The following is a 55,096-nucleotide window of genomic DNA, read 5'->3' as shown; positions in this document are numbered from 1 at the left end:
GACAGCGGCCCGCCTTCGCGCACCCGCTCCAGCACCGCGTGGTACTCCGCCATGAGCTCCTGCGGGACGATCGGCGGGTGGTCGGCGACGACGTCCTCGGCGCGCCAGCCGAACATCCGCTCCGCCGCCGGGTTCCACACCACCACCCGGAGGTCGCTGTCGACGGCGACGATCGCGTTGGCGGCGCTCGCCAGCACGGATTCGGCGGTGAGGGCCGAAGCGTTGTACGTCACGTGGTCATAGTGCCATCGCTGCCGCCGCATGAGGCAGTCGAATGCTCGGGTTGGATCCGTTCCGTGACCCGCTGCGCGCCGTACGCCGCTGACCAGGTAATCCATGGAATCCTCTGGTCACAGCGACGGCCGAGCGGGAGGAGGATGACGTGACGGTGAACCCGGTCCGGCGGCCCGCGGGCGCCGACATCGCGCGGGCGGCGGCGGAGACACCGGTGGGGCGGCTCTTCCTCGCCGCGACCGACCGCGGCCTCGCCGCGTGCACCTTCGAACCGGAGTCGGCCGTGATCCCGCGGCTGGACCGGGCCGGCTCCCCCGGCGGTCCGGCCGACATCGAGGCGCTGGACCTGGCGCGCCGCGAACTCGACGGGTACTTCGCCGGCCGCCTCACGGTTTTCACGGTCCCCTGCGACCTGCGCTCGGCGAGCGACTTCAGCCGCATGGCACTGGTGGAGCTGCGCCGGGTGCCGTTCGGTTCGACGCTGACCGCAGACGAACTCGCCCAGCGGATCGGCAGGGGCCGCGCGGTGCGGGCCATCGGCAACACCCTCGCGACGAACCCCCTGTGCGTGGTGCTGCCGTGCCACCGGGTGGTCCCCCGCGGCTACCCGGCCGAGGTGGGGACCCACCCGGGCGGCGCGGCGGTCAAGCGCCACCTGCTGGCGCTGGAGGGCGCGGCGGCATGACGCACGCGGGGGCCGGGGGTCAGACGACGGCGGGGTCGGCTCCGGTGTCACTGGTCATGTCGCGCCCCGCGAGCGCCCAGGCGCTCATGCCCCCGGCGACGTTCGCAGCGGTCCAGCCGGCGTCGTTGAGGGCCCGCACGGCCTGGGCCGAGCGGCCGCCGACCCGGCACACGACGTAGACCTGGCGGTCGCGCGGCACCTCGGCGGCACGCTGGGCGAGCTCGCCCAACGGGATGTGCACGGCGCTGGGCGCGTGCCCTGCCCGCCATTCGTCGGCCTCCCTGACATCGAGCAGGTAGCCGTCGGCCGGGACGGTGGAGACCTCCACCACCGGCACGCTCGATCCGAACACGCGGTGATCCTTCCGTCGCTGTGATGCGCGGCCGTGCGCCACGGCCCGCGGAGTGCCGGCGGGTGGAACCCCGGCCGCGCCCTCCGCGTCCAACAGGGTATGCGCACGTACAGCAGGACGACCGCGCTGGTCCCGGCCGCCGCGCTCGCCGCCCTCGGCTTCCTCGCCGGCGGCTGCGGCAACGGCGCCGGCGAGGTCGCCGACGCCCCCGGTCCCGCGGAGTCCGCCTCGGAGTCCCCTGGCTCCGCCGCCCCGTCCGAATCCCCGACCGAATCCGCGACGGACGCGCCCGGCAAGGGCGAGCCGTCCAAGAGCCCCGACGACGGCGGCTCCGCCGCCAAGACCGACCTGACCATCGACATCAAGGTCGACGACGCCGAGCAGGGAGCGGGGGCCGCCGTGAAGCCGGCCACCTGGACCCTCACGTGCTCGCCCGTCGGCGGCGACCACCCCGACCCCAAGGCCGCCTGCGCGAAGCTCGACAAGGTGGGCACCAAGGGGTTCGCCCCGGTCCCCGAGAACAAGCCCTGCACGCAGATCATGGGCGGCCCCGAGGTCGCGAAGGTCACAGGGCGCCTCGACGGCGACAAGATCGACACGGAGTTCACCAAGGCCGGCGGCTGCGAACTGAACCGCTACAAGGAAATGGGCTCGGTCCTGGCCCCCTAAGAGCCCGAGCGCACGGGTCCCGCCGCGCCCGCGAACCGGCGGGGACCGTGCGCCTGGCGGAAAAACGGCGAAGGCCCCGGTAACCTGGAACTGATCCAGGTCACCGGGGCCTTGCTCACCGGCCGAACCGACCGGCCCGACTCTGTGGGCGAGGAGGGATTTGAACCCTCACATCCGTTAGGACACACGGACCTGAACCGTGCGCGTCTACCGTTCCGCCACCCGCCCGATGACATATACCTGTGTTGTCCCTCCGGTAAGGTCCGGTTGTCCCGGTCCAACCTTTCGACAACGGGTACAAGATTAGCACGGTGATCACCGCGGTCGCGCATGGATTATCCGGACCAGGCGCGACCATGGATACGCGGGCACAGGTGAAGCGGAGGGCGGTATTGCACGGATACGATCGAGTCTCATCGGGATTGGAGTAAGGGAGGGACCTCGTGGGAGTGCTCCAACGCTTCGAGCGACGGCTCGAAGGCATGATCGAAGGCACCTTCGCGCGGGCTTTCAAATCGGAACTCCAGCCCGTCGAGGTGGCCAGCGCCGTGCAGCGGGAGATGGACGAACGCGCCGCGATCGTCGCCCAGGGCCGCACACTGGTGCCCAACGACTTCGTTGTCGAGCTTTCGAGCAGCGACAAGGAGCGGCTGGAGGTTCTGGGCGAAAGCCTTGGACAGGAACTGTCGAAGTTGGCGCGTGAATACGCCACCGAGCAGGGCTACTCGTTCGTGGGCCCGGTACGGGTCCGCTTCGACGCGTCCGACGACCTACAGACCGGGCGATTCCGCATCCGGTCCGGCGTCATCCGCGGGTCCACGGTCGAAAGCGGGGAGATTCGGCAGCCGGTCGTCGACCAGCACCGCGAAGCGCCGCCGGCCCAGGGCCACCCGCGGCTGCTGCTGTCACCGGGCAACGCCCGCGAAGGCGACCCCGCCTCACAGGGCATGCAGCAGTCGTACGAACTGAACGCGCAGGTGACGCTGCTGGGCCGGGGGACCGACTGCGACCTCCGGCTGGTGGACAACGGCGTCTCACGGCACCACGCCGAGATCCGGGTCGAGGACGTCGACGCCGTACTGGTCGACCTCGGCTCGACGAACGGCACGTTCGTCAACGGCCAGCAGGTCAAACGCGCGCGCCTGGTCGATGGGACCCGGATCAGCCTCGGGCGGACCATCATGACGTTCCGCAGGGACTGAGCGGGGCCCGCACCAACGGCCGATCGGAGATTCGAGGGAGCGGATGCACGGCTCTACGCGTCCAAGGAACGCGGCATCTCTCGAATCTCCGGGGTGTCATCCATGGAAGAACCCTCCACTTACGAAGACCTCCCCTCAGGTCTTGACGAGTCGGGCACAATAACCGGGTCCAGTGGGCCGATTCGGCTCTTCGACGCGGCCCGGGCATCGACCGATGCGTGGTAAAGCGGTGGCGGCGCCGATGACCGCTCACCCAGCCGGAGCACGACAGGGGCTGAAGAGCACTGCAATGTCCGATCTGACCCTCATGCTGATCAAGCTCGCGTTCCTCGCGGTGCTGTGGCTCTTCGTCATCATGGCGGTCGGTGTCATCCGCACCGACCTCTTCGGCCCCTCGGCGAAGAAGAAGTCGAAGAGATCCGCGAAGCAGGCGCGGCAGTCGCGCGACGACGCCCCCCGGCGCGCCAAGCCGGCGCCCACCCGTGCTCCCAAGGGCCGCCGCAACGAGCCGCAGTCCCTTGTCGTGACCAAGGGCCCGCTCGCCGGCACCACGCTGAGCCTCGGCTCGGCACCCATCCTCATCGGCCGCGCCAAGGACGCCACCCTCGTCATCAACGACGACTACGCCTCCGGACGGCACGCCCGCATCTACTCTTCCAACGACCAGTGGGTCGTCGAAGACCTCGGCTCGACGAACGGCACCTACCTCGGCCAGCAGCGGCTGGCCAAGGAGGACCCCCAACCGATCACCATCGGGCAGCCCATCCGCATTGGCAAGACCTTCCTGGAACTGCGCAAATGACAATCGCTCTCCGATACGCGGCGTACTCCGACGTGGGTTGCCTCAGAGAAGGCAACGAAGACTCCGCCTACGCCGGACCGAACCTCCTCGCGGTCGCCGACGGCATGGGCGGGCACGCCGGCGGCGAGATCGCCAGCGCCATCGCCATCTCCGCGCTCACGCCGCTCGACGACGACGGCCCCGGCAACGAGATGGTCGACGCACTGGAGCGAGCTGTCGAGCAGGCCAACACCCAGCTCTCCGAGCGCGTGGCCGAGGAGCCGCAACTGGAGAACATGGGCACCACGCTGACCGCCATGCTGTGGTCCGGCGCGCGGGTCGCCCTGCTGCACGTCGGGGACTCCCGGGCCTACCTCCTCCGCGACGACGAGTTCGGGCAGATCACCCACGACCACACCCTCGTCCAGACCCTCGTCGACGAAGGCAAGATCACCGAGGACGAGGTCGCCACCCACCCGCAGCGCTCGCTCCTGCTGCGCGCGCTCGACGGCCGCAGCCGGGTCGACCCCGACGTCTCGGTGCGCGAAGCGCGCGTGGGCGACCGCTACCTGCTCTGCTCCGACGGCCTTTCCGGCGTGGTCAGCGCCGAGACCATCAACGACACCCTGGTGGGCGAGGCCAACCCCGACGCCGTCGCGCGCCGGCTCATCGACCTCGCGAACCGGGGCGGCGGCCCCGACAACATCACCGCCGTCGTCGCCGACGTCATCGACACCGCGACCGACCCCCGCGGCGCGACCACCGAGATCATGGTCGTGGGGGCCGCCGACCAGCGCCGCGAACCGATCATGACCCCCGACACCCCCGCCGGGCGCGCCCAAGGGCTCAGCCGCAGCGGCGACACCGCCGAGATGGAGCGCATCCCCGCGTTCACCGGCGGCACGCCGCCCGGCGGCACGGGCGTCGACGACGACGATGACGACGACGAACCGCGCACCCGCCGCTGGTGGCCCATGGTGGTCACGTTCCTCGTCATCGTGGCCGTGCTCGCCGGGGCCGGGTACTACTTCGGCAAGCAGTACCTCGACAGCCAGTACTTCATCGGCCCGTCGACCGACCAGCAGAACGTCGCCATCTACCAGGGCATCAGCACCGACATCGCCGGCTACAGCCTCTCCACGCAGATCGAGGACTCCGAGATCCCCATCGCGATGCTGCCGGAGAACGAGCGCAACCAGGTCGCGGCGACCATCCCCATCACCGAGGGCGGGCGCGGCGGGGCCGACAAGCGCATCGAACAGCTCCGCGGCAAGTCCGAGGCATGCGAGGCCAAGCCGCAGTCGTGCGGGATCTCCGACTCCAAGGGCGGCGAGCCGAAGGACGAGCCCTCCTCCGGCCGCGGCCCCGATGAGCCCGGGACGGCCCAGGAACCGACCGGAGGTCAGTAGATGACCAACGCCCTGTCCACGCAACTTCCCCCAGTCAAGCGGCGCAACGCCGAACTGGTGATGGTGCTGGTCGCGGTCGGCATCACCCTGTTCGCCATGATCGAGACCGGGCTCACCCGCAACGGCGAACTGCCCGGCGACCTGTTCCTCTACGGCGGGCTGTTCGGCGGCCTGGCGATCCTCGCGCACGTCTTCATCCGCTTCTTCGCGCCCTACGCCGACCCCCTGCTGCTGCCGCTCGCGGTGCTGCTGAACGGCCTCGGCATGGCGATGCTGTACCGGCTGTTCGAGTCGACCTGGCACAACCTCTCGGGCGCGAAGCTCGAAGAGGCCATGGAGAGCGGCAGCGCCTCCGGCCAGCTCCAGTGGACCGCGCTGAGCCTCGTGGTCTTCGCGGTGATCGTGTACTTCCTCAAGGAGCCGCGGGTCCTCCAGCGCTACCCGTACATCATGGCGCTGGGCGCGGTCGTCCTGCTGATGCTGCCGCTCATCCCCGGCCTCGGCGCCACCATCAACGGCGCCCGCCAGTGGGTCGTCGTCGCCGGCAACTCGCTGCAACCCTCGGAGTTCGCCAAGATCGCGCTGGTCATCTTCCTCTCGGGGTACATGGTGACAAAGCGCGATGTGCTGTCGCTCGCGAGCAAGCGCATCAAGGTCGGCAACTTCAAGATCATGGACCTCCCCCGCATGCGCGACCTCGCGCCCATGGCGGTCATGTGGGGGTTCTGCATCGTCGTCCTGGTCATCCTGATGAACGACCTCGGCAGCTCGCTGATGCTGTTCGGCACCTTCCTCGCGATGATCTACGTGGCCACCGAGCGGGGATCGTGGATCGTCATCGGGCTCGTCGCGTTCTTCGGCGCCTGCACCCTGCTCTACCCGTTCGTCTCGCACTTCCGGGTGCGCATGGTCACCTGGCTCGACGCCTTCAACCCGCAGGTGTACTGCACCGACGAGTTCCTGAACAACCCCGATGCGTTCTGCGGCGGCGGCTCCACCAGCCAGCAGCTCGTCAAGGGCCTGTTCGCCCTGGCCGAGGGCGGCATCACCGGCACCGGCATGGGCGGCGGCAAGCCCGCCAACGTCCCCGAGATCCAGAACGACTTCATCTTCGCCGCGTTCGGCGAGGAACTCGGGCTCACCGGCATCATGGTGATGCTGCTGGCGCTGGCGCTCCTGGCGCAGCGCGGCATGCGCATCGCGCTGGCGTCCAAGGAGCTGTTCGTCAAGATGTTCGCGTCGGGCATCTCGTTCCTGATCGCGTTCCAGTCCTTCGTCGTCATCGGGGGCGTCACCCGCGTCATCCCGATGACCGGCGCCACCATCCCCTTCGTCGCCAAGGGCGGATCCGCACTGCTATCGAGCTACATCATGCTCGCGCTGCTGGTGCGGATGAGCCACAACGCACGCAAGCCTGCCCCGCAGGCGATCCAGGATGAGGGGGCAACCCAGGTGTTTTCCCGATGAACAAGCCGATCCGCCGCCTCGCCGTCTTCGCCATGGCGCTGTTCGGCGTGCTGCTGCTCAACGTCACCTACATCCAGGCCATCCAGGCCGAGGACCTCCAGACCCACCCGTTCAACGCCCGGCAGTTCGCCGACCGCATGGTCCAGCCCCGCGGGCCGATCATCATCGGCGGCGAGAAGGTCGCGTACTCCAAGAAGATCAAGAACGACGACAAGTACCAGCGCCACTACGAGAACGGCCAGAACTACGGCCACGTCACCGGCGCGTTCACCCCCATCGGCGCCACCGGCCTGGAGAAGGCCGACAACGCGCTGCTGAACGGCAGCGACGACCGCCTCGTCGTGCGCAACTTCCTCGACATGCTCACCGGCAAGGAGCAGCAGGGCGCGAGCCTGGAGCTCACCATCCAGCCCAAGGCGCAGCAGGCGGCCATCGACGGCCTCGGCGCCACCGGCAAGCGCGGCGCGGCGGTCGCACTCGACCCCACGACCGGCGCCGTCCTCGCCTCGGCGTCGCTGCCGTCCTACGACCCCAGCGACATCTCCAGCGTCACCAACGACAAGGAGCGCGCGGCGAACTTCGAGCGGCTGGAGAAGGACGAGAGCCGCCCCATGGTCAACCGGGCGTTCAGCGAGACCTACTTCCCCGGCTCGACCTTCAAGATCGTGACCGCCGCCGCAGCGCTGGAGAACGGCGCGAGCCCCGACAGCACCCAAGAGGCCCCCGACGAGCTCACGCTGCCCCAGGGCGGCACGCTGCCCAACGCCGGCGGCGGCTCCTGCAACGGCGGCTCGCCCGACACGCTGTCGCACTCCATCGAGATGTCCTGCAACACCTCCATGGCCAACTGGGCCATCTCGCTCGGCGAGGGCAAGATGGAGGAGCAGGCCAAGAAGTTCGGGTTCAACACCCCTGGCCTGAAGATCCCCACCGACATCGCCACGAGCAAGTACCCTACGGGTCTGAACGGTTCGCAGCTCGGCCAGACCGGCATCGGGCAGTTCGACGTCCGCGCCACCCCGCTGCAAATGGCCATGGTCGCCGGCGCCGTCGCCAACGGCGGCGACGTCATGAAGCCCTACCTTGTCGAGGAGGCCAAGGCCCCCGACCTGTCGCGGATCGAGAAGGGCGGCGGTGAGACCCTCACCAGCGCCGTGAGTTCCGGCACGGCCGATTCGCTCAAGGAAATGATGATCGGGGTCACCGAGGGCGCCGACGCGTCCGGGCCGAACGCGAAGATCCCCGGCATGCAGGTCGCAGGCAAGACCGGCACCGCCGAGACCGGCGAAGGCGCGAACAGCCACAACTGGTTCATTTCCTTCGCGCCGGCCGACGACCCCCAGGTCGCCGTCGCCGTGGTCGTCGAGAACGGCAACGCCAGCGGCGGCGAGGTCGCCGCGCCGATCGCGAAGTCGATGATGGAGGCAGTGATCACCCAGTGAGCGAGAACGACGCCGCGGGCGCGGGGCCCTCGGGCCCCGGCGACCTCACCGGCACCGTGCTCAGCGGCCGCTATCAGCTCGATGAGCAGATCGGCGCGGGTGGCATGGGCGAGGTGTGGCGGGCGACCGACATTCTCCTCAACCGCCCCGTCGCCGTGAAGATGCTGCATCCCGCGCAGATGGCCGACACCGTCTCGCGCGAGCGGTTCCGCGCCGAGGCGCGCATCACCGCCGGCCTCGCGCACCCCGGCGTCGCGCAGGTGTACGACTTCGGCGAGCAGGACCGGCACGCGTTCCTCGTCATGGAGCTGGTGGTCGGCGAGCCGCTGTCGTCGATCCTCAAGCGCAGCCCCGACGGGCTCGAACCCGGCGTCGCCCTGCACATCATCGAGCAGGCGGCCGGGGCATTGGCGGCCGCGCACGCGCGCGGCGTCGTCCACCGCGACATCAAGCCGGGCAACCTGCTGGTCACCGAAGAGGGCACGGTCAAGCTGACCGACTTCGGCATCGCGCGCGGCAACGAGTCGGTGACCCTCACCCAGACCGGCATGGTCATGGGCACCGCGCAGTACATCTCGCCGGAGCAGGCATCGGGCCGCCCGGCGTCGCACACCTCGGACGTCTACTCGCTCGGTGTCGTGGGCTACGAGTGCCTCGCCGGGCGCCCGCCGTTCACCTCCGACACCCCGCTGGCGCTCGCCCTCGCGCACACCAGGGAGCCCCCGCCGCCGCTGCCCGATCACGTCCCGGCGCAGGTGCGCGACCTCGTGGAGCGCATGCTGGAGAAGAGCCCGGAGGACCGCCCCGGCTCGGCGGCCGAGGTCGCCCAGCTGGCGCACCACCTGCGCACCGGCCAGGGGCCGGTGCTGAGCGGCGCGACCACCGCCATGAACATCGCCGACCTCGACCAGACCATGGTCGCCGGCATGGCCGACGGCGGTTCGCCCAGCACGCGCCCCGACGCCGTCGACCCCAGCGCGGTCCAAGGGGCGCGCGCCGCCGACGGCACTGGGGGCGGCACCGGTTCCTCCGATAGGCTCTCCTCCGGTTCCGACCGCAGAGCGCGACTGCCCGTGGTCCTCGCTGCGATCGCGGCCGTCGCCGTTGTGGTGGCCGGCGTGGTGCTGGCGGCGCAGCTCTGGGAAGGCCAGGGCGACAACGGACGCAAGGCCGGCGTCGAGACACCCACCAAGTCCCCCAGTCCCAGCCCCAGCCCCACACCGGACGGCGGCCAGGAAACCGAGGCCGACGACCCTCCGGCGCAGCAGCCCGAGAACCCGGACCCGCCGGAACAGACCCACGAACCCGAGCCGACGGACACCGAGACCACCACCGAGCCGCCCGACACACCCGATCCGCCGGAGCCCACCGACGACGGGGGCGGCGGCGACGGAGGCGAAGGCGGCCAGACCCCGCCGCCCGGAGAGGACAACAACGGCAACGGCCCGCCCGACCCCGAAGCCGGCGGCGGCAGGACGCAGCCCATCGTCCGTTGAGGCGACGGTGAATCCGCACCGTCCCGGTTGAGATGCGAGGAACAGTTCACGACATGTCACAGCCACGGCTACTCGGCGGCCGCTACGAACTCGACGTAGTCGTCGGGCGCGGTGGCATGGCCGAGGTCCACCGCGCGCGCGACCTCCGCCTCGACCGCCTTGTGGCGGTCAAGACACTGCGCCACGACCTGGCCCGCGATCACACGTTCCAAGCGCGATTCAGGCGCGAGGCGCAGTCGGCGGCCTCGTTGAACCACCCCTCGATCATCGCCGTGTACGACACCGGCGAGGACATGGTCGACGGCGTGTCGATCCCGTTCATCATCATGGAGTACGTCGACGGCCGGACCCTCAAGGAACTGCTCGACGACGACCGCCGCCTGCTCCCCGAGCGGACCGCCGAGATCACCGACGGCATCCTGCGCGCGCTGGAGTACAGCCACCGCAACGGCATCGTGCACCGCGACATCAAGCCGGCGAACGTCATGCTGACCCGGCAGGCCGAGGTCAAGGTCATGGACTTCGGCATCGCGCGGTCGATGAACGACAACCAGGCGACGATGACCCAGACCTCGCAGGTCATCGGCACCGCGCAGTACCTGTCGCCCGAGCAGGCGCGCGGCGAGCGCGTCGACCCCCGCAGTGACATCTACTCCACCGGGTGCGTGCTCTACGAACTGCTGACCGGCGGCCCGCCGTTCACCGGCGACTCCCCCGTGTCGATCGCCTACCAGCATGTGCGCGAGGACCCGGTGCCGCCGTCCCAGGTCGACCCCGAGGTCCCGGCGTGGATCGAGTCGATCGTGCTGCGCGCCATGACGAAGGACCGCGAGCACCGGTACCAGAGCGCCGAGGAGATGCGCGAGGACCTTCAGCGGGGCCTGCACGGCATGCCCACGGCAGCGTCCACCATGGTGGCGCCGGCCGTCGCCGCGGGCGGGGCGACCACCGCGCTGCCCCCGGTGAACCGCGATGACGACTACGACGATTACGACGACTACGACCGCCGCGGCAACGGCGCGAAGACCGCCGCGTGGATCGCCCTCGCCGTCGCGGTCCTCGCGTCCCTGATCCTCGTGGGCTGGCTGTTCATGCGCTCGGGGACCGACGAGCTCACGGTGCCCGATGTCGCTGGGCAGTCGGTGGCCGACGCCAAGAAGACCCTCTCCGACTCCGGCTTCAAGAACACCGACGAGGAGAAGGAGCAGAGCGACGACGTCGCCGCGGGCAAGGTCATCGAGACCAGTCCCGGCGAGGGCAGCGGCGCCGAGGAGGGCGACACGATCACGCTCGTGGTCTCCGCCGGCAGCGGCAAGGTGAAGGTGCCCGAGATCGTCGGCATGTCGCAGAGCGACGCCAACACCGAACTGAGCGACGCCGGCCTGTCCGCCGGCGCGGTCGAGTCGAAGGAGAGCGACCGCCCGCCGGGCGAGGTGCTGTCGTCCGACCCCACCCCCGGCTCGTCGGTGAAGAAGGGCTCCACGGTCAAGCTGGTGATCGCCAAGGCCGCGGAGAAGTCCACGGTGCCCGACGTCACCAACATGGCCAAGGACCAGGCCGAGCAGGCCATCACCGCCGCGGGGCTCAAGCCCGAGTTCTCGGAGGCCGAGAACGGCGACGTCGAACCGGGCACCGCCTTCGAGCAGAACCCGCGCGGCGGCACGGAGGTCGACCCCGACTCCAAGGTGACGGTGACCCTCGCCAAGGAGCCGGAGGAAGAGGAGTCGCCGGAACCGCCGCCCACATCGCCGAGCATCCCGCCCGACGACCCCGGCGGCGGCGTCGACCCGCCCGACTTCCCGTGGAGCACCGACCCCGGCCGACGCGATTGACCCCTGCCGTGGGGGCGCCGCACGGCGCCCTCACGGCGGCGGGCCGCGGGACGCACGCAGTCCCGTCGGCCCGCGCAGAGGGATAGACTGAATCACTCACCCGCAAAAAGCCCAGCCCATTCGTTTTGGAGCAGCGACCGTGCCCAAGTCCCGCAACGATCGCAAGAAGAAGGCGGTCTACACGCCGCCTCCCTCCGCCCAAAAGCCGAAGGTCAGTCCGCGCTGGCTGGCTCCGACCATGCTCACCTTCGGCATCCTCGGCATCTTGTGGATCGCGGTGTACTACGTCGCCGGCGGCTCGGTCCCCTACATGCGGGACCTCGGCAACTGGAACCTCGCCGTCGGCTTCAGCGGGATCATCATCTGCATCGGCCTGTCGACCCGCTGGCATTGATGCCCACAGGGTGACTCCGCCCGATTCCGCAGGGTTTCCGCAGGTCACTACGGATATTCACAAGTTATCCACAATCAATCACCTGGTTGTCCACAGAGTTATCCACAGGTTGTGGGTGACTCTGTTCGACATGTCCGACTCCGGCGCGGATCGGCACCCGGCCGCCTCCAGTCGCAGTGAAGGGCGGGCGCCCCTGGGGGCGCCCGCCCTTCACTGCGCCGTGTCGGAGCGGTGTCAGACCGCCCCGAGTGCCGCCGTGTTCGCCGCGACCGCCGCCACCAGCAGCACCGCCACCACGGCCGTGACGGCCGTGTGCAGCAGTGTGCGGGTGCGCGCGGCCCGCTGCCCGCTCGCGGCCCCCTGCGGAAGGTAGGCGTACGCCGCGCCGAGCAGCAGCCCGGTGATCAGCCCGCCGACGTGCGCGGTCCACGAGATCGCCGGGAAGAGGAACGTGATCACCAGGTTCACCGCCAGCAGGGCCACGATGAAACGTGTGTCGAGCTGGAGCCTGCGGCCGATGACGAACACCGCGCCGAACAGGCCGAAGACCGCGCCCGACGCGCCGACGGACGACTGCGCGGGGTCGAGCACGTAGGTCAGCACCGAGCCGCCGATGGCGCTGAGGACCCACAGGGCCGCGAACCGCACGTGCCCCAGCCACTGCTCCAACTGGGGGCCGACGATGTACATCGCGTACCCGTTGAACAGCAGGTGCATGACCCCGCCGTGCAGGAACGCCGCGGTGACCAGCCGGTACCACTCGCCGTGGTAGACGCCGGGCCCCCACATTGCGAACAGGGAGGTCGCCCCCGCCCCCGAGGACCCGTCGGTGGCCAGTTGCAGGACGAACCCGGCGACCATGAGCCCCAGCAGGGTGAAGCTGACGTAGGGCCGGCCGATGACGCGCCCGCCGAAGACGGTGCGGGCCTGGCGCACGCTCCTGCCGCCCTCGGCGACGCAGTCGACGCAGTGGAAGCCCACCGCCGCCTCGCGCATGCAGTCGGGGCAGATGGGCCGGTTGCAGCGCGTACAGCGGACGTAGGTCTCGCGGTCAGGGTGCCGGAAGCAGGTGGGCACCACCTGCGCGCCGGACTCCTCCCCGGGAGGGGTGGCTGCGTTCATTCCTGGTCCTGCTTCCCTGCGGAGGGGGCGGTGGGCGCCCGTGCTACTTGCGCACGATCTCGACGCTCTCGACGACGACGTCGTTGAGCGGGCGGTCCATCTGGTCGGTCTTCTCGGCAACGATGGAGTCGACCACGTCGGTTCCCTCGGCCACCTCGCCGAAGATGGTGTGCTTGTCGGTCAGCCAGTGTGTGGTCCCGACGGTGATGAAGAACTGCGAGCCGTTGGTGTTGGGGCCGGAGTTCGCCATGGCCAGCAGGTAGGGGCGGTCGAAGCTGAGGCCGTTGCGCACCTCGTCCTTGAACTTGTAGCCGGGGCCGCCGCGACCGCTGCCGAGAGGGTCGCCGCCCTGGATCATGAAGTCCGTGATGACCCGGTGGAAGATCGTGCCGTCGTACAGCTTCGCGTTGCTGTTCTCGCCGGTACGGGGGTCCACCCACTGCTTGGTGCCCTCGGCGAGCCCGACGAAGTTCTCGACCGTCTCGGGCGCCTTGTCAGCGAAGAGCTGGACGAGGATCTGGCCCTTGTTGGTGTTCAGCCGGGCGAAGAGCTGGGCGTTGTCGGACACCAGGGTGCCTTTCCGTTGGATTCGCTTACCGGGCCAACGTTACCGGCCCGGCCCCTGCGCCGACCGCACACCGCCGTCACTCAGGGGCAACCGGTGCGCACGGAGCGGGGTACAGCGTGTCAGAGTGTCCCCTGCACCCGAATAGCGACGTATCTTGAGATCACGCGAACATAACGAAAACGCTGATCCCCTTACGGCCCGGCGCCATGCATAGAGTCGGCGCTTTCGGGCAGAGGGCCTTTTATCAGCCTTAACGCAAAGGAGGTCGACGTGCCCATCACGTTGAAGCGTCGTCAGGGTGGGATCGACGCCGAGGCGACCCTGGCCCGTCTGCAGGAGATCGCACGCGAGCAGGCCGATCGGTTGGGCCCCTACGCCGACCAGGCTCGCGACAACGCCACCGCCCGCCTGAACCAGGCGCGTACGTGGACCGCTCCGCGGCTCGAAACGGCCGCACAGCGTGTCGAGGACACCGTCGCCCCCCGCGTCGCCGACCTCCTCAACGCGGCGGCGCACCGGGTCGAGCCGTCTCCGGTCAAGCGCGGCCTGCGCCGCGTCCCCCGGTCCGTGCTCATCGCCGGGGCCGTCACGCTCAGCGCTGCGGCGGTCTACGGGGTGCTGAAGCTGCGCCAGGCGTCGCAGGACGCCGAATGGCAGGAGAACCTCGACAACGCGCGCGAGCAGGTCCGCGAGACCCGCGACAAGCTCGCCACGAAGGCCAAGGAGACCACGGCCAAGGTCCGCGGCACGGCCGAGGAGGTGCGCGAGGACGCCAAGGAGGCGAAGGACATCGCCTCCGAGGGCGCCAAGGAGTCCGCGCAGGACCTCAACGGCCGCGTGAAGAAGTAGCGCCGCCCGCCGGTATCCCCGGACGCGCGATCGGGCCCCGCCGAACACGGCGGGGCCCGTCGTCGTTCTCAAGGCCGGGGCCGTCGCGCGCTCAGGCCGTCCGTCGCAGGGACGAGGGTCGGCGCGCGCTCAGGAGCCGGCGGAACGGGGGTCGTCGCGCACGGGCCGCCACGTGAACGGGTAGCGCCAGTCGAAGCCCATGAGCGCGGCCAGCCCGCCGAGCATCGGCAGGAAGACGAAGCCCAGCACCATGAACATGTAGATGAACACCGGGAACACCAGGATCCAGGCGACGGTCATGAGCACCGTGGCGGCGATCATGGTGATCTGGTAGTTCAGCGCCTCCATGGCCTGGCGCCGGATGAACGCGGAGGTGCGGCCCTTCAGGATCAGGACCAGCAGGGGGCCGAGCGCGAGCGTGAAGTAGCCGGAGACGTGCCCGCCGAACGCCCACGTGCGTTCGTCGCTGGTGGGCTGCGCCGCGGCGGGGGCGCCGCGGGACTCGGGGGCCGCGGGTTCCCCCGTGACCCGGAGGTCGCCGAACACCGGCTGGAGGTCGGCGCCGACCTTCGCGGCCATGACGGTGTTGAGCCGCTCCTCGAACTCGTCCTGGTCGAGTTGGCCGTCGGCGAAGGCGTCCTTGAGCCGGTCGGCGGCCGCGTCGCGGTCGGCGTGGGTGATGCGGAGCTGCGCCTGCGGGGTCTGCGGTGGATACCGCCCGAGTCCCCCCGAGTTCGGGGGACGCGATGGGTTGTACACAGCCACGTTCACTCCTTACCGGATCCGGGGAGGCGCACTGGCGGTACCTCGTCCTCCTGCTCCCCTTCCATAATGCGTGGTGATCCGGCGCGGCGACAGCGAAACCGACCCTGAATCCTCCCTGAGTTCGGCACCTGCCGAAGGTCACCCCCCGGCGCCGGCATCCGCGTCGTCGCGCACCCGCGGCTGCGACGCGAGCAGATACCGCACCAGGGTGATGAGGACCTGCTTGCCGGAGGTGCGCTGCCGTGCGTCGAAGACGATGACCGGCACCTGGGGGTCGAGGTCGAGTGCCGCGCCGACGTCCTCGGGTGCGTGGTACTCGGCGTTGTCGAAGCGGTTGACGGCGACGATGAACGGCACCCCGCGCTTCTCGAAGAAGTCGATCGCGGGGAAGGACACCTCCAGCCGGCGGGTGTCGGCGATCACGACGGCGCCGAGCGCGCCGTTGGACAGCTCGTCCCACATGAACCAGAACCGGTCCTGGCCCGGGGTGCCGAACAGGTACACGGCGAGGTCGTCGCGCAGGGTGATGCGGCCGTAGTCGAGGGCGACCGTCGTGGTCCGCTTGTTCTCGACGCCGGAGAGGTCGTCGGTGCCCGACCCCGCCCGGGTGAGGTCCTCCTCGGTCCGGAGCGGCCGCACTTCGCTGACGCTGCCGACGAGTGTGGTCTTGCCCACCCCGAACCCCCCGGAGACGAGGATCTTCAGCGCGGTCAGCCCGTGCCCGAGGGCTTCGGGGTCAGAGTGCTTCGAGGCCATGGAGTACATCCCTGAGGATCTTCGGGCTCGGACGCTCCCCCGGCGTGAAGGGCTCGTGCAGCGTGATGAGCCCATTGTCGAGGAGGTCGCCGAGGAGGACGTGCAGGACGCTCAGCGGGAGGTCGAGGTCGGAGCCGAGGTCGGCGACGACGGTGGCCCGGCGGCACAGCCGCAGGATCTCCCGGTGCTCGGGTCCCCAGTGGAGCGGGTCGACGTGCGGCTCCGGGCTGACCGTCTGGACGACGGCGACCATCGCGAAGTCGCTGCGGCTCGCGTGGGTGCGCCCGCGGGTCACGGCGAAGTGCCGGATCAGCGGCCCGGCGTCGTCGTCGAACCACTCGGCGGAGTCTCGGGGGTGCCGCCCGTCACCGGCCATGACCATTGCCGACCGGGGTGCGGGTGCCCACCGACAAGTGCTCGCCCATGCGCTTGACCAGCCGCGCCATCTCGAACGCGATCAGCCCGAGGTCGCTGTCGGACTCCGCCAGCACGGCGAGGCAGGCGCCGGCACCGGCGCCGATCACGAACAGGAACGACGAGTCCATCTCCACGATGGTCTGCCGGACGCCGCCCTCGTCGAACTGGCGGCTGGCACCGCGCGCGAGGCTCTGGAAGCTCGACGCGATCGCGGAGAGGTGTTCGGCGTTGTCGCGGTCGAGCCCCTGCGAGGTGCCGACGAGCATTCCGTCGCTCGACAGCACGATGGCATGGCGGATGGGCGGGACCTGCTCGACGAGACCGTCGAGTAGCCAGTTGAGCTTCGTTGGCGGCGACGTGGTCACTGGTCTCCCTCGGCTTCGGTGCTGGCACGATCGGGCGCCCCGGGATCGCCGGGGTGTTCCGTCGGTGGGGTGTCGTCGCGGCGGCCCCGGTTCCACCCGTTCTGAAGCGCGGTGAGCATCGAACGGGAGTCCTCGGGGGGCCGGTCGTCGAACGGGCCGGGGCCCGCCGCGGCGCCGTCGTCCTGGAGTTGCGGGACGAGGTTCGCCTGGCGGACGCGCTGGGGCAGCCGGGCGGGTCCCGCGGGGCCCTGGGGTTCCCTGCGGGCCGCCCGCGGCCGCGGCGCGTGCTCCGGCCCTGGGGGGCGGGTCGGCTGCTCGGGCGACGCGGGGCCGTCGCCGCCGGCCTGGGGGGTCGGCGCGCGGTGCGCCGGCTCGTGCGGGCGGCGGCCGTTCTCGCCGCCGTCGGACACCTCGCGGTGCCGGACGCCGGCGGGGTCGGTGCCCCGGTCGCGGGGGATCGCCGCCTGCTCGGGTTCGCCGCGGCCCTCGGTGACCGGGTCGTGCTCGGCCCCGTGCTCGTCCGCCACGATGATCGACGGGCTGAGCAGGACGATGGCCGTCACCCCGCCGTAGGGGGAGTCGCGCAGGTGCACCTTGATGCCGTGGCGCCGGGCCAGGGTCGCCACGACGAAGTGGCCCAGTTCGGTGCGCCGGGCGAGGTCGAGCTCCGGCGGGTCGGCCAGCAGCGCGTTGGCGTCGGCGAGCGCCTGCTCGCTCATTCCCAGGCCGCCGTCCTCGATCTCGATGGCGAAGCCGTTGGCGACCTCGCGCCCGCGGATCAGCACCTCGCTGGTCGGCGGCGAGGAGGAGGTGGCGTTCTCGATCAGCTCGGCGAGCAGGTGGATGACGTCGGTGACGGTGCCGCCGGAGAGGTGCGGCGCGTTCATCGGGAAGATGCTGACCCTGGTGTACTCCTCCACCTCGGTGGACGCGGCGCGCACCACGTCGTCGACCGGCATGGGCCGGCTCCAGCCGCGGCCCGGCGCCGAGCCGGACAGGATGAGCAGGCTCTCGGCGTGGCGGCGCATGCGGGTGGCGAGGTGGTCCAGGACGAACACCTCGCGCAGCTCCTCGGGGTCGGAGACGCGGCGCTCCAACTGGTCGAAGAGCTGGAGTTGGCGGTGCAGCAGCGCCTGGTTGCGGCGGGCCAGGTTCACGATGACGTCGTTGACGTTCTCGCGGAGCTTGGCCTCGCCGGTCGCGGACTGCACGGCGACGCGGCGCGCCTCGTCGAAGGCCCAGTTGAGGTCGTCGAGTTCGCGCGTGCGGAGCTGGAACGCCAGGCGCGACGGCCCGAGGTCGGAGATGTCGAGGCCGCGGCCGGAGCGGAGCCGCCGCACGAGGTTGGGGAGCTGCTGGGTGGCGACCTCCTTGATCTGCGTCTTGAGGTCGGTGATCTCCTTGATCAGGCTGCGGCCGGTGCGCACGGAGATCCACACCGAAAGCACGACGCCCACCAGGCCCAGCAGCGCGGCGATGCCGGCGCGGACCAGGATGCCGTTGGCGATGGGCAGCGCGTCGGCCTGGAGGGTGCGGCCCGTCTTGAGTTCGAGCGCGCGCATCTCGCCCATGTAGTCGGCGTTGACCTCGCGCCACTGCGCTGCCGTGACGCTCCGGGGGATCCGGCCGGGGCCGGCGTCGATGACGGCGTCCTCCATGGCGTGCAGCCGGTTCGCGGTCTCGCCGTTGGCGATCCCCGCGTAGGTGGTGCGGCTGTCGTCGGGCAGGTTCGCCTGGGCGCCGTCGAACGACGCCTGCACGGCGCCGACCTGCTTGGCGAAGCGCGAGTAGGCGCCGCGGTCGAGTTCGCCGCCCGCCAGCGCCGCGGCGAGCAGCGCGTCCTCCTGGGCGAGCAGGTCGCGCGACGCGCTCACCCGGCCCAACGATTGCGACGCCGCTGTCAGGTTGGGGTCGTCGAGGCTGGTGAGCGACGCCAGGATGCTGTTCGTCGTGGTGACCAGGCCGGAGTAGAAGCCGAAGACGTTCTCCTCGGTGGCGCTGCCGTCGTCGATCGACGCGCGGACCTCGGCGACGTCGCCGAGCCGGTCGAGGGTCCGCTGGGTGAGGTCCTGGGTCTCGGGCCGCGCGACGTCCTGCACGTCGCCGCCGGTGACCTTGCGGAACTTCGTCGCGGCGGCGTCGGTCTCGTCGCGGCGCTTCTCCAGCTCGGCGGTTCCGGAGCCGGGGTCGGCGACGTAGACCATCGCCGCGCGCCGCTCGGCGGCGAGCGCGGTGCCGAGTGCGTCGCTGGGCACCCCGACCTCGGGTTGCAGCCGCTGGATGGCGAGCAGGTTGAGACCGTCGGGCGCGGTCAGGAAGACCGCGAACCCCCACAGCGGCACGAGGGTGAGGAGGGGGACGAGCAGGAGGGCGAGGATCCGGAATCGGATCGAACGCGTCCGGGCTGAGCGCATGGGACCTCGTAGGGCGGGGAGTACGGGCCGGGGCGGCTCCACGGTGCGGAGCGCCTAGGGGGTGTCGTGGATGGGCGGTCGGGCGCCCCTGCTGCGCCGCTCCGCGGTGGTCGCGCAGCGGGGGCCCGCCCGGTCGGCCGTCCGATCCGGTCGGCGCGTGCCGCCCGTCGACCGGACGGCTGCGGGGGCGGCACGGTCGGCGCTCACGGGCGGAGCGGCCGGTTGCCGCGGACGGCGCCGCGGGGATCTCGTTCGCGTTTGATCCGGCGCAGCCGGTCGAGGGTGTCGGCGGTGAACGCGCGGTCGGGCCGCGGGTCGTCGCCGAGCATGTTGGGGTGGGTCCGGCCGGTGAGGTGGGCGCCGAGGGCGTCGTCGAGGACGCCCCACTGCGCGCGGATGGCGTCCTCGTCGGCGGGGGCGAACGGGAAGCCGAACGCCAGCAGCAGGTAGTCGTGGGGGACGCCGGAGGCCGCGGTGCTCCCCGGCTCCGAGAGCGCGCCGCCGAGATGCCGGATGCAGGCGACCAGGGGCGACCCGCCGCCGGGGAAGTTGGCCTTCAGCAGCCGCGCCTGGAAGTCGTCGTCGAGGTCGGCGATGTAGTGCGACCAGTCCATGGCCGGCATCGGGTCGGTGGGCTCCCCGGCGACGTCGCCGATGCGCTCCAGGGGGACGTCGGCGACGGTGTCGACCTCGAGACCGGGGACGGCCCGCAGCGGGCGCAGCGCCTCTTCGGCCGCCGCGCGTTCGCCGAGGAACGTGAGGTTGACGTTGGCGAACGAACGCCCCTGCAACTCCTTGGGGATGGGGTCGAACGGCGGGAAGGTCGTGAGCCAGATCCACAGCGACAGCTCGCGGGGGGCGGAGCGGGTGGTCTCGGCGTAGGCCCGCAGCACCTCGGCGGTGTGCTCGGCCGGCCACATGAGGGCGCCGCCGACGATGGGCGGCTGGTCGACGAGTTCGATCTCGATCGCCGTGACCACGCCGAACTCGCCGCCGGCGCCGCACAGCGCCCACAGCAGCTCGGGATCGGTCTCGGCCGTGACCTCGCGGAAGCCGCCGTCGGGGGTGACGAGCTCGATGCGGCGCACGTACTCGGCGGCCGTGCCGTAGGCCCGCCCGAACCAGGGCAGGCCGCCGCCGAGGTGGTAGCCCACCACGGAGACGTCGCCCGTGCTGCCGGACAGGGCCATGAGCCCGGTGCCGTCGAGGGCGTCGAGGAGCTGCTGCCACTTGACGCCGGCCTCGACCCGGGCCCGGCGCGCGGCGCGGTCGATACTGACACCGCGCAGCCCCACCGGCCGGATCAGCACCGTTCCGGACAGAGCCTCGGTGGCGCCGTGCCCGTTGGGCTGCACGGAGACGGGCAGGCCGCCGTCCGCGGCAGCTCGGACGGTGGCGCGGACGTCCTCGACGCGGTCGGCGAGGACGACGGCGGCGGGCTGCTGGGCGACGTGCACGTTCCACGCGCCGCTGAGGTCGGCCCAGCGGGGGTCGTCGGGGAGGACGACATCGCAGGGCGAGGCGGCTGCCAGCGCCCGGACGGCGCCGTCGGCGGCAGCGGGTTCGGGCGCTGATTCTGCGGGATCGGACATGGCGCCAGAGTGTAGTGGTGAGCATCCGAGGCGTGTCCATACCCGGACAATGCCGACTCGCCGCAAAACACGGCCGGACGTGCGGAAACAGCGGTTATTTTTCAAGATCGGCACCACGCCGACAAGGCGCACCCAGGCCCCCGGACAGCCGGGGGCCGGGGCCCGGGTGCCGCGCGTCCGCGGGCGCCTCCCGGCCGTCGCGCCCCTCCGCCGGTGCGGTTGCGGGCCTCCGCCGGACGGTGTCCGGGCGGCGTTCCGTACGGTTGACCCGATCGGCGCGCCCCGGCGCACCGCCGCACCGGCCCCCCAGCCAGGAGGACAGCATGGCTTTTCTCGCCGTCGACGTCGGGACGTCCCTCATCAAGTCCGTGGTCTTCGACGAGCAGGGCCGCGAGGCCGCCGTCGCGCGGGTCGCCACCGAGGTGCTGCGTCCCGGCCCGGACCGCGCCGAGCAGGACATGGACGCGGTGTGGGCCGGTGTGGTGCGGACCGTCCGCGAGGCCGTCGCCGCGGCGGGGCTCCCCGTGCGCGCCATGGCGGTCACCGCGCAGGGCGACGGGTGCTGGCTGGTCGACGCGCAGGGCCGCCCGACTGGCCCGGCCATGCTGTGGTCCGACGGCAGGGCCGTCGACGTCGTGGAGCGGTGGCGGGCGGCCGGCGTGCTGGACGAGGCGTTCCGCGCCAACGGGTCGCTGACCTTCGCCGGGCTGCCCAACGCTCTGCTGTCGTGGCTCGCCGAGCACGACCCCGACCGCCTCGCCCGCTCGGCGCGGGCGCTGTACTGCGGCGGGTGGGTGTTCCTGCGGCTCACGGGCAAGGCGGCGGTAGACGAGGCCGACGCGTCCGCGCCGTTCCTCGACCCGGTCACCCGCACCTACAGCGACCGGTCCCTCGCGCTGTTCGGCCTGGACTGGGCGCGCCCGCTGCTGCCCGAGGTGCTGCCCGACTCCGGCCGGGCGGCCGGGCTGTCGGCGGCCGGCGCCGCCGACACCGGCCTGCCCGCCGGGCTGCCCGTGGTCCTGGCGCCGTACGACGTCGCGTCCACCGCCATCGGCACCGGCACGGTGCGCGACGGCCAGGCGTGCACGATCCTCGGCACCACCCTGTGCACGGAGGTGGTGCGGTCCGCGCCCGACACCTCGGGCGAGCCCGCGGGCCTCACGGTCGCCCTCGGCCCCGACTCGGTCCTGCGGGCCTTCCCCACACTCGCCGGGACAGGCGTCCTGACCTGGGCCGCCGACCTGCTGGGTGTCGCCGACCCGATCGCGTTGGGCGCGCTCGCGCAGCAGGCCGCACCCGGGTCGGGCGGCCTGGTGTTCCTGCCCTACCTGTCGCCGTCGGGGGAGCGGGCGCCGTTCCTCGACCCCACCGCGCGCGGCACCTGGTGGGGACTGACGCTGGGGCACGACCGGGCGCAGATGGCGCGCTCGGTGTTCGAGGGCCTGAGCTTCGTGGTGCGGGACTGCCTGGAGGCCGCGGTCGCCGGCGGCGCCGACACCGTCAGCGAGCTGCGGCTGTGCGGCGGCGGCGCGAACAGCGACGCGTGGCGGCAGCTCATCGCCGACGTCACGGGGGTCCCCGCCGTCCGGTCCACCGACACCGAGGTCGGCGCCAAAGGGGCGATGCTGTGCGGCCTGGTCGCGCTCGGCGACCACCCCGACCTCGCCGCGGCGGCAGCGGCGTCGGTCCGGGTCCGCGACGTGTGCGAACCCGACGCCGCCGCGGCCCGCTACTACGACGAGCTCTTCGCGCGGTTCCTCGCGCTGCGCACCGCCGCGGGGGAGGGCTGGCGGCACATGGCGGCGGCCCGCCCCTCGGCGGCGCCGCGGCCCTGAGCCGGGCCGTCCCGATCGGCCCGCCGGGTCGGCGGGCCGGAGTCAGTGGCCGCGTTTGAAGACAGCGTCGGCGAGCACGTCGCACGACTCGCCCAGGCGGGCGGCCGCCAGCGCGAGGCGCCGGGTGAGCTCGCGGCGCTTCAGGATGTCGGCGGTGATGCGGCCGTCCACCAGGTCGGCCAGCAGGTACTGCTGCGCGCGGTCGACTCCCCCGGCGATCTTGCGGGCGCGCAGCGCGTGGTCGGCGGCCGCGCGGGGGTCCGACGGCAGGGCGCCGACCGCCGCGCGCAGCGCCTCGACGCCCTCGCCGAGCCCGTTCAGCAGCGGCACGAACGCCTCCTGGGTGGACACCCGGTACAGGTCCGATTCGCGGACGAAGTCGCGCAGCGTGTCCAGCACGTCGTCGACCGAGCGGGAGAGCCGGAACAGGTCCTCGCGGTCGATCGGCGCGGCCAGGCTGCGGCCGAGCACCGTGACGAGGTCGGCGCGGCCGGCGTCGCCGCGGTGCTCGATCTCGGCCATGCGCCGCCGCGCGGTGCCGCGCGACCGCTCGCCCGACGCCATCGCCGTGGCGAGCGCGACGCCCTCCGCGACGGCGCCCAACTGGCCGAGGAGCGCCTCGGTGAGGCGGGCGGTGGCGGTCCGAGGGACGCGTGCGCGCAGCCGGCGGAACCTCATGTCGACACACTCCCGATCAATGGCGCGCCCGCTGCGAGCAGTGCCGCCGCGGCGGCGCTCAGCGGGAGCGTGAGCGCCCACGCGGCGCCGACGCGTACGGCGGCGCGCCAGCGGACCCGCCGGTAGCCGTCGTTGACACCGGCGCCCACTAGGGCGCCGGTGATGGTCTGGGTCATGCTGACGGGGTACCCGAGGACGCCGGTGCCCAGCACGGCCGCCGCCGCGGCGCCCTCGGCGGCGACGGCGTGCCCGGGCCGGGTGGCGAGGACGCCGTTGCCCAGCGCCCCCGCCATCCGCGGCAGGGCGAGGAGGGTGCCCGCGAGGAAGAGGACGGCCGCCGCCGGGTACCACCAGGCCGCGAGGGGCGCGCCGGTGGCGGCACCGGCGGCGAGGGCGATCGGCACGAACGCCTTCTGGCCGTCGTTGGCGGCGTAGGCCGCGCATTGGGCGAGGCAGGCCGTTGCGTGCCCGGCCCGGACGGCGCGGCGGGGCAGTACCGGGGCGTGCGCGAAGAGGCGGGCGATTAGGGACCCCAGGACCGCGCCCAGCAGCGGCGCCGCGAGCCCGACGGCGAGGACCAGCGCGACCGTCGTCCACCGCACGGGCAGCCCGGCACCGGCGGCGGCGCCGGTGATCCCGCCGACCACGGCGAGGGTGAGGCTGGTGGGCAGGCCCTGCCGGGTGAGCGCGCCGACAACGGCGACCGCCGCCGCGAACCCCAGTGCGATGGCGAGGACCCCGCCCCCTTCGGGGGCCACCACGCCGCGCAGGAGGGTCCCGGCGACCGCGGTCCCCAGGACGAGCGGCACGACGGCCAGCGCCGCGGCGAGCAGCAGCGGCGCCGCGCCCCTGGGCAGGCCGGGGACCCGCCCCGCCAGTGCCGCGACCGCCGCGCCGTCGTTGGCCCCGGCGGCGAGCACGAAGAGGGCGGCCAGCGCCCACATCGCACCGTCGGCCGGGCTCATCGCAACGGGGCGGCGCCGGCCGGGACGGCGGTGCGCGTCATCGCGCCGCCGCGGGCACCAGGCCTTGCGGGGTCCGCCCCGCGAGGTGGTCGGCGACGGCCTCGGCCGAGAGCCGGGCGGCGCGGTGGGCCGTCTCGCGGGTCGCCCCGGCGAGGTGCGGGGTCATGACGACGTTGGGCGCCGACCGCAGCGGCGAGTCGGCGGCCAGCGGCTCGGAGTCGAACACGTCGAACCCCGCCGCGCCCAGGTGCCCGCTGACGAGCGCCGCCGCCGCGGCCGGGTAGTCCAGGAGCCCGCCGCGCGCCGTGTTCACCAGGACGGCGCCCGGCGGCATGGCCGCGATCCGGGCGGCGTCCACCAGTCCGGCGGTCTCGGGTGTCAGCCGCGCGTGCAGGCTGACGGCGGTGCTCTGCGCGAGGAGCTCGTCGAGCCCGGTGAGCTCCACGTGCGGGCCGGCGTCGGCGGGGTCGGTGTAGGGGTCGTGGACGAGGACGCGCGCGTCGAAGGCGTGCAGGACCCGCGCGACCTTCCTGCCGATGGCGCCGTAGCCGATGAGCCCGACCGTGCTGCCGCCGAGTTCGGTCCCGCACTCGCCGTAGGCGTAGAGGTCGCTGCGCCACTGTCCGGCGGCGAGCCCGGCGTGGGTCCGCGGCACGGCGCGCTTCGCCGCCAGCAGCAGGGCGACGGTGTGCTCGGCCGCTGCGGTGGCGTTGCGCCCGGGGGTGGCGACGACGGCGATGCCGCGCGCCGCCGCGGCGGCCAGGTTGACGTTCACCGGGCCGCCCCGGCAGCAGACGAGGAGTTCGAGCGCGTCGGCGGCGTCGAGGGCCCGTTCGGTGAACGGCGCCATCTGGGTGACGGCGACGCGGACGCCGGGCAGCGCCGCGATCAGCGCGTCCTCGGCGTCGGAGGCCTCCTGGACCTCGCCGACCGGGCCGAAGGGCGTGTGCGGCCAGGGCAGGGTGAGTTCGGCGTGGTCGAAGGGCGCACCGAGGCGGTCGTGCAGGGCGTCGGCGAGCAGCCCGTTGGTGACGAAGTGGTCGCCTGCTGTCAGGATCTTCACGGTGTTCCTTGTCCAGTGAGGGGCGCCGGAGCGCTCAACTGTGCGCGACCTCCACGGCGGCGCCGTTGTCGCGCAGTGTGCGGAGTTCGCTCTCGGAGGTGCGGTCGTCGACGACGACGAGGTCGAAGTCGGTGAGCGGGGCGAGGCGGTGCAGGGCGGTCCGGCTGATCTTGCCGCGGTCGAGCAGCAGCACCTTGCGGCCTGCCGCGCGCATCATGGCCCGCTTGACCAGGACGATCTCCTGCTCCTGGTGGTAGGCGTGCGTCGCCGACACGGCGGAGGTGGAGGCGACGAGCAGGTCGGTGTGCAGGGCCTCGACGGCGTCGATGCAGGGCACGCCGAGGAAGGAGTCGTGGTTGGGGTGGTACTCGCCGCCCAGCGCGAGGAGCCGGATGCCGGGGACCCCGGTGAGCAGCTTGATGGTGTGCAGGAAGTTGGTGGCGACGGTCAGCGGCGCCGCGTCGGCCAGCAGCGGGGCGAGGGCGAGGGTGGTGGTGGAGTCGTCCAGCATCACCGACATCCCCGGTTCGACCAGGGTGCGGGCGTAGGCGGCGAGGGTGTTCTTCGCGGCCTGCGCCGTGCGCAGCCGGTACCCGACGTTGCTCTCGAACACGCTGGTGGGCTGCGCGCTCGCCCCGCCGCGGTATTTGCGGACCACACCTTGGCGTTCGAGTTCGTCCAGGTCGCGGTGCACGGTCATGACGCTGACGTCGAAGACCTCCGCGAGCTCCGACGCGGGGGCCGAACCGTGCTGGAGGATGTAGTCGGCGACACCGGCGCGCCTGCGCGCCGGGCGGCTCTGCTCGTTCTCGTCGGCGGTCATGGGTTCGGGGTCCCCTCGGGGTCGCGTCGTCGTCTGCCTCAGCGCCGAGTCTCCCGCTCCGCCGCCGCGCCGCCAACGCCGCCGGCAGCGGGGTCCGGGCCGGGTGTGGCGTTGTAGGACTCCAGGGCGATGCGGCCGTCGGTCACGCGCAGCGTCGTCAGGCCGGTCGAGGCGACCTTGGGGAGCAGCCGGCGGTACTCGCCGAGCGGGCTGAGCATGACCCGGCACACCAGCAGCCGCATCAGGGTGTTGTGCGCGATGGCGAGGACGCGCCCGCCGGGGTGGGCGGCCGCCGTGTCGACGACCCATTCGCGCGCCCGCTCCGCTGCGGCGGCGGGGTCCTCGCCCTGCGGGAAGTAGCCGGTCACGGGGTCGGCCTCGAAGCGGGCGGCGACGGCGGGGGCGAGCTGGGCGAGGGTGCGGCCCTCGGCGATACCGAAGGCGACCTCGCGGATCCGCTCGTCCGCCGCGGGTTCCAGGCCCAGCGCCGCGCCCACGGGGGCCGCCGTCTGCCGCGACCGCCGCAGCGGCGAGCAGTACAGCGCGTCCGGCGCGTAACCGCGGGCCCACTCGGCGAGGACGAGCGCCTGCGCGCGCCCGACCCCGTCGATGTCGATGTCGCTGACACCGGCGTAGCGGTTGTCTGCGTGCCAGGCGGTGCGGCCGTGCCGGGCCAGGACGATGGTGGTGCTCACGCGGTCTCCTCGGTTTCGGTGCCGGGGCGCCGGTCGAGGTAGCCGCGTGCGGCGAGCTCGCCGACGAGCCGGCGGTAGCCGTCGTCGTGCTGATCGGCGCGGTCGGGGCGGGGCGCCACGACCGCGCGGGTGCGGACCATCGCTGCGGCGGTCTCCGTCAGCGAGCCGTCGCTCGCCGCGAGGACCGCCATGCCGAACGCCGGTTCGGGCTGGGCGGGGATCCGCACGGGCTTCTGGAGGACGTCGGCGCGCAACCGGGTCCATTGCGGGCTGCGGGCGCCGCCGCCGGTGAAGGACAGCTCCTCGACGCGGGCGCCCAGCGCTGCGAGCCGGTCGAGGCTGAGCCGCTCGATGTAGGCGACGCCGTGCAGCACCGCGTTGTAGTGGTCGACGTCGTCGGCGAACGCGGCGGTCGCGAAGGGCCGCGCGCCGGGGTGTACGAAGGGGAACCGCTCGCCGTGCCCGGTGAGGGGGTAGACCAGCCCGCGCGGGTGCGGCCGCTGCGCCGCGGCGGCGTCGAGGGCCGCCAGGTCGGCGCCGGGGAACCGGGCGGCGACGGCGGCGGCGCCGACGTTGGAGGCGCCGCCGGGCAGCCAGCCGCCGTCGGGGTGGCGGTGGTTGTAGAGCGCCCCGCCGGGGTCGATGAGCAGCTCGGGTGTGACGCCCTTGAGGACGAGGGTGCTGCCGAGCACCGAGTTCCACTGCCCCGGGGCGAGGGCGCCGGCGGCGATCTGGGCCGCGCAGCCGTCGGTCATCCCCGCCTTCACCGCGAGTCCTTCGGGCAGGCCGGTGTGCTCGGCCGCGGCCGCGCCGATCCGGCCGACGACGGTGCCGGGGGCGACCACGTCGGGGAGGACGGCGGGGTCGACGCCGAGCGTGTCGAGGACCTCGGTGGGCCAGCGGTCCGCTGCGACGTCGTAGCCGGTCTTGAGGGCGTGGCTGGAGTCGGCGGGGGTCCGGTGGCCGGTCAGGCGGGCGGTGAGGTGGTCGGCCTGGTGTGCGAGGAGGTGCCGGCCGGGGTGCCGGCCGAGCAGCCACAGCAGTTTGGGCAGCCCCCAGGTGGGCTGCATGGTGTACCCGAGGCGCCGCCAGGTGGCGTGCCCGGACGCGGCGCGGCGCGCCTCCGCCTCGGCGCGGGCGTCGTTGTACATCAGGGCTGGGCCGACCGGTGCGCCGCCGGTGTCGGTGAGCAGCACCGTTCCCGAGGTCGCGCACAGGGCGACGGCCCGGAGGCGGGCGGGGTCGATGCCCGCCGCGGCCTCGCGCGCGGCCGTGCCCAGTGCGCGCCACCACTCGTCCGGGAGCTGCTCGTGGCCGCCGTCGCCGGACCGGATGCTGTGCAGCGGCGCGGTCCCGCTGCCGACGACGTCCCCGTCTCCGGTGACGGCGAGGACGCGGACGCTCTGCGTGCCGATGTCCGCGCCGATCCACACGTCGTCACGCTGATGCGTGCTTGCCACAACTGGCTCCCGGGGTCGCGTCGAACTCACTCTTAACAAGAAAAATGTTAAGTGTGCGCCATCTTAACGTTTCCAGTCGTCCGACGAACGGGCCAGGGACCGGTTCGCGGTGGCGGCCACACCCGCGTCTCCCGCAGAGAAGCCGCTAGTTACCCCTTGAACTGGCGTTTCTCGCCGGACGACGGCCCCAGGGCACCTACAGCGGGCAGCAGGACCCGCACGGGCATTCACGTTATGAAGTCTTGTTATCTTCACACGCGAATGCTAATTTCACGCCAGCAAACGAGACGCGTGACACAGCGACACCACAGGACCCGCCGTCCCCTCCGACCGACGAGGCCCCCATGAACGTCCCCACCCCCGTCCCCCAGTCCCGCGCACGCCACGCGCCGGGGCCCACCCCGCCGGGCCGGACATGAGCACCGCGTCGCCCGCGGCGGCCCCCGCCGGCACGCCGCGCCGCCGGATCCGCCGGGAATACCTGCTGTTCCTGGCGTTCATCGCACCGAACTTCCTCGTCATCGCGGTCTTCGCGTACTGGCCGGTGCTCTACAACCTGTTCCTCAGCTTCACCGACTGGAACCTGATCGCCGCGGCACCCGGATACGCCGGAATCGGCAACTACACCGCCACACTCACCGACCCCGCGTTCCACCAGGTCCTCCTCACGACCGTGGTGTTCACCGGTGTGGTCGTCGCGGGCAGCATCGTCCTGGGCCTCGCACTGGCGCTGCTGTTCGACCAGCCGCTGAAAGGGCGCGGACTCGTGCGCACCGCGGCGTTCGCGCCGCACATCCTCTCCGGCGCCGCCGTCGCCACCATCTGGCTGTTCATCTTCGACCCCGGATACGGGCTCATGCGGGCCCTGCTCCAGCCCATGGGCGTCACCTCGCCCGACTGGATGACCGATTCCACCTGGGCGCTGCCCGGCGTCATCATCGTCTACCTGTGGAAGAACATCGGGTTCGCGGCGCTGATCTACCTCGCCGGCTTGCAGTCCCTGCCGAAGGACCTCTACGAGGCGGCGGCGATCGACGGCGCCGGGCCGTGGACGCTCCTGCGCCGCATCACCCTGCCGCTCCTCACCCCCATCACGTTCTTCCTGCTCATCACGACGATCATCGGCACCTTCCAGGCGTTCGACATCATCGCCGTGATGACCGCGGGCGGCCCCGCCGGGTCGACCACCATCCTCAGCTGGCAGATCTACGACGAGGGGTTCCGCGCCTTCGACGCCGGCCGGGCGGCCACCACCTCGATCATCATGTTCGTGGTCCTGCTGCTCATGACCGGGCTCCAGACCCGCTACCTCGAGAAGAGGGTGCACTACCGGTGAGCGACACGATCATCCGCACCGAGCGGCGCCCCGAAACCCCGCAGTCCCCCCGAACCTCCGGCGGCCCTGACACCCGCCGCCGGGCCCCCGCCGCCACACTGGTCAAATACGTCCTGCTCATCGGGGCGGCGGCCGTGTTCCTCGGCCCGCTGTTCTGGCTGTTCACCGCCGTGTTCAAGACACCGGAGGAGATCTACCGGTTCCCGCCGGCCTGGCTGCCGACGTCGCTGAGCCTGGACAACTTCACCGCGGCGTGGCAGGCCGCGCCGTTCGACCGGTTCTTCCTCAACTCCGCCATCACCACCGCCGTCGGAACGGCGCTGAAGGTCGCCAACGCGGTCCTCACCGCCTACGCGTTCTGCTTCCTCGCGTTCCCCTACAAGAAGCCGCTGTTCCTCGTGCTGCTCGGCGCGATGATGGTGCCCGGCCACGTGGTCCTGCTGCCCAACTACCTGACCGTCGCCAGCCTCGGCTGGGTCAACACCTACGCCGGGCTGATCCTGCCCGGTGTCGGCTCGGTGTTCGCGACCTTCCTCATGCGCCAGCACATGCTGACCATCCCCCGCGACATCATCGAGGCCGCCAAGGTCGACGGCTCCGGCCACCTGCGCACACTCTTCACCATCGTGCTGCCCATGTCGCGCCCCATTCTGCTCACGGTCCTGATCATCACCGTGGTCGAGGAGTGGAACAACTTCATCTGGCCGCTCATCGTCACCAACTCCGACCACATGCGCACCCTCCCCATCGGGCTGCTGATGCTCAAGGACCAGGAGGGACTCGCCAACTGGGGCACCATCATGGCCGGCACCGCCATGGTCCTCGCCCCCATGCTGCTCATCTTCCTGCTCGCCCAGCGCTACATCGTCGGCGGACTCACCCAGGGCGCGGTGAAGGGGTGATGGCGGCGGCAGACCGGCGCAATCGTCAGGAAAGGGCCACGACAATGCCCCGCCGCACCGCGCCCACCCGGCGCACGTTCCTCGGGCTGTCCACGGCCGCCGCTCTGGGCGCCGCGCTCACGGCCTGCGGATTCCGCCCCGCCGATGCCGACTACGACCAGCCGTCCGGCCAGGTCCCCGACGAGTACCGCGACCGCACCCGGGTCGTGCTGTGGCACTCCTGGGGCGACGTCCCCGGCGAGGCGATGGCCGACATGGTCAAGCGGTTCAACGCCGCACAGGACCGGATCTACGTCGAGGCCCAGTTCCAGGGCAGCTACGACGAGACCGCCCGCAAGGTCGCCGCGGCCCTCGTCGGCAGGCAGGTCCCCGACCTCGCCGTGTTCTCCGAGGTCACCTGGACCCGGTTCTTCCTCAACGACGCGCTCGAACCCCTCACCGGCTACTTCGACACCGACTTCCCCAGCAGCGTCTACAACGAGCAGCTGTTCTCCGAAGGCGTCGTCCAAGGCGACAGCTGGTGGGTGCCGTTCGCCCGCAGCACCCCGATGTTCTACTACAACCGCGACCTGTTCGAGCAGGCCGGGCTGCCCGACCGCGCGCCGGAGACCTGGGGCGAGCTCCGCGAATGGGCGCCCGAACTCGCGGCCCTGAAGGTCGCCGGCCGCCCGCTGAAATCCCACACCTTCAACCAGGTCGACGGCGACTGGATGTTCCAGGGCGCGGTGTGGCAGTGGGGCGGGCGGTTCTCCGACGGCCTCGACATCACCATCGACAGCGACGCGGTGATCAAGGCGGGGGACTGGCAGCGCACGCTCGTCGGCGACGGGCACGCCTACATGGCGGCCAGCCCCAAGATCGACTTCACCAACGGGGTCGTCGCCACCACCCAGGAGTCCACCGGGACCCTCGGCGGCATCGTCGACGGCGCGTCCTTCCCGGTCGGGGCGGGGTTCGTGCCGGCCCACACCGAATCGGGCGTCGCGACCGGCGGCGGCGGGATGTCCGTCATGCGCAACGCCACGCCCGAGCGCAAGGCCGCGGCGTTCGAGTTCCTGCGGTTCGCCGCCCGCCCGGAGAACTCCGCGCGCTGGACCCTCACCACCGGCTACCTGCCCACGGTCAAGGCGGCGGTCGACGAACCCGAGCTCCGCAAGCGCATGAAGGACGACCCCAACTTCGCGGTGTCCATCGAACAGCTGCCCACCGCACGCACCACAGACGACATCCGCCGTTTCGGGCGCAACGTGAATGTCGCCCTCTACACCGGCCTCCAGCGCATCTACGCTAACGGCGACCGCGCGTCGGCCGTCTTCGGCGACGTCCAGCGGCGCGCGGAGGTCATCGCCGACTCCGTCCGTTCCCAATACGCAGAAAAGGTCCAATGAGCCCGACCACGAACGACACCGCCGCGCCGCGCCGAGCCACCGACCTCGTCATCACCGGCCACCGCGGCGCCATGGGCGTCGAACCGGAGAACACGCTGCGCTCCTTCCGCCGGGCGGTCGCCGAAGGCTGCGCCGAGGTGGAACTGGACCTGCGTCTCAGCGCCGACGGCCACCTGGTCCTGCTGCACGACGACCGGCTCACCCGGACCCACGGCGTCGACTCCTCCGTGAGCGAACTGACCCTCGACGAACTCCGCGCGCTCGACCCCGACCCCGAGACCCGCATCCCCACGTTCGCCGAAGTGGTCGAGGCGATCGACATCGGCATCCAGGCCGAGATCAAGGACCCGCGGGTGTGCGCGCAGCTGACGGCGATGCTCGACGCCGACCCCGACCTCGCCCGCCGCACCCGCGTGACCTCCTTCAACGACGCCGCACTCGGCGAGGTGATCCGGCTGCGCCCCGGCACCCCGATCGGCCTCATCACCGACCGCGTGGCCGCCGTCGCCGACACCCTCGTCGAACGCGCCCGCGAGGTCACGGCCGCGACCGTGATGTGCGACCTCGCGACCCTGCTCCCCGAGCACATGGCGGACTTCCGCGCAGCGGGCCTCGCCGTGACCGCGTGGCCCGTCCAGGACATGGCCGAACTGCGCAGGGCCGTCGACCTCGGCGTCGACGGCATCACCACCGACAACCCGCACCTCCTCGACCCCGCGGCCCTCGCCGGCTGACACCCGCCACCCGGCGGGGCCGAGGGCTGACGCACACATTGCCCCGCCGGGTCCACGCCACCCCCGCGGCCCCTGCCCGCAGCACCCCCGACCACCGTTCGACACCCCGCCGCACCCGCCGACGGGCCCCGCGTCCCATCCCCCACACGGCACCGCCGACCGAGCCCACCACCCGTATTCCATCCCCCGCGCCCCGGCCCACCTGTCGGCCCGCGGTCCCCGCAACCCACCGGCGCCTCTTCCAGGAGTCCCGATGCCCCGACCGCGTCCCCACACCCCCGCGCCCCGCCCGGGGCCGAGCCGCCGGACCGTCCTGCGCGCCGGCGCGGCCGCCCTCGCGGGCGGCACCGCCTACGCCGCCGCCGGGCCGTCGCACGCCGCCCCGGCGTCCCGCACCGCCGCCCCCGTGTTCGACCTCGAAACGGCGGCCGAGCCGCTGTTCACACACGCCCGGCTGCACCACGACCGGACCATCCTGCAATCGTTCGCCTTCGACGGCGCCGACCAGCACTGCTACACGGTGCAGATCGTGCAGGGCGGCACCGACCTGCCCGGAGACGCCCCCGGCGACTCCGAGTACGCCGAACGCAACCGGCGCGGCGACCTCACCCTCACCCGGCTGGACGCCGACGGCACCCGCACCGGGCACATGTACCTGAAGGGTTTCGGGCACGGCGTCTCCATCGGGTTCGAGCCGGGCGGCCACCTGTGGTCCGAGGTCGACGCCGTGACCGAAGGCGCCAGCGGGTGGGGGACCCGGCTGCTGCGGTTCCCGTTCGACGACGGCGCCGTGATCGACGCGGCCGAGACGCCCGGCCTGGACCGTCGCGTCCTGGTCGACGGCGCCGACCGGACCACGGCCAACGTCGACCCCGCTCACGAGCGCCTCGTCATGCGCTACCGAGTCGACGGCGGATTCCGCTTCGCGGTCTACGACGTCGCCGACGCCACCGGCCCCGACGCGGAACCGCTGTTCGACGTCGCCCAGCCCGCCGAACTCACCGGGACGACCTTCCAGGGGTACACCGTCTTCGGCGACCACCTGTACCTGCTCGACGGCGAGATCTACGGCGACGGCAACCCGCCCGGATCCGGCGGGAACACCCACCTGACACGGGTCGACCTGCGCGACGGCACCACCACGCAGCGGGTGCGCACGCTCGCGGGCGAGGACCTGCACCGCCGCGAGCCCGAGGGCATGGGCATCCACCTCACCGACCCCGCCGACCCGTCATCGGCCGGGCTCTGCTTCGGTTTCGGCACCAGCACCACCCCCGACCCCGACGCCTCCCGCCTCGCCACCATCTACCGCATCCCCCTCCCCTGACCCCCAGGGCCATGACCCCGCCCGCACAGGTGCGGGGCCCCTGGGGGGTCCCCGCACCTGCCGTTCACGGCTTCGCACCGATGGCGGCACGCAGCCGGTCCGGCGAACCCCGCGCGAGCAGCTCGTCCGCCCGCAGTTGCCCCGACGGCGTCTTCACCCGGGCGCGCGAGTTGTCGATCCACCCTGAGTATCCGCATATCCCTGCGACCGGCGCCCACCGTTCACCGACGGCATCGAGGGCCCGGGCGATTCCGCAGATGTCACGGAAACCGCGCATTTCGACAGAACGCTTCCTGGAACGAACTCGCTGTTCCTATATTCGGAGTCGGAGTACGTGAGTCCGGGGAGGACGACATGCCACAGGTGACCTCAGCCGACGGCACGGCCATCGGTTACGACGTACTGCACGGCAGCGGCCCCCCGTTGGTGCTCGTCGGCGGCGGCCTCGACGATGGGACGGAGAACATTCCGCTGGGCAGGTGGCTGGCCGGCACCTTCACCGTGGTCGACTACCGGCGTCGCGGGCGCGGCGACAGCGGCGATACCCAGCCCTATGCCGTGGAGCGGGAGATCGATGACCTCGCAGCCGTCATCGAAGCGGTCGGCGGCCGTGCACATGTGTTCGCCGCGTCTTCCGGCGGCACGCTCGCGTTCGAGGCGGCCGCCGCCGGCCTGCCCATCGACCGGATATCCGCTCATGAAGTGCCCTACCAGGTAGGAGAAGACCAGGTCGCCACCTGGCGCACCTACAAGCGCGATCTCACCCGCGCGCTCGACAGCGGCGACCGGGAGGAGGCCGTGCGCCTGTTCATGCGGCTGGCCGGCGCTGCCGACGAGGAGATCGCGGCGGCCGAGACGCTCCCGGTATGGCCGGCGCTGACCGCTCTCGCGCCGATGCTGCGCTACGACGCCGCCTGCATCGGTGACGGTCCGCCGCCCGCGGACCGGCTCGCCAAAGTGACCCAACCGGTACTGCTGACCACCGGCGCGACCATCGACCCGCACTCGGCCGGACTGGCCACCGACTTCTTCGCCGCGGCCGCCGACGCCGCAGCGGCCCACCTGCCCAACGGCCGGCGTGCCGTCATCGAGGTCACCGGACATGTCGCCGACCCGGCAGTCCTCGGGCCGATCCTGAGCGAGTTCCATGGCGAATCACCATGACCCGACACGCCCATCGGTGATGGCCGCGGCGCTCGTCGCCACGGCCTTGCTCACGGGCTGCGCGAGCTCCGGGCCGGAGACCATCGAGGCGTTCGTCGCCGAGGTCGTGCCCGACGGCTCAAGTGGTTCGCTGGTCGCGGCAGTAGACGATCAGATCGTCTACTGCCGCGGCTGGGGATCCGCCGACCGCAAGACCAACACCGACGCGACCTGCGACACGGTCTACGACGTGATGTCGATGACGAAGCAGTTCACCGCGGCCGCCGTGCTGAAGCTCCAGATGCAGGGCAAGCTCGACGTCGGCGACCCCATCGCGGCCCACCTCGATGACGTCCCATCGGACAAGAGCGACCTCACGCTGCAACACCTGCTGACCCATACCTCGGGCCTCGTCGACAGCCTTGGCGACGACGACGAACCGGTCTCCCGCACGGATCTGGTCGACGCCGCCCTCTCCTCCCGGCTGCTGTCCCCGCCGGGGGCGGAGTACCGCTACTCCAATGTCGGCTACAGCCTCCTCGCGGCCATCGTGGAGCATGCCTCCGGGACCGGTTACGAGGAATACCTGGCCGCGAACGTGTTCGCGCCGGCCGGAATGCACCGGACCGGGTACGTGCGACCCGACTGGTCGGACCGGAACGTAGCGGTCGAGTACGACGCCGATGGCACGCCGCAGGGCCGACCGTTCGAACACTCGTGGGCCGCGGACGGCCCGTACTGGAACCTGCTCGGCAACGGAGGCATGCTCTCCACCGCCCGCGATCTGGCCCTCTGGCACAGCGCGCTGCGGGGAGATCGGATCCTGGACGAGGACTCCAAGCAGCAGCTGTTCGAGCCCCGCGTCAAAGAGGAGCCGGGCGGCGACACGCACTACGCCTACGGCTGGGTGGTTCGCGACGGTGCCGGCGGGCCGGAACTCTGGCACAACGGCGCCAACGGCCGGTCCTACGGAGAGGTCGCCAGATCCGCCGATGGTGAGGTACTGGTGTTCTGGGTGGTCAACCAAAGCCGGAGCGAGAATCCCGGCTGGGACTTCGAGGAACTCGGCCCGGAACTCACCGAAGGTGTCATCGAGCGACTACGAGGCACCGAGTAGCCCAGTGGACTCCGACCGAACTGCGCGAACGCTTGCCGCCATTCTGAGCATCGGGGATCACCCACTCGCAGCGACCCCCGCCGCCGCCGCCAGAGCCGCGACCACGATGGTCCTCTTGATGGCCTTCATGCGTCCTCCCCATTCCGGGCCCCGGTCGAGGCCCGTCACAGGGTGCGACGTGTGCGCGTCCTGTGACGGTTGCGCGGTGACCGGCAACGGCCACCCCGCACACCCGCATACAAAGAAGCGCCCCGCCGCCTCGCGAAGAGGTGACGGGGCGCGGTGGTCCTGACTCCCGAACGCACAACGGGGACCCCCGTAGGAGTCCCCGAAACTGCCGTCTGATCTGCGTTTTCCTGGGTGGAGCCAAGGAGATTCGAACTCCTGACCTCCGGTATGCAAATCACTTGGGACCGCCTACGCGGCCTGGGCCAACTGAGCGAAACCGCGCGCCACCTGCACGTCCGCATCCCGCCGCTTCCCGCCCTTTCCCCAGGTCTCCCGGCCCCATGTGCATCAAATGTGCATCAGCGATGGCTTCTCCAACCCACCCACCACCAATGTCGCGCCATCGAAGCACCCCGACACCTACGACACAATTACCAAGACCAATCGATGCCTCAGGGTGTAAAATGATCCGCAATAAATATTGATGGACATTCAAGAACAATAGAATCATAAATTCTAATGAAATGCTAGCTTCTCAAGTCGCTAACTTCCCAATTTTCAATCAGGAGACTTGATGATACTCCGAGAATTTCTCTACGTTGACACAGACAAGGTCAGATCCATGCAAGCTCAAATCGATGGAGGAATATCGGAGAACCAAGGAAACACAACCAAGAAAATGAAAACTACCTCTGGAGGCACGAAAGGAATACTAAGTCATCAGCAAGAGTGGGGGACAGAAGTTCATGTCAGTAAATCTTTTGGCGATGCCATGTTTCCGATATTGGAAGAGTCTCTTGAGAGTTTAGGAATACTGAAAGATATATCAGAAGAACTAACTTTTCCGGAGTTTTGGTCATCCGACGCACTTCAGCATGAAGTTCCTATCGGAAGCATAGTTCGAATAAGCGCTCTAGGATCCTTGTTCGATGCTCGTTATGTAGCAACATCATTCGCAAATTTTGCAACTATCTATACAGGACTGCAAGGAATTGGAGCAGCTCCCCGATCTTCTAAGGTCACAAATGGGAAGCAGCAGCAAACTAGAAACCAGCGCAGAGGAAATGTAAATAACGAGAAAATCGAAATAGAAGAGCTCGAAAAAATGATTCCAGACTTTGAAATGCCTGGAGAACCTGGAAAGGCCATTGGTGCCGACCGTCTACGGTCACTAGTCAGAATTTCGCGAGGGATGTTCAATCCTGGTCTACACCTGAATCTCACTCCTACTCAAGACGATCGTCTTTCCATTGGAGCAAGACTTCAAGAGGGGCGCCAGTACCTAGACAGCGACCCAGAAATCCTATTCGCGAGGTACGGAACAAAAAAACAAGAGTGGACAATCGTTGGAACAGTTGGACAGTACTCTCGAATGGAGGATGCGGTTTACCCAGGGGACCCAGGTCTCGCAGATGCAATTAACGTTTACCGAAATCGCACTGCGGAGTACATAAATTCCTTCATGGGAGCCATGGGGGCGCAAGGATTTTCTGATCTCCCTCAGTACCCAGGTTTCTCTTTGGTTCCATTCGCTGTATATAGAGTGATCTCAAATGATCAAAACGGTCAGATCTCTGTACCCAATGGAGGTTAGCGCAACAGTCCGGATCATCTATATTTCCACCTGGGCGCTTTGCAGACTCAATCGAAACAAAAGGTAGGATATTTCTAAACATGGCGGATTTGGCGCTAGACACGCAAGAGCTAGTGGCACTCCACAAGACTGGAAATCCCCCTGCTAACGGAAATAATAATTTCATCACCTCAACCACAGCACAGGAGTTTTTGGGAGTCAGAAACGCGGGGACAGGGCGACTAAGATACTGGATCCCATCCGAACTAAGACCGAAATCTATGTCAAGCCTCACTGGAAAAGAATGGCGAATATTCATTCAACAACATGCAAACTGGAGACCCTGGAACGCGTCTCGCAGGTTGGATAAGATCGGCCTTTACTTCGGCCAAGACTACCCAGCTGTCGAAGAAATCGGCCATCGCGCGATAGCAAAAATGGTTAATGATGGAGAGAGCTGGCTTCTGGGTGCCTGCGCTGAAATCGCGGGGACGAGATTCTCCCGAATCACTCGCTCAAGAATGGAGTATCTAGAGGAGAATGAGATCCTTTGCAGGCCGCTTACTTACCATTCTGCCGAGGCTTCGCTCTCAATATTTCACGCCTTCACTAATAAGTACGCGATAAAATCCAATTACAGGAACTCATTGAATGATATTCTCATTCTTTCCGTAGCACGACACTGGAGCATGTCGCTATTAACCAGAGATCAACTTCTTGCAAAATTTTCCGTGGAATACCTCGGGACTTCGGTAAATAGTATACAAGAATCGACCACCATAGGATTTGGAAAACCGATTTCCCCAGGAGTTAAAATGCGAGAGTCGAAGGGGTACGTAAATCGACATTGGAACATCACGGGACGTCGTGTTAATTACCATAGTTAGCCGATACTCAGAACCTCTTTCAACCGCAAGCTGCGCTCAACGTCCCGCGCGGGTTCTGGCGCGATCGGTCTTGACCCCCGCACGCCCTTGTTCGCGCCAGGTTCCGTGCGGGCTCCGGGGGGTCCAGGGGGCGCGGAGCCCCCTGGTACCACCAGACCTGAACCGACAACGAATACCCGGCAGGCTGTCCGGTCGACCGAGAGAAACCCGAAGCGTGCCGGCTGGCGCTCGGGACCGGGCGCCAGCCCGCAGCCCGAGCGCCCACCGCCACGCCGGGTGCGGCGGCGCGGAGCGCCGACGCCTTGATCCCATACAGCCCGATTCGGCAAGCGTGCGGGCTCAACCGCGGTCTACGGGCGGTAGGCCGCGGCGGTCTCCCATGTCTGCTCGAAGCTCTGGACGAACGTCATAGCCATTTCCGCGCTCGCCCGGCCGTCGATGTGCAGAATCGGTGTCGCCGACGCCGGGGCGCCGTAAATGTGGTGGTTGATCAACAACTGGTCGTCGGCGCGGTAGATCGAGTTGTACAGGACCGTTGCGTGTAGGCGGACCTCGATGCCGTCGACACCGAAGAGTGGACGGTACAGCACCAGGGCGTTGCGGATCTTGGCGGCGAGTGCGTCGCCGATGCCCTCGTCTGTGCCGCGTTGGGCGACGCTCGTGCTGTCCGGGTCGCCGAGAAGGACGCGAACGACGACACCCGCGCGGGCCTTGCGTTCCAGCAGTCGCAGAATGCCCGCGTCGTCTGCGAGGAACAGGCCGCTGTAGACGAGGATCCCGATCTCGTGCTCGGCCTCCTCGAACAGCGTCCGCCACAGATCGGTCGGGACGTCGGAACGATGCGGGTAGATGCTTCGCAGTGACGTCGTGGCCGGCACATGCGGCGTACGCGGTTCGTCCTCGGGCCACAGCTCGGACCCGGCGATGCCGAGGAGATCGGCAGCCGCCCACCGGTGACGCGCGTAGGGCTTCTTCCCGGACAGCCAGCGGCGAACGGTCTTCGGGTCCACGCCGATACGCGCGGCGACGTCGGTGTCTGTCAGTCGCGAGGCGGCAAGTGCCTGGCGTAGCGCGTCGTTCACGTCGTCGGCCTCCGTCGTGCGGGGACCACGACGATAACAGAAGACGTCCCTAGACGTCCCATGGGATGTCCGATACGAGGTACACATGTCCGCCCGTGCAGGCAAGGGTTTCCGCAGGTAGCAAAGACCCCCGCGAGTGCTGCGAACACTCCGGGGGCGTGGTCCCGACCTGAGAAGGCAGGCGGAACATGCGGAACCCTATCGCCCGGTATCGCGACAATCGCCCCTCCCAACTGAGCCGATGTCGGCCGTACGTCACGCTCGTTTTCACCCCTCCGCCGCCGCCGTATCCGGTGCATCCGAAGGCCGCGATGGTGCGGCCGTACGTCCTTCGGCAGATTCCGCGCATCGAAAAGCCGCACGAGGATCGGTCGCTGCGCGGGCTGGCCGTGCTGTTGGACATCGCACGCCCCGTGGCGGTGGCGGCGTGAGCGGACGACGTGATCCGCTCTTGCGGCTGCTGCGGGCGTGCTACGGAGACCAGTGGTCGATCCGACGTACCGCCCATCTGTGGGTCGCCACTGCGAACGACCCCTACGCCGACCACGCGCCAACGTTGATCGAACCTGACATCGACGTGTTCGTCCGACAGTTGGAGTGCCCACCGGCGCGAGCTGCACGCCCTCTGCGTCTGATCCAGCCTTCGGCAGGCTGACATGAACGTCGTGCGGCCGACGAACCTTCCCCGTCGGTCGCACGGTTATTGCCAGCTCAGATCACTGCGGTGTCGGTACAAGGATCCGCTCTGAACTGACAAGCTGCTTGTGTAAGCGACTTGTGCAAGCTTCTTGCGTTAGTCGCGTCGATTTAGTTCGCCCATCGCCAGGAGAGGAACCCTGATGAGTCCGCGTTCCACGCCGTGGGGGGCCTATGGCCAGATCGCGGAGGTGCTTCGCGAGCGCATCACGAGTGGTGGCCTCGCGCCTGGTGCCGCGCTTCCCTCTGAGTCGGCACTAGGGGACGAGTTTCACGTTGCCCGCAGCACCGTCCGCCGTGCCCTTGCTTCGTTGGAAGCGGATCGGCTGATCAAGACGCTTCCCGGTACCGGGCGCGTGGTGTGCAGCCCCGAAGAGCGTGCCGGTTCCGACACCGCCCCCTCGCAACCCCAGTACCGGCGGATCGCGGCCGAGCTCCGGGCACAGGTCGAGAACGGCGACCTCGGTCCCGGCGCCCCGCTCCCGAGCGAATCCGCGCTTGTGCAGCACTACGGCGTCTCGCGGGGGACCGCGCGCCAAGCGCTGTCGGAGTTGGAAGGCTCCGGGCTGGTGGTGTCCGTCCACGGGAAGGGGCGCTTCGTGCGACCGCCGGAAGGCGCCGACCGCTAGCCTGAGACATGTGGGACATGTTCAATGGGCGCGGGATCTCGCGCGAACGCTCCTCGAAGAGCCGTTGCCCCGCAGGTGGGCACACACGCAAGGCGTCGCCGAGCAGGCCGCCTCGCTCGCCGATGTGCTGGGTGAGGACGACACGGACATGGTGACGGCGTCGGCCTGGCTGCACGACATCGGGTACTCGCCCGCGCTGGCGGTCACCGGTCTGCACCCGCTCGACGGCGCCCGGTACCTCCGTGAGGTCCTCTACGCCGACGAACGCCTGTGCTGTCTGGTGGCGCACCACTCCGGCGCCCTGGTCGAAGCCGAGGAACGCGGGCTGCGCGAAGACTTGGCCGGCGAGTTCGGCCTTCCGCCAGAGCCGCTGTTGGACGCGCTGACCTACTCCGACATGACCACCAGCCCGGACGGCGGGCGGCTGACGGTGGAGCGGCGCCTTTCGGAGATCCTTGAGCGCTACAGCCCTGAGGATCTGGTGCACCGTGCCATCACCCGCTCATCTCCCGCGCTCACCGCGGCGGTCCGCAATGTCGAGGAGCGCATAGCCAAGCTCGGCTGACCGGCCCTCGCAGATTCAGCCGATGTGCGGAACCGCGCCGTTGAGGTAGTGCGCGAGGCGCAACCGCATGGACGGGTCCATGCGCAGCTCCGCCACTTCGGCCTTGGGCACCCACCGGACGTCTCGGGACTCGTCGCTCGTCCTCGGCTCACCGGACACCGGGCGGGCCGTGAGCACGATGGAGAACTCCTGCCGCGCCTCGCCGTCGCTGGTGTAGAGGATGACGTGCCTCGGGTCGCTGTAGATCCCGGCGATACCGGTGATCTCGCAGGTGATGCCGGTTTCTTCCTCGGTCTCGCGGATCGCGGCCGCCGGTACCGACTCGCCGAGATCGATCGCCCCGCCCGGTACCGCCCAGTTGTCGTTGTCGGTGCGGCGGATCACCAGCACCTCATCGCGGTCGTTGACCACGACCACGTTCACCGACGGCACCCGGCTGTTGGCCTCGGGAGCCTCGGGGTCGTCGTAGTAGTCGATCCGGCGGGGCATGGGGCTCCTCACGTGAGCGGCGTCGCCTGGTTCCACACCTGTTCGAAGCTGTCGAGGTAGGTGTTCACCATTCCGCCCCCGGCGATCTTGCGCAGGTGGAACACGGGAGCGTTGGACGCCGGGGCGCCGTAGACGTGGGTGTTCACAAGAATCTGCTCGTCTGCCCGATAGATCGAGTTGTAGAGGATCGTCCCGTGCAACCGGAACTCGACACCCTCGACCGCGCGCAACGACTTGTAAAGGACGATGACGTTGCGGATCTTCGCTGCCATCGCATCGTCAATGCCCTCGTCGGCGCCGCGCTGGGCGACCGCCTCACTGTCGGGGTCGCCGAGTAGGACGCGCACCCGCACCCCTGCCTGGGCCTTCTCCTTGAGCAGTGCCAGGATGCTGGCGTCCTCGGCCATGAAGAACCCGCTGTAGACGAGAACGCCGATCTCTTGGGTCGCCGACTCGAACAGGCGCTTCCAGGTGTCGCGGGGCACGGTCCACCGGTGCGGGTGGACGGCGATGATCTCGCTCTCTGATGCCGCTGTGCTCTGCTCCGTGCTCAGCGCCGCCGGCCACAGGTACGTCTCGTCCATGCCGAGTCGCGCCGCGGTGGCGAAGCGGTGCTTCCGGTACGGGGTCCGGCCAAGACTGATCCACCGTTCGACACTCTTCGTGTCCACGCCGATTTCCGCGGCGAGATCGGCGGGGGTAACACCGTGCTCCAAGAGCGCGGCGCGCAACCTCTCGTTTGGCATGGATCCTGTGTTCAGAGGACGTCTACGGACGCGCTCACAGTATCGGGACGTCCTGAACACGTCCAGCCATGTAGGAATCCCCGACCCGCCTCACCGGGACGTCCCGGACACGTCCCGCCGCGTAGTGATCGCGTCCCTGCCTCATCGCCGATGGTGGTAACCGTCCGAACAAGGCGGACGAGACACACGGTCCCCCAACCGCAGGGGCCGACGGCACCGGGAAGTGGTGACAACGAGAACTCATACATGCTAAACATGTATCGATTGCTTGTTCGGAGCCTCCGGACGACACCGCCGCTGTGTGCGGCACGTAATGAACAGGAGCGTTGACATGGCAATTCAGGGTGCGATCCCGGTCGAGTTCTCCACGGTCTTCCCCGCCGGGGCCTACGCGCTGGGCGTGGAAGCGATCACCGACTTCGAGACGAAGAAGCCTCAGTTGGACAAGGACACCGGGCAGCCGCTGTGGGCGGTGGACGTGATCGACGCCGACCCGGAAGCACGCGGCAAAGCCAAGAGCGTGAAGGTCAAGGTCTCGGCGGATGTCTGCCCGACCCTGCCCGACGAGGTTCCCGGGCTGCCGTTCCGCCCGGTGGAGTTCGACCACATGGCCGTCATGCCGTATGTGGACGACAACGGCCGCCGCCCCCGCGTGGCCTACTCGCTGCGCGCCAAGGGCGTGAAGACGCCCGGCACCTCCGGCGGTGGGCGCCGTTCTGCTCCCGCTCCGGCCGCCAAGGATGCGGCTGCCGCCTAGAACAGCGAAGCGGGGCGGCCTGATGCGCCAACACCGGGCCGCCCCCGTCCCTCTCCTCGAACGAATGCCCTCTCCAGAGCACGAGAAAGAGACGGAGCCAGACTATGACCTCCCCAGAGCCGCGTCCGATGGCGCGCGAAATCTCCGCGTTCCTGGCCGCTCTGCGGCACCGCTCCGAGTGCCGGACCATCGGGTCCGCTCCCTCCGGGGACTCGGCGCTGATGGCGTGGAAGTCCTCGCTCCTCGACCGGATCGCCGAACAGACCCGCGACACCGAAACCCGCGCGGTCGCCGACAACGCACAGGCACGCCTGGACTCCCTGCGCACCCAGGAACGGACCGGGGGTGAGTCCTGATGCTCGGCGGATCGACCGGCGAAGCCCAGAAGCAGCCCACCGCGCCGATCCCGGCGCAGACCATCCGGTTCACGGTGCCTGTGGTCGAGACCCCCGGCATCTTCGTCATCGCCCGATGGGTCTGGGCGCTCGTGCGGCTGCTAGTGCTGCTCCCGGTGCGCGCCCCGGTCACAGTCGCGCTCGTCGTCTCCTCGGCACTGATCCTCGATTCCGGGGGATGGGTGCCGCTGGCCGCCTCCTGGACAATCGCTGTCGCCGTGCTCGTGCTGTGGTGGTGGCGTTGGCCGCACACCTTCTGCACCCGCGTCGCCCTGCCCGCGCTGGCCAAGTGGCGGTGGCTGACCAACTACCGACGTCACTGGCAACCCGTCCTCGTCGTGGCCGGACTGGCGGAGTCCTACCAGGAACGCCGCTACCTGCCCCGCATCCGGCGGGTCACCTGTACCGAATGGGCCGACCGGGTGCGCGTGAAGATCGTCCCAGGCACGACCCCGGAAGACTTCCAGACCCGCGTTGACGCACTCGCGCACGGCTTCGCCGCCCCCTCCTGCCGGGTCCACGTCAACGGGGCGCGGGACGTCACCTTGGAGTTCCCGCGCCGTGACACCCTCGCCGAACCGCTGGACGCGCTGCCCGTCCACAGTCCTGTGGATCTGCGCGGGGTGGCGATGGGCCGCACCGAAGAGGGCGACACCTGGCGCCTCCGCCTGCACGGCACCCACGTGCTCACGGTCGGCGTGACCGGTGCGGGCAAGGGGTCGGTGATCTGGTCCGCCATCCGCGCCCTGACTCCGGCTATCGGTGACGGGTCGGTGCAGGTGTGGGCGATCGATCCCAAGCGCATGGAACTCTCCTACGGGCGCCCCCTGTTTGCCCACTACGCCGACTCCGGGGAATCCGCGGTAGACCTGCTCGAACAGGCCGTTGCCCGCATGCAGGAACGCGCCGCACGGTATGCGGGCAAGCAGCGCACCCACACGCCTTCGCCCACGGACCCGTTCGTCGTCGTGGTGGTGGACGAGGTGGCGTTCCTGACGGCCTACCACCCCGACCGCGACGTGCGCCGCCGCGCCGAGAACGCCATCGCCACGTTGACGTCTCAGGGCCGCTCGGTCGGGGTGTGCGTGCTGGCCGCGCTCCAAGACCCCCGCAAGGAGGTCATGAACCTGCGCAACCTCTTCCCCGACAAGATCGCCCTCCGCCTGGACGAAGCGAGTCAGGTGGACATGGTCCTCGGCGAGGGGGCCCGGGAGCGGGGTGCGAATGCCCACCTCATCGACCCCTACCTGCCCGGGGTCGGGTTCGTCAAGCTCGAAGGATCACCCGTCCCGGTCCGGGTGCGTGCCGCCTTCGTCACCGATGAGGACATCGCCGCCATGGCTGCTCAGGGGCTTTCCTCGGGCCGGGAGGTGGAGCGGTGATACCGGCGGATATCGACAACGCCCCAGATCAGGAAGATCGACATGCCCAATGCCGTCCCCCATGGGATGATGCGCGGCGTCGGACCTCCATGCCACTGGCTGACGATGACGGTCGCCGCGACCAGGATCATGAACGCGCTCACGACCACCACGCCCCATGCGCACAGGTACTCGCCTCTGGTCGGGGCCTGACGTCTCGGCGCCATGCCGGGCCTCCTCGCCGTGGAGGGTGGTGCTGAATGCCTACCCCGACCGGCAAGACCACACGTGCCGAACGCCTCGCCCAACCCCTGGCGCGGGAAGTAGCCGAGACCATCGCCGCCGAGAAAGGCGTGTGCATCCGGCCGGTATCGCTGCGGCGCACCGACCTGGCCACCGGGCGCACCGAAATCGTGGACGTGCCGTGCGGCTCGACGCTGGAGTCCCGCTGCCCGACCTGCGCCAAACGGAAGCGGTCCATCCGGCGCACGCAGTGCGAAGAGGGCTGGCACCTCGCCGAGGAACCCGTCACCACCCCGGATGACCCGTCCGCGGTGCAGCGCTCCTGGCTGGAACAGCGGGCCGTCATCACCGCCGAACGCGATGCCCTCGCCGCGAGTGGGGGTGCCGGCCCCGATGACCTCGCCGTGCTCGACGCCGCCATTGCGGATCTGGACGAGGAGATCACCGCATCCGGCCTGCGCGGCGCCGCCGGACCGCCCTCCGACGCCGAACCGAAACCGCGCCGGACCCGCTCGACCCGCCGCCGCCAAGACGCACCCGACCTGCCCAAGCGGCCCATGACCCGGCGCACCGTCAGTCAGACCTACGAAGACCCCGCCTCCGGAAGGACCTTTCGGCCCTCGCTGTTCCTCACGCTCACGCTCGACTCCTACGGGCGGGTGCGCTCCGACGGCACCCCGGTCGACCCCTCGACGTATGACTACCGGCGTGCCGCGCGCGATGCGCTGCACTTCTCCAAGCTCATCGACCGGTTCGTGCAGAACCTGCGGCGCGTGGCCGGGTTCGACATCCAGTACTTCGCCGCCGTCGAACCCCAACGGCGTCTCGCACCGCACCTGCATATGGCCACCCGCGGCACCCTGCCGCGTGCCGAGCTGCGCCAGATCGCCGCCGCGACCTACCACCAGGTCTGGTGGCCACCCGCAGACACCGTGGTCTACGACGGGGCGAACCTGCCCGCATGGGACGTCGACGCGGGCGGCTATGTCGACATGACCACCGGCCAAGTCCTGCCGACCTGGGATCAGGCGTTGGACGACCTCGACGCCGACCCGGACGCCGAACCCCTGCACGTGGTCCGCTTCGGCCGCCAAGTGGATGCCAAAGGGGGCCTGGCGGGGTCGGAGGATGCCGACCGGTGCGTCCGCTACCTCGCGAAGTACCTGACCAAGGACATCGCCGACTGCCACGCCGTGGAATCGAGCGCGCAAGAGCGCCACGTGGAACGCCTCGTTGAGGCTCTGCGGTTCGAACCCTGCTCGCCCCGGTGTTCGAACTGGCTGCGCTACGGCATCCAGCCCCAAGACGCCAAGGAAGGGATGCGTCCCGGATTCTGCCGCTCCAAGGCCCACCGCCGCGAACACCTCGGCTACGCCGGGCGCCGCGTCCTGGTCTCCCGCAAGTGGTCCGGCAAGACGGTGGCCGACCACAAGGCCGACCGCCTCACCTGGGTCCTGGAAACCCTCGGCATCGACCCCGCCAACCCCGAACCCGATTCCGGCGCTGACTCCCCGGTCCGCCTGGCCATGGCTGGCACCGACACCGCGTGGGAGTTGGCGCGCCCCACCGATCCCGACGTCCCGCCCCGCGAACACCGCCTGCTGCGCGCGGTCGGCGAAGCACTCAAGAGACGCGCGCAACTCGACCACGCCCGGCAACAGGACCACTCGGCAACGGAGGCCGCATGAGCACCGCGACCCGCACCCCCAACGGCGACTCCTCCACCGGCGCCCGGCGCACTCCTTCGCTTTGGTCGGTCACCGATGCCGCCGCGTTCCTCCGCGTGCCGGCCAAGACCCTCTATGAATGGCGCTACAAGGGCGACGGCCCGCCCTCCTACCGCATCGGACGCTACGTCCGTTACGTCCCGGCCGAGGTCCATTCCTGGGTCCTCAATCAGCCCTGACCACCCCGCACGAAAGGACGTACAACGATGGCCAGGGCATGGATCTATGACCGCATGAAGGACAAGGCATACCGGGAAGCGGTGGCCAAGGCCAAGAGCGCCAAGCGCACCCCGCCCGGACGCTGGATAGTCCGGTACTACGACCCCGCAGGGGATCAGAAGAGCGCGGGCACCTTCAAGAAGAAGCCCGACGCCGACAGGCGGCAAGTCGAGATCGAGGGTCAGCTGTCCGAGGGAAGCTACCGGGATCCGGCAGCGGGCAAGGTGGCGTTCGCCGACATCGCGGAAAAATGGCTGTCCTCGCAACATCACCTGAAGCGCTCCACTCGGCGCGACTACCGCGATTACCTCGACAACTACGTGCTGCCCGAGTGGGGCGCGGTGCCGATCGAGCGCATCACGTTCGAGGGCGTCTCGGAGTGGGTGAACCGGCTCCTCAACGAACCCGGCAAGCGGGGCGGCAGGTTGGGACCCTCGTACGTCCGCAAGGTCTCCTACGCGCTCTCGTATGTGCTCGCCTGGGCGGTCAAGGCCCGGCGGATCCAGGTGAATCCGGCCAAGGGGGTGAGCCTGCCGCTGGTCGTCCCCAGCGCACACGTCTACCTGGATCACGTCCAGGTAGAGCGGCTGGCTTCCCATACGGGGGACCACCGGGTGCTCGTGCTCCTCCTCGCCTACACGGGGCTCCGCTGGGGAGAGGTCTCGGCGCTGACGGTCGGCAGGGTCGATCTGACTCGGCGGCGCGTCCATGTCGAGGTGACCTATGGGCGGGAGTCCGGCAAGCACTACCTCGACACCCCCAAGAACCACGAACAGCGGGCCGTGCCCGTCCCCGGATTCCTGGTCAAGGAATTGCGCCCACTACTCAAGGGCAAGGGCGCCGATGACCTTGTGTTCACAGCGGTTCAGGGCGGCCCGCTGCACTACGACAACTTCCGCACCCGGGTGTTCGGACCGGCGGTGCGGGCGGCCGGCCTCGCCGAGTTGAACGTGACGGCGCACAAGCTCCGGCACACCGCCGCGTCCCTGGCCATCGCATCGGAGGCCGACGTCAAGGTCATTCAGACGATGCTCGGGCACAAGACCGCCACGATGACACTGGACACCTACGGGCATCTTTTCCCTGACCGCCTGGACGAGGTCGCCAAGAAGATGGCGGAGCGCCGGGCGGCGGCTCTGCGCAAGGCCAAGGAGGCCGACAAGAAGCGGCGCGCCAAGGCGGCCTGACGATCGGAATGTGCACTGAATGTGCAACGGCCACCCGCCGTGCTTCGCGGGTGGCCGTCTTCATGCGCTGTGACGTGCGCGTATGTGGTGGAGCCAAGGAGATTCGAACTCCTGACCTCCGGTATGCAAAACCGGCGCTCTGCCAACTGAGCTATGGCCCCCGGCCAGGTCGTCCGGGCGCACGAAAGTGGACGTGTTCCCCGGCGACGTGGTCGGTCCCAGCATACCGGCATGGGCGACAGTGATCGGCCCGCCGCGGATGGACCGCGGCGGGCTCGGTATGCGACCGTTCGTAGGCTCCACCGCGGCGGTGGCGCCGCACGTCGGACTCCGAGCGCCCGCGGACGCCGCACTGTGGGCCGGCGGCACGCGGATCACGCGCGCCGACCTGGGATGGTGCTGGTTGCCGGGTGGGCCCGGTCGGGATCAGTTCTCGCTGGCGGCCGTGGCTTCCGTCCACAGGTCGAGCTCGGCGCGGTCGGCCTGGATCTTGCGGTAGACGGCGAACGCCCCGAGGGCCACCAGCACCAGGACGAGGATCTTCTTCACGGTGTGGACCCCTTCTTCAATCACGGATATGAGTCGAGTTCTCACCCGGCGCGGCCCGGTGGACGGGAGAACCGAATACCGGCCGGGCCGGTCGGACCGCCCAGCGGGAAGCGTCAGCCGAGAACGTATAGGTGTGTCCCCATGCAGACTAGCAACCGGTACGTCCATACTCCGGCCCCCTCACCGGTTTCGCCGTACGCGTACACCGGGGTTTTACCGAAGCCTTAAGGGTGACCGGCGGATTCGCCCGCCCCGGACCGTCCGGATCAGGCCATTGGACCGGGCCCCGCCCCCGCCGGGCGAGCGGGGGCCCGTTCGGCGAGGAAGTCGAGCAGGATGTCGTTGAACGCGGCGGGCCGGTCCTGGGGGACGTTGTGCCCCGCGCGCCGCACCACCTCGTAGCGGCAGTCGGGTTCGCGCCGCGCCCACGCCGCGGCGGTCGCTGCGACGCCGGGGTCGGCGCGGTCGGCGGAGCCGCGCACGAGCAGCAGCGGGGCGTCGATGCGGTGCGCGGGGTCCGCGCGGAACGCGCCGCGCACCCCAGCGAGCACCGAACGGAACTCGTCGCGGTCGAGCGCCGCCGCTGCGTGCTCCGAGTACGCGCGCGCCGCAGCGGTCTCGGCTGCGTGCGCCCCGATCCCCCTCGCCCGCACCGCCCGCGGCAGCGCGACCGCGGCAGCGTGCTGTGCGCGCATCCGCCACCACTCGTGCATGGCCACCGGACGCGTGGTGCACAAGGTGCTGACCAGGACGAGCGCCGTCGCGTACTCCGGGTAGTGGTGGTACAGCTCCTGGACCACGAAGCCGCCGTAGGAGTGCCCGAGCAGCACGGCGGGCGCACCGACCGTCGCGTCGAGCACTGCGAGGAGGTCGGCCGTGAGGGTGACGACGTCGGCGTCACGCCCCATGGGCTTCGACGCGCCGTGCCCCCGGAGGTCCCAGCGCAGCACCCTGTACCCCGCGGCCACCAGCGGAGCGACCTGCGCGTCGAACATCCGCAGGTCCATGTGCGCGCCATGGCACAGCACCACCGCCGGGCCGGGCCAGCCCTCCAGCCGGTAGTGCAGGTCGCAGCCGCGGCGGCGCAGCACACCCCGGAACTCGCCGGCCGCCCCGGGCGCGATGCCAAGGGGGAGGGGCGCGCCGGAATCCTCCGGTGGTCGGTCGCTCGGTGGCACGGTCATCACTCCAGGGGGCTGCGCAGCAGTGGACGTGCGGAATGTCAGGTGAGCAGGGCCAACCGCTTCAGGCTGGTCAGCGACGACTCGGGGGACGCGGCGTGCGCGAGGAGTCGCCGCCACACCCGCTGGCAGCGTCCGACGGACTCCTCCGACTCGACGATGGATCCGCCGTGGGTGGCGTCGACGAACGCCAGCGACGCTTCGTCGTCGTCGAACTCCAGGACCGTGAACGGCCCGGCCGCGCCCGCGTGCAGGCCGCTCGATGTCGGCAGGAGCTGCACCACGGCCTGCCCGCCGTCCTCGGCGGTGTCGATGAGCCGCCGCAGCTGGGCGCGGAACAGGTCCGGGCTTGCCGCGACCCGTTGGAGTGCGTCCTCCTCCACGAAGGCGTGGTACCGGCCGAGGTTGTCGCGGTCGAGTACCTCCTGACGTTTGACGTAGGCGGCGACCATGCGCTCGACCGCGCGCGGCCCGCGCCCTTGGGACCTGGCCAGGGCCGCGGTGTAGTCGGGGACCTGGAGGAGATCGGGGACGAGCATGCCGGGGTAGGTGTCGATGGCGGCCGCCCCCGCCTCGTTGCCGACGTAGGCCGACGACAGGACGTCCTCGTAGCCGGTCCACCAGGGGCGCAGCCGCGACTCGCGCACGAGGGTCAGGATCGCCTCACGCTGACCACCCGTGACTTCGTACAACGTGAGCAGCGCCGAGACCTCCATGACCGAGGGCCACTTGCGGATGCCGGTCTCGATGTGGCCGAGCTTCGCCGGCGACCATTCCAGGACATCGGCGACGTCGCTGAGTGTCATACCCGCCTGCATACGGCACAGCCGCAACTCGGCTGACAAGCGCCGCCTACGGACTGTGGGACTGGTCATGGTTGATGATCCAGACACGCTGAGTGCAGTGGTCGTGCCCAACCAGAAAAACACTCGGTTTAGCCTCTAGCAATGAGTTTCTAGAAATTGGCGGCGAACGGCCGGAAATCCCCACCCTTTCGGGCTTTGCGCGACTGGTCCCACGCGCTTCCAGGTGCCTTGAGGGGCGCGTGTGGCGACGGTGGTGGCGGCAGCGGCCCGCGACCCGGATCGGCCCGGAGGCGGCCGCACACGACTCACACGTCACCCGTCGAACGGCCCCGGGGGTAGTGGACCCGGAGTTCGACGGAAGACGGAAGGGGGAGATGAGGGGGATTGGGAACTCCCCGTGTCGGTCGCCGAGCAGTGCGCCGACAGCGGGCAGGTAGCGGACCGCCGGGTTCGCCCAAGGGCCCGGTGCCCGCACCGGCGGGGGACCGGGCCCGCAGCGGCGGGGACCGGCCCGCCGCGTCTCGCGGCCCGGTCCCCCGTGTGCCGGCGCGTCAGTGGAGCAGCTTCAGTCCCACGATGCCGCCCACGATGACCATCAGGCAGAGGACCTTGGCGACGCTCACGCCCTCACCGAGCCATGTCATGCCGATGACGGCGGTGCCGACCGCGCCGATCCCGACCCAGATCGCGTACCCCGTACCGACGGGGATGGTGCGCAGGGCCAGAGCGAGGCCGCCCATGCTCAGCACCAGCGTGACGACGAAGACGATCGTGGGAGCCGGCCGGGTGAAGCCCTTGGACATCGCGAGCGCGGTCGCCCACGCGGTCTCGAGGAGTCCGGACACAACTAGAAAGATCCACGCCATGGTCGCCTCCATTAGCGAGTTCAGCGTCGTCTTGTCAAGCCGGGTACGACGCACTCGTCCGGGGCGCAGGCGGACTGCCTCACCACTGGCAATACTAGGTGCCCCGCCCCGAAATCTCAGCTCATCGGCTGGTCAGACCGCTCACATCGACGACCACACAATGATTACATTCAGTCACCGTACGCCATGGGCGCGCAGTTTTGCTGCCGCCGGGCGCGTACCATGCTGGGTGGATCGCCGGGGGTCCTCTCCCGCACCTACCGAGGAAATCGATGAGCCGACCCAGTAACGACGCCGACCAGATGATCGCAAACGCCGAAGAGGAGATTCCGCCGCCCACACGGTCGAAACTGATCGCGAGACTGCGCATGGGCGCGCACATCGACGACGCTTCGCGCGAACTGGGGGTGAGTCCCCGCCGGGTGTTCGCAGCGGCGCGGCTCCTCACCGCCTTCGGCGACCAGCTCGACGCCACGCTCACCCGAGAGCGGGACCCGGAGCTGGCCCACGGCACCATGACCGCCTACAACAAGCGGTGCCGCTGCCCGGAATGCCGAGCAGCGGTCAATCGCCGCCTCTGACGGCGGAAACGGCGCAGTTCACCATCCGGAATATCGGCTATTCATCCCGTCTTCATCACCGAAGTGGCGGCAACCAGGCTTATTGATCTTGAATCTGGGGAAATCGCACACCATGAACGAGCATGTTGACTGGGCGGCGATGTCCGACGAAGACCTGCTGGCGCTCGTCGGTCAGAACTCCGACTCACCCGAGGTGACCGACTCAGAGGACGACTGACCCCCGCCTCTCCGCCCCCTCTCTGCCCCGAACTGCCGCCCTGCCCCGTACGACGCAGGGCCCCGGCCGCATGCACCACCCCAACGGACGAACCCCGCACGGCACGGGCAGCGCCGGCGAAAGCACCAGCGACAGCACCGACGGATGCCCCGTCTCCCGTTAACCGTGTGTAAATTCGCCGCGCCCGGCGTCGAAATCGGACGATCAGGCCGCACACCCCGCATAGCCTCGCCCCTGGCACGCAGAGTCCCACCTGGGCAACTCCGGACCGTGCCGGAGAAGAGACCGGGACCATGGCCGACGCACAGGTGAAAGTCCGACCGGCCGCCGAGGACGACCTCCACGCCATCGCCGGCATCTACGCCCCCTACGTCACCGACACCGTGGCCACCTTTGAAGAGGAAGTGCCCGACCACGCCGAATGGCGACGCCGGATATCCGTGGTCACCGACCTCGGCCTCCCGTTCATCGTCGCCGAACTCGACGGCACCGTGGTCGGCTACGCGTACGCCGGCCCGTGGAAGCCGCGCGCCGCCTACCGCCACACCGTCGAGGACTCCATCTACCTCGCCCCAGGGCACAGCGGGCAGGGGATCGGCCGGACACTGCTCACCGCCCTGGTGGAGGAGTGCGAGCGGATCGGCATCCGGCAGATCATCGCCGTCATCGCGGACACCGGCCTGCCCGGGTCGCCTGCGCTGCACCGCAGCCTCGGCTTCACCGACCGCGGAACCCTCACGAAGGTCGGCTGGAAACACGGCCGATGGATCGACGTCGCCCTCCTCCAACGCGAACTTCCCGGGTCCGAGTAGGCGGGACGTGCCGACGGGGCGGGACTCGACGGCGACGCCGGTCCGCTCGCCGCGCCAAAGTCGACGTGCAGCCTTGTCGACATCCCGAGAAATCGGCACTCTACGAACGCTTCGGACGCGGCCTCGACGATGCCGGCCTCCTCGCAATGCAGTCCCGGGCCCGCCGCCAGCACCGAGGGAACCTAATCGAAACGGGAGACGAAACGGCGCTGCCAAGGGGTCTCGACGGAATAGCGTGAATAGTGCTCCCGGACGTAGGCGACCGCGTCGCGGGCCGGCACCCCGTCGAGGATTGCGAGGCAGGCGAGCGCCGTACCGGTTCGGCCGCGCCCACCGGCGCACGCCACCTCGACGCGATCCGTCGCAGCGCGCGACAACGCCTGACGCAGGGCGTCGGCGAGCGCGGCACGGTCGGACGGCAACCAGAACTCGGGCCAGCGGACCCACCGGCTCTCCCAGGCCACGGGAGGCGGACGGCGCCCCAGCAGGTACAGCGCGAAGGTGGGCTCTGGGCCCTGCGGGAAGGGATTCCGGAGCCCCCGGCCGCGGATAAGCAGCCCCGAAGGCAACCGCAGCACACCCGCTGTCGAGGGTTCCCAGGTCCCATCCATGCGGTCCATCCCGTGAGGCTAGCCGCCTCAACCGCCGACCGTGAAGTTGCGCGAGGCTACGGGGCCGGGACAACTCCGCACACAAAAAAAGGGGGGGCGCCCACGGCACCCCCCACACACAACAAAAAAACGGGGGACCCCCCAAAAGGAGTCCCCCGCAAAAAAATGTCCGGCGGCGACCTACTCTCCCACCCCGCACCATGGAGGCAGTACCATCGGCGCTGGAAAGCTTAACGACCGGGTTCGAAATGGGACCGGGTGTTTCCCTCCCGCCATAACCGCCGTAACCCCAACCCCACACCAACAAAAGCTGATGGGGAAACCTGAGAGCCACAACAACAGCAGCAAACATGAAATTATCAAAACAATGGTGTGTGCGCGAAAATAGTGTGCGCGAGCATCCAGTCATCTGCGATGGACAAGCCCTCGGCCTATTAGTACCGGTCAGCTCCACCCCTCACAAGGCTTCCAC

At 69.9% G+C, this 55,096-nt stretch carries 56 protein-coding genes, 2 tRNA genes, 1 rRNA gene and 1 riboswitch (1 of these 60 cut by a window edge); of the genes, 31 read left to right on the top strand and 28 right to left on the bottom strand.

The window, feature by feature from the left end:
* Window positions 1–233, bottom strand: partial view of a PAS domain S-box protein gene (locus CLV63_RS05320; protein ID WP_245928591.1) — the 5' end (the start) only. The gene continues 1,642 nt to the left of window position 1, outside the view; 233 of the gene's 1,875 nt are visible here — the first part of the coding sequence; it begins with the start codon at window positions 231–233; the stop codon falls past the left edge of the window.
* Window positions 234–382: 149 nt separating this feature from the next.
* On the opposite strand from CLV63_RS05320, the gene CLV63_RS05315 reads away from it, so the two are divergent.
* Window positions 383–919, top strand: coding sequence for a methylated-DNA--[protein]-cysteine S-methyltransferase (locus CLV63_RS05315; protein ID WP_211301173.1), 537 nt, complete (start codon window positions 383–385; stop codon window positions 917–919).
* A 19-nt stretch (window positions 920–938) separates the two neighbouring features.
* Here the strand turns inward: CLV63_RS05315 and CLV63_RS05310 are convergent, their stop codons facing one another.
* Window positions 939–1,271, bottom strand: coding sequence for a rhodanese-like domain-containing protein (locus tag CLV63_RS05310; RefSeq protein WP_106581769.1), 333 nt, complete (start codon window positions 1,269–1,271; stop codon window positions 939–941).
* 99 nt (window positions 1,272–1,370) lie between these two features.
* Here CLV63_RS05310 and CLV63_RS05305 point away from each other — a divergent pair, with 99 nt between their 5' ends.
* The gene (locus CLV63_RS05305) at window positions 1,371–1,940 is read left to right on the top strand and encodes an SSI family serine proteinase inhibitor (protein WP_106581768.1); all 570 of its coding nucleotides are present in this window, start codon (window positions 1,371–1,373) and stop codon (window positions 1,938–1,940) included.
* Between the two features lie 145 nt (window positions 1,941–2,085).
* On the opposite strand, the gene CLV63_RS05300 is transcribed toward CLV63_RS05305, so the two are convergent.
* Window positions 2,086–2,168: transfer RNA gene (locus CLV63_RS05300), tRNA-Leu, on the bottom strand.
* Window positions 2,169–2,383: 215 nt separating this feature from the next.
* Here CLV63_RS05300 and CLV63_RS05295 point away from each other — a divergent pair.
* The 8 genes from CLV63_RS05295 (at window position 2,384) to CLV63_RS05260 (ending at window position 11,963) form a co-directional block, all read left to right on the top strand.
* Window positions 2,384–3,142 carry an FhaA domain-containing protein gene (locus CLV63_RS05295; protein ID WP_449288800.1) on the top strand — a complete coding sequence of 253 codons (759 nt, stop codon included), beginning with the start codon at window positions 2,384–2,386 and terminating at the stop codon, window positions 3,140–3,142.
* A 289-nt stretch (window positions 3,143–3,431) separates the two neighbouring features.
* Window positions 3,432–3,944 (top strand): FHA domain-containing protein FhaB/FipA, encoded by a 513-nt coding sequence (locus CLV63_RS05290; protein WP_170134154.1) that lies wholly within the window; start codon window positions 3,432–3,434, stop codon window positions 3,942–3,944.
* Entirely contained in the window at window positions 3,941–5,332 is a 1,392-nt protein-coding gene (locus tag CLV63_RS05285; RefSeq protein WP_106581766.1) for a Stp1/IreP family PP2C-type Ser/Thr phosphatase, read from the top strand. Before CLV63_RS05290 ends, CLV63_RS05285 begins: the two co-directional genes overlap by 4 nt.
* On the top strand, window positions 5,333–6,799 hold the full coding sequence (locus CLV63_RS05280) for an FtsW/RodA/SpoVE family cell cycle protein (RefSeq protein ID WP_106581765.1): 1,467 nt from the start codon (window positions 5,333–5,335) through the stop codon (window positions 6,797–6,799).
* Window positions 6,796–8,241 (top strand): peptidoglycan D,D-transpeptidase FtsI family protein, encoded by a 1,446-nt coding sequence (locus CLV63_RS05275; RefSeq protein WP_106581764.1) that lies wholly within the window; start codon window positions 6,796–6,798, stop codon window positions 8,239–8,241. Before CLV63_RS05280 ends, CLV63_RS05275 begins: the two co-directional genes overlap by 4 nt.
* Entirely contained in the window at window positions 8,238–9,737 is a 1,500-nt protein-coding gene (locus CLV63_RS05270; protein WP_106581763.1) for a serine/threonine-protein kinase, read from the top strand. Before CLV63_RS05275 ends, CLV63_RS05270 begins: the two co-directional genes overlap by 4 nt.
* Before the next feature lie 53 nt (window positions 9,738–9,790).
* The gene (pknB, locus tag CLV63_RS05265) at window positions 9,791–11,569 is read left to right on the top strand and encodes a Stk1 family PASTA domain-containing Ser/Thr kinase (RefSeq protein ID WP_106581762.1); all 1,779 of its coding nucleotides are present in this window, start codon (window positions 9,791–9,793) and stop codon (window positions 11,567–11,569) included.
* A 139-nt stretch (window positions 11,570–11,708) separates the two neighbouring features.
* Window positions 11,709–11,963: a cell division protein CrgA gene (locus CLV63_RS05260; protein ID WP_106581761.1), complete on the top strand. Its 255-nt coding sequence runs from the start codon at window positions 11,709–11,711 to the stop codon at window positions 11,961–11,963.
* A gap of 234 nt (window positions 11,964–12,197) precedes the next feature.
* Here CLV63_RS05260 and CLV63_RS05255 read toward each other — a convergent pair whose 3' ends face one another.
* Together CLV63_RS05255 and CLV63_RS05250 are read right to left on the bottom strand one after the other, a co-directional pair.
* Window positions 12,198–13,085, bottom strand: coding sequence for a rhomboid family intramembrane serine protease (locus CLV63_RS05255; RefSeq protein WP_211301172.1), 888 nt, complete (start codon window positions 13,083–13,085; stop codon window positions 12,198–12,200).
* Between the two features lie 43 nt (window positions 13,086–13,128).
* Complete coding sequence (locus CLV63_RS05250; protein ID WP_106581760.1) at window positions 13,129–13,653, bottom strand: peptidylprolyl isomerase; 525 nt, start codon at window positions 13,651–13,653, stop codon at window positions 13,129–13,131.
* A 270-nt stretch (window positions 13,654–13,923) separates the two neighbouring features.
* On the opposite strand from CLV63_RS05250, the gene CLV63_RS05245 reads away from it, so the two are divergent.
* A complete protein-coding gene (locus tag CLV63_RS05245) occupies window positions 13,924–14,502 on the top strand; it encodes a YtxH domain-containing protein (RefSeq protein WP_106581759.1) in 579 nt (192 codons plus the stop codon).
* A gap of 129 nt (window positions 14,503–14,631) precedes the next feature.
* Here CLV63_RS05245 and CLV63_RS05240 read toward each other — a convergent pair whose 3' ends face one another.
* From CLV63_RS05240 to CLV63_RS05215, 6 genes are all read right to left on the bottom strand, one after another.
* Complete coding sequence (locus CLV63_RS05240) at window positions 14,632–15,267, bottom strand: DUF1707 and DUF4870 domain-containing protein (protein ID WP_170134153.1); 636 nt, start codon at window positions 15,265–15,267, stop codon at window positions 14,632–14,634.
* Between the two features lie 138 nt (window positions 15,268–15,405).
* Entirely contained in the window at window positions 15,406–16,023 is a 618-nt protein-coding gene (locus tag CLV63_RS05235) for a GTP-binding protein (RefSeq protein WP_106581757.1), read from the bottom strand.
* A complete protein-coding gene (locus CLV63_RS05230; protein WP_170134152.1) occupies window positions 16,004–16,399 on the bottom strand; it encodes a DUF742 domain-containing protein in 396 nt (131 codons plus the stop codon). The genes CLV63_RS05235 and CLV63_RS05230 overlap by 20 nt, the downstream gene beginning before the upstream one ends.
* Complete coding sequence (locus CLV63_RS05225) at window positions 16,389–16,805, bottom strand: roadblock/LC7 domain-containing protein (RefSeq protein WP_106581755.1); 417 nt, start codon at window positions 16,803–16,805, stop codon at window positions 16,389–16,391. Before CLV63_RS05225 ends, CLV63_RS05230 begins: the two co-directional genes overlap by 11 nt.
* Window positions 16,802–19,219 (bottom strand): sensor histidine kinase, encoded by a 2,418-nt coding sequence (locus tag CLV63_RS05220; protein WP_106581754.1) that lies wholly within the window; start codon window positions 19,217–19,219, stop codon window positions 16,802–16,804. Before CLV63_RS05220 ends, CLV63_RS05225 begins: the two co-directional genes overlap by 4 nt.
* Before the next feature lie 203 nt (window positions 19,220–19,422).
* Window positions 19,423–20,811 (bottom strand): FAD-binding oxidoreductase, encoded by a 1,389-nt coding sequence (locus CLV63_RS05215; RefSeq protein ID WP_106581753.1) that lies wholly within the window; start codon window positions 20,809–20,811, stop codon window positions 19,423–19,425.
* A gap of 323 nt (window positions 20,812–21,134) precedes the next feature.
* Here CLV63_RS05215 and CLV63_RS05210 point away from each other — a divergent pair, with 323 nt between their 5' ends.
* Window positions 21,135–22,646, top strand: coding sequence for an FGGY-family carbohydrate kinase (locus tag CLV63_RS05210; RefSeq protein ID WP_106581752.1), 1,512 nt, complete (start codon window positions 21,135–21,137; stop codon window positions 22,644–22,646).
* A 42-nt stretch (window positions 22,647–22,688) separates the two neighbouring features.
* Here CLV63_RS05210 and CLV63_RS05205 read toward each other — a convergent pair whose 3' ends face one another.
* From CLV63_RS05205 to CLV63_RS05180, 6 genes are read right to left on the bottom strand one after another with little or no spacing between them, the layout of a single operon-like run.
* Window positions 22,689–23,324: a DUF47 domain-containing protein gene (locus CLV63_RS05205; protein WP_106581751.1), complete on the bottom strand. Its 636-nt coding sequence runs from the start codon at window positions 23,322–23,324 to the stop codon at window positions 22,689–22,691.
* Window positions 23,321–24,289, bottom strand: a complete 969-nt coding sequence (locus CLV63_RS05200; RefSeq protein WP_106581750.1) for an inorganic phosphate transporter — start codon at window positions 24,287–24,289, stop codon at window positions 23,321–23,323. The genes CLV63_RS05205 and CLV63_RS05200 overlap by 4 nt, the downstream gene beginning before the upstream one ends.
* Before the next feature lie 37 nt (window positions 24,290–24,326).
* The gene (locus CLV63_RS05195) at window positions 24,327–25,352 is read right to left on the bottom strand and encodes a 2-hydroxyacid dehydrogenase (RefSeq protein ID WP_106581749.1); all 1,026 of its coding nucleotides are present in this window, start codon (window positions 25,350–25,352) and stop codon (window positions 24,327–24,329) included.
* A gap of 34 nt (window positions 25,353–25,386) precedes the next feature.
* A complete protein-coding gene (locus CLV63_RS05190; protein WP_106581748.1) occupies window positions 25,387–26,175 on the bottom strand; it encodes a DeoR/GlpR family DNA-binding transcription regulator in 789 nt (262 codons plus the stop codon).
* Window positions 26,176–26,213: 38 nt separating this feature from the next.
* Window positions 26,214–26,870, bottom strand: coding sequence for a histidine phosphatase family protein (locus tag CLV63_RS05185; protein ID WP_106581747.1), 657 nt, complete (start codon window positions 26,868–26,870; stop codon window positions 26,214–26,216).
* Window positions 26,867–28,330, bottom strand: coding sequence for an FGGY-family carbohydrate kinase (locus CLV63_RS05180; protein ID WP_106581746.1), 1,464 nt, complete (start codon window positions 28,328–28,330; stop codon window positions 26,867–26,869). The genes CLV63_RS05185 and CLV63_RS05180 overlap by 4 nt, the downstream gene beginning before the upstream one ends.
* A 415-nt stretch (window positions 28,331–28,745) precedes the next feature.
* Between CLV63_RS05180 and CLV63_RS05175 the strand changes: the two genes are divergently transcribed.
* The 8 genes from CLV63_RS05175 (at window position 28,746) to CLV63_RS33135 (ending at window position 38,039) form a co-directional block, all read left to right on the top strand.
* Complete coding sequence (locus tag CLV63_RS05175) at window positions 28,746–29,666, top strand: carbohydrate ABC transporter permease (RefSeq protein WP_106581745.1); 921 nt, start codon at window positions 28,746–28,748, stop codon at window positions 29,664–29,666.
* Entirely contained in the window at window positions 29,663–30,568 is a 906-nt protein-coding gene (locus CLV63_RS05170) for a carbohydrate ABC transporter permease (RefSeq protein WP_211301171.1), read from the top strand. Before CLV63_RS05175 ends, CLV63_RS05170 begins: the two co-directional genes overlap by 4 nt.
* Window positions 30,569–30,612: 44 nt before the next feature.
* Window positions 30,613–31,956: an ABC transporter substrate-binding protein gene (locus CLV63_RS05165; RefSeq protein WP_170134151.1), complete on the top strand. Its 1,344-nt coding sequence runs from the start codon at window positions 30,613–30,615 to the stop codon at window positions 31,954–31,956.
* On the top strand, window positions 31,953–32,690 hold the full coding sequence (locus CLV63_RS05160; RefSeq protein ID WP_106581743.1) for a glycerophosphodiester phosphodiesterase: 738 nt from the start codon (window positions 31,953–31,955) through the stop codon (window positions 32,688–32,690). The genes CLV63_RS05165 and CLV63_RS05160 overlap by 4 nt, the downstream gene beginning before the upstream one ends.
* 253 nt (window positions 32,691–32,943) lie before the next feature.
* On the top strand, window positions 32,944–34,017 hold the full coding sequence (locus CLV63_RS05155; protein ID WP_106581742.1) for a phage baseplate protein: 1,074 nt from the start codon (window positions 32,944–32,946) through the stop codon (window positions 34,015–34,017).
* A gap of 354 nt (window positions 34,018–34,371) precedes the next feature.
* Window positions 34,372–35,181, top strand: a complete 810-nt coding sequence (locus CLV63_RS05145; protein WP_106581740.1) for an alpha/beta fold hydrolase — start codon at window positions 34,372–34,374, stop codon at window positions 35,179–35,181.
* Entirely contained in the window at window positions 35,165–36,277 is a 1,113-nt protein-coding gene (locus CLV63_RS05140) for a serine hydrolase domain-containing protein (RefSeq protein ID WP_170134150.1), read from the top strand. The genes CLV63_RS05145 and CLV63_RS05140 overlap by 17 nt, the downstream gene beginning before the upstream one ends.
* Before the next feature lie 742 nt (window positions 36,278–37,019).
* Window positions 37,020–38,039 (top strand): DUF6414 family protein, encoded by a 1,020-nt coding sequence (locus tag CLV63_RS33135; protein WP_146165514.1) that lies wholly within the window; start codon window positions 37,020–37,022, stop codon window positions 38,037–38,039.
* Window positions 38,040–39,255: 1,216 nt separating this feature from the next.
* On the opposite strand, the gene CLV63_RS05135 is transcribed toward CLV63_RS33135, so the two are convergent.
* A complete protein-coding gene (locus tag CLV63_RS05135) occupies window positions 39,256–39,987 on the bottom strand; it encodes an XRE family transcriptional regulator (protein ID WP_106581738.1) in 732 nt (243 codons plus the stop codon).
* A 188-nt stretch (window positions 39,988–40,175) separates the two neighbouring features.
* Here CLV63_RS05135 and CLV63_RS05130 point away from each other — a divergent pair, with 188 nt between their 5' ends.
* The 3 genes from CLV63_RS05130 to CLV63_RS05115 all read left to right on the top strand — a co-directional run bounded on the left by CLV63_RS05130 (window position 40,176) and on the right by CLV63_RS05115 (window position 41,877).
* Window positions 40,176–40,418, top strand: coding sequence for a hypothetical protein (locus CLV63_RS05130; protein ID WP_106581737.1), 243 nt, complete (start codon window positions 40,176–40,178; stop codon window positions 40,416–40,418).
* A gap of 408 nt (window positions 40,419–40,826) precedes the next feature.
* Window positions 40,827–41,312, top strand: coding sequence for a GntR family transcriptional regulator (locus CLV63_RS05120; protein ID WP_106581735.1), 486 nt, complete (start codon window positions 40,827–40,829; stop codon window positions 41,310–41,312).
* 10 nt (window positions 41,313–41,322) lie between these two features.
* Window positions 41,323–41,877, top strand: coding sequence for an HD domain-containing protein (locus tag CLV63_RS05115; protein WP_245928590.1), 555 nt, complete (start codon window positions 41,323–41,325; stop codon window positions 41,875–41,877).
* Between the two features lie 15 nt (window positions 41,878–41,892).
* Here CLV63_RS05115 and CLV63_RS05110 read toward each other — a convergent pair whose 3' ends face one another.
* A complete protein-coding gene (locus CLV63_RS05110) occupies window positions 41,893–42,366 on the bottom strand; it encodes an NUDIX hydrolase (RefSeq protein ID WP_106581733.1) in 474 nt (157 codons plus the stop codon).
* Window positions 42,367–42,374: 8 nt separating this feature from the next.
* The gene (locus tag CLV63_RS05105) at window positions 42,375–43,112 is read right to left on the bottom strand and encodes an XRE family transcriptional regulator (RefSeq protein WP_106581732.1); all 738 of its coding nucleotides are present in this window, start codon (window positions 43,110–43,112) and stop codon (window positions 42,375–42,377) included.
* A gap of 331 nt (window positions 43,113–43,443) precedes the next feature.
* Here CLV63_RS05105 and CLV63_RS05100 point away from each other — a divergent pair, with 331 nt between their 5' ends.
* The 3 genes from CLV63_RS05100 to CLV63_RS05090 all read left to right on the top strand — a co-directional run bounded on the left by CLV63_RS05100 (window position 43,444) and on the right by CLV63_RS05090 (window position 45,646).
* A complete protein-coding gene (locus tag CLV63_RS05100; RefSeq protein ID WP_106581731.1) occupies window positions 43,444–43,869 on the top strand; it encodes a plasmid replication, integration and excision activator in 426 nt (141 codons plus the stop codon).
* A gap of 104 nt (window positions 43,870–43,973) precedes the next feature.
* Window positions 43,974–44,225, top strand: a complete 252-nt coding sequence (locus tag CLV63_RS05095; protein WP_146165513.1) for a hypothetical protein — start codon at window positions 43,974–43,976, stop codon at window positions 44,223–44,225.
* Window positions 44,225–45,646 carry an FtsK/SpoIIIE domain-containing protein gene (locus CLV63_RS05090; RefSeq protein WP_106581729.1) on the top strand — a complete coding sequence of 474 codons (1,422 nt, stop codon included), beginning with the start codon at window positions 44,225–44,227 and terminating at the stop codon, window positions 45,644–45,646. The genes CLV63_RS05095 and CLV63_RS05090 overlap by 1 nt, the downstream gene beginning before the upstream one ends.
* Here the strand turns inward: CLV63_RS05090 and CLV63_RS05085 are convergent.
* Entirely contained in the window at window positions 45,610–45,852 is a 243-nt protein-coding gene (locus tag CLV63_RS05085; protein ID WP_106581728.1) for a DUF3995 domain-containing protein, read from the bottom strand. The genes CLV63_RS05090 and CLV63_RS05085 overlap by 37 nt on opposite strands.
* 33 nt (window positions 45,853–45,885) lie before the next feature.
* Between CLV63_RS05085 and CLV63_RS05080 the strand changes: the two genes are divergently transcribed.
* From CLV63_RS05080 to CLV63_RS05070, 3 genes are read left to right on the top strand one after another with little or no spacing between them, the layout of a single operon-like run.
* Window positions 45,886–47,556, top strand: coding sequence for a replication initiator (locus CLV63_RS05080; protein ID WP_106581727.1), 1,671 nt, complete (start codon window positions 45,886–45,888; stop codon window positions 47,554–47,556).
* Window positions 47,553–47,774, top strand: coding sequence for a helix-turn-helix transcriptional regulator (locus CLV63_RS05075; protein WP_106581726.1), 222 nt, complete (start codon window positions 47,553–47,555; stop codon window positions 47,772–47,774). The genes CLV63_RS05080 and CLV63_RS05075 overlap by 4 nt, the downstream gene beginning before the upstream one ends.
* 27 nt (window positions 47,775–47,801) lie before the next feature.
* Window positions 47,802–49,001 carry a tyrosine-type recombinase/integrase gene (locus tag CLV63_RS05070; protein ID WP_106581725.1) on the top strand — a complete coding sequence of 400 codons (1,200 nt, stop codon included), beginning with the start codon at window positions 47,802–47,804 and terminating at the stop codon, window positions 48,999–49,001.
* Between the two features lie 85 nt (window positions 49,002–49,086).
* Here CLV63_RS05070 and CLV63_RS05065 read toward each other — a convergent pair.
* The 5 genes from CLV63_RS05065 to CLV63_RS05050 form a co-directional block, all read right to left on the bottom strand.
* Window positions 49,087–49,162, bottom strand: a tRNA-Ala gene (locus CLV63_RS05065).
* A 265-nt stretch (window positions 49,163–49,427) separates the two neighbouring features.
* On the bottom strand, window positions 49,428–49,550 hold the full coding sequence (locus tag CLV63_RS33450; RefSeq protein ID WP_211301186.1) for a DLW-39 family protein: 123 nt from the start codon (window positions 49,548–49,550) through the stop codon (window positions 49,428–49,430).
* A 266-nt stretch (window positions 49,551–49,816) separates the two neighbouring features.
* Entirely contained in the window at window positions 49,817–50,734 is a 918-nt protein-coding gene (locus CLV63_RS05060; RefSeq protein ID WP_106581724.1) for an alpha/beta fold hydrolase, read from the bottom strand.
* 38 nt (window positions 50,735–50,772) lie between these two features.
* Window positions 50,773–51,606, bottom strand: a complete 834-nt coding sequence (locus tag CLV63_RS05055; RefSeq protein ID WP_106581723.1) for a helix-turn-helix domain-containing protein — start codon at window positions 51,604–51,606, stop codon at window positions 50,773–50,775.
* Window positions 51,607–52,088: 482 nt separating this feature from the next.
* Entirely contained in the window at window positions 52,089–52,403 is a 315-nt protein-coding gene (locus CLV63_RS05050; protein ID WP_106582068.1) for a DMT family transporter, read from the bottom strand.
* 20 nt (window positions 52,404–52,423) lie between these two features.
* A riboswitch (guanidine-III (ykkC-III) riboswitch) is annotated at window positions 52,424–52,487 on the bottom strand.
* Between the two features lie 188 nt (window positions 52,488–52,675).
* Here CLV63_RS05050 and CLV63_RS05045 point away from each other — a divergent pair.
* Both CLV63_RS05045 and CLV63_RS05040 read left to right on the top strand, forming a co-directional pair.
* Window positions 52,676–52,984 carry a hypothetical protein gene (locus CLV63_RS05045; protein ID WP_106581722.1) on the top strand — a complete coding sequence of 103 codons (309 nt, stop codon included), beginning with the start codon at window positions 52,676–52,678 and terminating at the stop codon, window positions 52,982–52,984.
* Window positions 52,985–53,494: 510 nt separating this feature from the next.
* Complete coding sequence (locus CLV63_RS05040; RefSeq protein ID WP_106581721.1) at window positions 53,495–54,013, top strand: GNAT family N-acetyltransferase; 519 nt, start codon at window positions 53,495–53,497, stop codon at window positions 54,011–54,013.
* A 182-nt stretch (window positions 54,014–54,195) separates the two neighbouring features.
* Here CLV63_RS05040 and CLV63_RS05035 read toward each other — a convergent pair whose 3' ends face one another.
* Complete coding sequence (locus CLV63_RS05035) at window positions 54,196–54,624, bottom strand: protein-tyrosine phosphatase family protein (protein ID WP_106582067.1); 429 nt, start codon at window positions 54,622–54,624, stop codon at window positions 54,196–54,198.
* Window positions 54,625–54,791: 167 nt separating this feature from the next.
* Window positions 54,792–54,910 (bottom strand): 5S ribosomal RNA (rrf, locus tag CLV63_RS05030).
* Window positions 54,911–55,096 lie beyond the last annotated feature (186 nt).

This window comes from Murinocardiopsis flavida, from assembly GCF_003014485.1.
GTDB classification, from domain to species: Bacteria; Actinomycetota; Actinomycetes; order Streptosporangiales; family Streptosporangiaceae; genus Murinocardiopsis; species Murinocardiopsis flavida.
The sequence above is the reverse complement of the archived record's forward strand: the minus strand, read 5'-3'. Positions and strand labels throughout refer to the sequence as shown.

What these genes read in the sequence shown, in the direction of transcription:
- CLV63_RS05110 (WP_106581733.1), bottom strand. Translation starts at nt 42,366, where the DNA reads ATGCCCCGCCGGATCGACTACTACGACGACCCCGAGGCTCCCGAGGCC.
- CLV63_RS05205 (WP_106581751.1), bottom strand. Translation starts at nt 23,324, where the DNA reads ATGAGGTTCCGCCGGCTGCGCGCACGCGTCCCTCGGACCGCCACCGCC.
- CLV63_RS05275 (WP_106581764.1), top strand. Translation starts at nt 6,796, where the DNA reads ATGAACAAGCCGATCCGCCGCCTCGCCGTCTTCGCCATGGCGCTGTTC.
- CLV63_RS05075 (WP_106581726.1), top strand. Translation starts at nt 47,553, where the DNA reads ATGAGCACCGCGACCCGCACCCCCAACGGCGACTCCTCCACCGGCGCC.
- CLV63_RS05290 (WP_170134154.1), top strand. Translation starts at nt 3,432, where the DNA reads ATGTCCGATCTGACCCTCATGCTGATCAAGCTCGCGTTCCTCGCGGTG.
- CLV63_RS05070 (WP_106581725.1), top strand. Translation starts at nt 47,802, where the DNA reads ATGGCCAGGGCATGGATCTATGACCGCATGAAGGACAAGGCATACCGG.
- CLV63_RS05120 (WP_106581735.1), top strand. Translation starts at nt 40,827, where the DNA reads ATGAGTCCGCGTTCCACGCCGTGGGGGGCCTATGGCCAGATCGCGGAG.
- CLV63_RS05165 (WP_170134151.1), top strand. Translation starts at nt 30,613, where the DNA reads ATGCCCCGCCGCACCGCGCCCACCCGGCGCACGTTCCTCGGGCTGTCC.
- CLV63_RS05155 (WP_106581742.1), top strand. Translation starts at nt 32,944, where the DNA reads ATGCCCCGACCGCGTCCCCACACCCCCGCGCCCCGCCCGGGGCCGAGC.
- CLV63_RS05210 (WP_106581752.1), top strand. Translation starts at nt 21,135, where the DNA reads ATGGCTTTTCTCGCCGTCGACGTCGGGACGTCCCTCATCAAGTCCGTG.
- CLV63_RS05105 (WP_106581732.1), bottom strand. Translation starts at nt 43,112, where the DNA reads ATGCCAAACGAGAGGTTGCGCGCCGCGCTCTTGGAGCACGGTGTTACC.
- CLV63_RS05285 (WP_106581766.1), top strand. Translation starts at nt 3,941, where the DNA reads ATGACAATCGCTCTCCGATACGCGGCGTACTCCGACGTGGGTTGCCTC.
- pknB (WP_106581762.1), top strand. Translation starts at nt 9,791, where the DNA reads ATGTCACAGCCACGGCTACTCGGCGGCCGCTACGAACTCGACGTAGTC.
- CLV63_RS05160 (WP_106581743.1), top strand. Translation starts at nt 31,953, where the DNA reads ATGAGCCCGACCACGAACGACACCGCCGCGCCGCGCCGAGCCACCGAC.
- CLV63_RS05280 (WP_106581765.1), top strand. Translation starts at nt 5,333, where the DNA reads ATGACCAACGCCCTGTCCACGCAACTTCCCCCAGTCAAGCGGCGCAAC.
- CLV63_RS05100 (WP_106581731.1), top strand. Translation starts at nt 43,444, where the DNA reads ATGGCAATTCAGGGTGCGATCCCGGTCGAGTTCTCCACGGTCTTCCCC.
- CLV63_RS05200 (WP_106581750.1), bottom strand. Translation starts at nt 24,289, where the DNA reads ATGAGCCCGGCCGACGGTGCGATGTGGGCGCTGGCCGCCCTCTTCGTG.
- CLV63_RS05050 (WP_106582068.1), bottom strand. Translation starts at nt 52,403, where the DNA reads ATGGCGTGGATCTTTCTAGTTGTGTCCGGACTCCTCGAGACCGCGTGG.
- CLV63_RS05055 (WP_106581723.1), bottom strand. Translation starts at nt 51,606, where the DNA reads ATGACCAGTCCCACAGTCCGTAGGCGGCGCTTGTCAGCCGAGTTGCGG.
- CLV63_RS05235 (WP_106581757.1), bottom strand. Translation starts at nt 16,023, where the DNA reads ATGGCCTCGAAGCACTCTGACCCCGAAGCCCTCGGGCACGGGCTGACC.
- CLV63_RS05035 (WP_106582067.1), bottom strand. Translation starts at nt 54,624, where the DNA reads ATGGATGGGACCTGGGAACCCTCGACAGCGGGTGTGCTGCGGTTGCCT.
- CLV63_RS05140 (WP_170134150.1), top strand. Translation starts at nt 35,165, where the DNA reads ATGGCGAATCACCATGACCCGACACGCCCATCGGTGATGGCCGCGGCG.
- CLV63_RS05305 (WP_106581768.1), top strand. Translation starts at nt 1,371, where the DNA reads ATGCGCACGTACAGCAGGACGACCGCGCTGGTCCCGGCCGCCGCGCTC.
- CLV63_RS33135 (WP_146165514.1), top strand. Translation starts at nt 37,020, where the DNA reads ATGATACTCCGAGAATTTCTCTACGTTGACACAGACAAGGTCAGATCC.
- CLV63_RS05130 (WP_106581737.1), top strand. Translation starts at nt 40,176, where the DNA reads ATGCGGAACCCTATCGCCCGGTATCGCGACAATCGCCCCTCCCAACTG.
- CLV63_RS05255 (WP_211301172.1), bottom strand. Translation starts at nt 13,085, where the DNA reads ATGAACGCAGCCACCCCTCCCGGGGAGGAGTCCGGCGCGCAGGTGGTG.
- CLV63_RS05040 (WP_106581721.1), top strand. Translation starts at nt 53,495, where the DNA reads ATGGCCGACGCACAGGTGAAAGTCCGACCGGCCGCCGAGGACGACCTC.
- CLV63_RS05095 (WP_146165513.1), top strand. Translation starts at nt 43,974, where the DNA reads ATGACCTCCCCAGAGCCGCGTCCGATGGCGCGCGAAATCTCCGCGTTC.
- CLV63_RS05190 (WP_106581748.1), bottom strand. Translation starts at nt 26,175, where the DNA reads ATGACCGCCGACGAGAACGAGCAGAGCCGCCCGGCGCGCAGGCGCGCC.
- CLV63_RS05215 (WP_106581753.1), bottom strand. Translation starts at nt 20,811, where the DNA reads ATGTCCGATCCCGCAGAATCAGCGCCCGAACCCGCTGCCGCCGACGGC.
- CLV63_RS05175 (WP_106581745.1), top strand. Translation starts at nt 28,746, where the DNA reads ATGAGCACCGCGTCGCCCGCGGCGGCCCCCGCCGGCACGCCGCGCCGC.
- CLV63_RS05145 (WP_106581740.1), top strand. Translation starts at nt 34,372, where the DNA reads ATGCCACAGGTGACCTCAGCCGACGGCACGGCCATCGGTTACGACGTA.
- CLV63_RS05220 (WP_106581754.1), bottom strand. Translation starts at nt 19,219, where the DNA reads ATGCGCTCAGCCCGGACGCGTTCGATCCGATTCCGGATCCTCGCCCTC.
- CLV63_RS05045 (WP_106581722.1), top strand. Translation starts at nt 52,676, where the DNA reads ATGAGCCGACCCAGTAACGACGCCGACCAGATGATCGCAAACGCCGAA.
- CLV63_RS05060 (WP_106581724.1), bottom strand. Translation starts at nt 50,734, where the DNA reads ATGACCGTGCCACCGAGCGACCGACCACCGGAGGATTCCGGCGCGCCC.
- CLV63_RS05080 (WP_106581727.1), top strand. Translation starts at nt 45,886, where the DNA reads ATGCCTACCCCGACCGGCAAGACCACACGTGCCGAACGCCTCGCCCAA.
- CLV63_RS05230 (WP_170134152.1), bottom strand. Translation starts at nt 16,399, where the DNA reads ATGGCCGGTGACGGGCGGCACCCCCGAGACTCCGCCGAGTGGTTCGAC.
- CLV63_RS05090 (WP_106581729.1), top strand. Translation starts at nt 44,225, where the DNA reads ATGCTCGGCGGATCGACCGGCGAAGCCCAGAAGCAGCCCACCGCGCCG.
- CLV63_RS05085 (WP_106581728.1), bottom strand. Translation starts at nt 45,852, where the DNA reads ATGGCGCCGAGACGTCAGGCCCCGACCAGAGGCGAGTACCTGTGCGCA.